Origin of the sequence: Pseudomonas sp. ArH3a, assembly GCF_022648765.1 — a bacterium.
Lineage (GTDB): Bacteria > Pseudomonadota > Gammaproteobacteria > Pseudomonadales > Pseudomonadaceae > Aquipseudomonas.
This window is the reverse complement of sequence record NZ_CP080330.1, coordinates 4,865,012-4,922,682: the sequence shown is the minus strand read 5'-3', so window position 1 is coordinate 4,922,682 and position 57,671 is coordinate 4,865,012. Positions and strand designations below refer to the sequence as shown.

General features: G+C 60.1%; 35 protein-coding genes and 3 pseudogenes (2 of these 38 running past the window's edge). 21 read left to right on the top strand and 17 right to left on the bottom strand.

Annotated elements, in window-relative coordinates; all coding sequences use genetic code 11:
• The 5 genes from K0P33_RS22460 to K0P33_RS22440 form a co-directional block, all read left to right on the top strand.
• Window positions 1-1,772: the 3' portion of a long-chain-acyl-CoA synthetase gene (locus tag K0P33_RS22460; protein WP_094951438.1), read on the top strand. 55 nt of this gene lie to the left of the window's left edge; the window shows 1,772 of its 1,827 coding nt (coding positions 56-1,827); its start codon lies off the left edge, out of view; the stop codon is at window positions 1,770-1,772.
• Window positions 1,773-1,927: 155 nt separating this feature from the next.
• Window positions 1,928-2,443, top strand: a complete 516-nt coding sequence (locus tag K0P33_RS22455; protein WP_242151510.1) for an ankyrin repeat domain-containing protein — start codon at window positions 1,928-1,930, stop codon at window positions 2,441-2,443.
• A 41-nt stretch (window positions 2,444-2,484) separates the two neighbouring features.
• A complete protein-coding gene (locus K0P33_RS22450) occupies window positions 2,485-3,015 on the top strand; it encodes a hypothetical protein (RefSeq protein ID WP_094951436.1) in 531 nt (176 codons plus the stop codon).
• Between the two features lie 67 nt (window positions 3,016-3,082).
• Window positions 3,083-3,274 (top strand): PLDc N-terminal domain-containing protein, encoded by a 192-nt coding sequence (locus tag K0P33_RS22445; RefSeq protein ID WP_003192770.1) that lies wholly within the window; start codon window positions 3,083-3,085, stop codon window positions 3,272-3,274.
• A gap of 417 nt (window positions 3,275-3,691) precedes the next feature.
• A complete protein-coding gene (locus K0P33_RS22440) occupies window positions 3,692-5,779 on the top strand; it encodes an LTA synthase family protein (protein ID WP_094951434.1) in 2,088 nt (695 codons plus the stop codon).
• 53 nt (window positions 5,780-5,832) lie between these two features.
• On the opposite strand, the gene K0P33_RS22435 is transcribed toward K0P33_RS22440, so the two are convergent.
• On the bottom strand, window positions 5,833-5,985 hold the full coding sequence (locus K0P33_RS22435) for a DUF3309 family protein (protein ID WP_015885095.1): 153 nt from the start codon (window positions 5,983-5,985) through the stop codon (window positions 5,833-5,835).
• Window positions 5,986-6,313: 328 nt separating this feature from the next.
• Between K0P33_RS22435 and K0P33_RS22430 the strand changes: the two genes are divergently transcribed.
• Both K0P33_RS22430 and csrA read left to right on the top strand, forming a co-directional pair.
• A complete protein-coding gene (locus K0P33_RS22430; RefSeq protein WP_242151507.1) occupies window positions 6,314-7,129 on the top strand; it encodes an SDR family oxidoreductase in 816 nt (271 codons plus the stop codon).
• A gap of 1,071 nt (window positions 7,130-8,200) precedes the next feature.
• Window positions 8,201-8,392 carry a carbon storage regulator CsrA gene (gene csrA / locus K0P33_RS22425; RefSeq protein ID WP_094953534.1) on the top strand — a complete coding sequence of 64 codons (192 nt, stop codon included), beginning with the start codon at window positions 8,201-8,203 and terminating at the stop codon, window positions 8,390-8,392.
• Window positions 8,393-8,399: 7 nt separating this feature from the next.
• Here the strand turns inward: csrA and K0P33_RS22420 are convergent, their stop codons facing one another.
• The 5 genes from K0P33_RS22420 to mnmC form a co-directional block, all read right to left on the bottom strand.
• Window positions 8,400-8,627, bottom strand: a complete 228-nt coding sequence (locus K0P33_RS22420) for a YheU family protein (RefSeq protein WP_053257215.1) — start codon at window positions 8,625-8,627, stop codon at window positions 8,400-8,402.
• 74 nt (window positions 8,628-8,701) lie between these two features.
• Window positions 8,702-9,886 (bottom strand): osmoprotectant NAGGN system M42 family peptidase, encoded by a 1,185-nt coding sequence (locus tag K0P33_RS22415; protein WP_094953533.1) that lies wholly within the window; start codon window positions 9,884-9,886, stop codon window positions 8,702-8,704.
• 174 nt (window positions 9,887-10,060) lie between these two features.
• The gene (gene ngg, locus K0P33_RS22410; protein WP_242151504.1) at window positions 10,061-11,806 is read right to left on the bottom strand and encodes an N-acetylglutaminylglutamine synthetase; all 1,746 of its coding nucleotides are present in this window, start codon (window positions 11,804-11,806) and stop codon (window positions 10,061-10,063) included.
• A gap of 3 nt (window positions 11,807-11,809) precedes the next feature.
• A complete protein-coding gene (locus K0P33_RS22405; protein ID WP_094953531.1) occupies window positions 11,810-13,582 on the bottom strand; it encodes an N-acetylglutaminylglutamine amidotransferase in 1,773 nt (590 codons plus the stop codon).
• 143 nt (window positions 13,583-13,725) lie between these two features.
• Window positions 13,726-15,717, bottom strand: a complete 1,992-nt coding sequence (gene mnmC / locus K0P33_RS22400; RefSeq protein ID WP_242151502.1) for a bifunctional tRNA (5-methylaminomethyl-2-thiouridine)(34)-methyltransferase MnmD/FAD-dependent 5-carboxymethylaminomethyl-2-thiouridine(34) oxidoreductase MnmC — start codon at window positions 15,715-15,717, stop codon at window positions 13,726-13,728.
• 141 nt (window positions 15,718-15,858) lie between these two features.
• On the opposite strand from mnmC, the gene pap reads away from it, so the two are divergent.
• From pap to K0P33_RS22385, 3 genes are all read left to right on the top strand, one after another.
• Window positions 15,859-17,373, top strand: coding sequence for a polyphosphate:AMP phosphotransferase (gene pap / locus K0P33_RS22395; protein WP_094953529.1), 1,515 nt, complete (start codon window positions 15,859-15,861; stop codon window positions 17,371-17,373).
• 191 nt (window positions 17,374-17,564) lie between these two features.
• Window positions 17,565-18,749: a thiolase family protein gene (locus tag K0P33_RS22390; protein WP_094953528.1), complete on the top strand. Its 1,185-nt coding sequence runs from the start codon at window positions 17,565-17,567 to the stop codon at window positions 18,747-18,749.
• 209 nt (window positions 18,750-18,958) lie between these two features.
• The gene (locus K0P33_RS22385; protein WP_094953527.1) at window positions 18,959-19,915 is read left to right on the top strand and encodes a DMT family transporter; all 957 of its coding nucleotides are present in this window, start codon (window positions 18,959-18,961) and stop codon (window positions 19,913-19,915) included.
• A 409-nt stretch (window positions 19,916-20,324) separates the two neighbouring features.
• On the opposite strand, the gene K0P33_RS22380 is transcribed toward K0P33_RS22385, so the two are convergent.
• The gene (locus K0P33_RS22380) at window positions 20,325-21,713 is read right to left on the bottom strand and encodes a class II fumarate hydratase (protein WP_094949883.1); all 1,389 of its coding nucleotides are present in this window, start codon (window positions 21,711-21,713) and stop codon (window positions 20,325-20,327) included.
• Between the two features lie 192 nt (window positions 21,714-21,905).
• On the opposite strand from K0P33_RS22380, the gene K0P33_RS22375 reads away from it, so the two are divergent.
• The 4 genes from K0P33_RS22375 (at window position 21,906) to K0P33_RS22360 (ending at window position 28,715) form a co-directional block, all read left to right on the top strand.
• Window positions 21,906-22,424 carry a DUF2059 domain-containing protein gene (locus tag K0P33_RS22375; RefSeq protein ID WP_094949882.1) on the top strand — a complete coding sequence of 173 codons (519 nt, stop codon included), beginning with the start codon at window positions 21,906-21,908 and terminating at the stop codon, window positions 22,422-22,424.
• A gap of 6 nt (window positions 22,425-22,430) precedes the next feature.
• Entirely contained in the window at window positions 22,431-22,724 is a 294-nt protein-coding gene (locus K0P33_RS22370) for a BolA family protein (protein WP_094949881.1), read from the top strand.
• Window positions 22,725-22,862: 138 nt separating this feature from the next.
• Window positions 22,863-25,853 (top strand): RHS repeat-associated core domain-containing protein, encoded by a 2,991-nt coding sequence (locus tag K0P33_RS22365; protein WP_242151500.1) that lies wholly within the window; start codon window positions 22,863-22,865, stop codon window positions 25,851-25,853.
• A gap of 258 nt (window positions 25,854-26,111) precedes the next feature.
• On the top strand, window positions 26,112-28,715 hold the full coding sequence (locus K0P33_RS22360; RefSeq protein WP_242151497.1) for an RHS repeat-associated core domain-containing protein: 2,604 nt from the start codon (window positions 26,112-26,114) through the stop codon (window positions 28,713-28,715).
• Window positions 28,716-28,772: 57 nt separating this feature from the next.
• Here K0P33_RS22360 and K0P33_RS22355 read toward each other — a convergent pair whose 3' ends face one another.
• The 3 genes from K0P33_RS22355 to K0P33_RS22345 are packed head-to-tail and all read right to left on the bottom strand — an operon-like array spanning window position 28,773 to window position 40,690.
• Complete coding sequence (locus K0P33_RS22355) at window positions 28,773-33,350, bottom strand: SpvB/TcaC N-terminal domain-containing protein (RefSeq protein ID WP_242151494.1); 4,578 nt, start codon at window positions 33,348-33,350, stop codon at window positions 28,773-28,775.
• Window positions 33,347-38,218: a neuraminidase-like domain-containing protein gene (locus tag K0P33_RS22350; RefSeq protein WP_242151490.1), complete on the bottom strand. Its 4,872-nt coding sequence runs from the start codon at window positions 38,216-38,218 to the stop codon at window positions 33,347-33,349. Before K0P33_RS22350 ends, K0P33_RS22355 begins: the two co-directional genes overlap by 4 nt.
• A 36-nt stretch (window positions 38,219-38,254) precedes the next feature.
• On the bottom strand, window positions 38,255-40,690 hold the full coding sequence (locus K0P33_RS22345; protein ID WP_242151486.1) for a Tc toxin subunit A: 2,436 nt from the start codon (window positions 40,688-40,690) through the stop codon (window positions 38,255-38,257).
• 236 nt (window positions 40,691-40,926) lie between these two features.
• On the opposite strand from K0P33_RS22345, the gene K0P33_RS22340 reads away from it, so the two are divergent.
• The 5 genes from K0P33_RS22340 (at window position 40,927) to K0P33_RS22320 (ending at window position 47,740) form a co-directional block, all read left to right on the top strand.
• Complete coding sequence (locus tag K0P33_RS22340; protein WP_094949875.1) at window positions 40,927-41,868, top strand: rhodanese-related sulfurtransferase; 942 nt, start codon at window positions 40,927-40,929, stop codon at window positions 41,866-41,868.
• Between the two features lie 37 nt (window positions 41,869-41,905).
• The gene (locus K0P33_RS22335) at window positions 41,906-42,508 is read left to right on the top strand and encodes a DsbA family protein (protein WP_176462909.1); all 603 of its coding nucleotides are present in this window, start codon (window positions 41,906-41,908) and stop codon (window positions 42,506-42,508) included.
• Complete coding sequence (locus K0P33_RS22330) at window positions 42,501-44,336, top strand: ABC transporter ATP-binding protein (protein ID WP_094949873.1); 1,836 nt, start codon at window positions 42,501-42,503, stop codon at window positions 44,334-44,336. The genes K0P33_RS22335 and K0P33_RS22330 overlap by 8 nt, the downstream gene beginning before the upstream one ends.
• A 71-nt stretch (window positions 44,337-44,407) precedes the next feature.
• Window positions 44,408-46,882 (top strand): EAL domain-containing protein, encoded by a 2,475-nt coding sequence (locus tag K0P33_RS22325; RefSeq protein ID WP_242151483.1) that lies wholly within the window; start codon window positions 44,408-44,410, stop codon window positions 46,880-46,882.
• A gap of 45 nt (window positions 46,883-46,927) precedes the next feature.
• Window positions 46,928-47,740: an iron-containing redox enzyme family protein gene (locus tag K0P33_RS22320; RefSeq protein ID WP_094949871.1), complete on the top strand. Its 813-nt coding sequence runs from the start codon at window positions 46,928-46,930 to the stop codon at window positions 47,738-47,740.
• Window positions 47,741-47,762: 22 nt separating this feature from the next.
• On the opposite strand, the gene K0P33_RS22315 is transcribed toward K0P33_RS22320, so the two are convergent.
• The 3 genes and pseudogenes from K0P33_RS22315 to K0P33_RS22305 form a co-directional block, all read right to left on the bottom strand.
• Complete coding sequence (locus K0P33_RS22315) at window positions 47,763-48,689, bottom strand: GGDEF domain-containing protein (protein WP_083357601.1); 927 nt, start codon at window positions 48,687-48,689, stop codon at window positions 47,763-47,765.
• 329 nt (window positions 48,690-49,018) lie between these two features.
• Window positions 49,019-49,219: pseudogene (locus K0P33_RS22310) on the bottom strand (hypothetical protein); the annotation flags it as partial.
• A gap of 330 nt (window positions 49,220-49,549) precedes the next feature.
• Window positions 49,550-49,755: pseudogene (locus tag K0P33_RS22305) on the bottom strand (IS3 family transposase); the annotation flags it as partial.
• 510 nt (window positions 49,756-50,265) lie between these two features.
• Here K0P33_RS22305 and K0P33_RS22300 point away from each other — a divergent pair.
• On the top strand, window positions 50,266-51,756 hold the full coding sequence (locus tag K0P33_RS22300; RefSeq protein ID WP_242151481.1) for an aldehyde dehydrogenase family protein: 1,491 nt from the start codon (window positions 50,266-50,268) through the stop codon (window positions 51,754-51,756).
• A gap of 141 nt (window positions 51,757-51,897) precedes the next feature.
• Window positions 51,898-53,592, top strand: coding sequence for an AMP-binding protein (locus K0P33_RS22295; protein WP_083357603.1), 1,695 nt, complete (start codon window positions 51,898-51,900; stop codon window positions 53,590-53,592).
• Between the two features lie 161 nt (window positions 53,593-53,753).
• Here the strand turns inward: K0P33_RS22295 and K0P33_RS22290 are convergent.
• The 4 genes and pseudogenes from K0P33_RS22290 to K0P33_RS22275 all read right to left on the bottom strand — a co-directional run.
• A pseudogene (locus K0P33_RS22290) lies at window positions 53,754-54,115 on the bottom strand (pyrroloquinoline quinone biosynthesis protein PqqE); the annotation flags it as partial.
• Window positions 54,116-54,485: 370 nt separating this feature from the next.
• Window positions 54,486-54,557, bottom strand: a complete 72-nt coding sequence (gene pqqA / locus K0P33_RS22285) for a pyrroloquinoline quinone precursor peptide PqqA (protein ID WP_003243383.1) — start codon at window positions 54,555-54,557, stop codon at window positions 54,486-54,488.
• Window positions 54,558-54,676: 119 nt separating this feature from the next.
• Window positions 54,677-56,773 carry a PQQ-dependent dehydrogenase, methanol/ethanol family gene (locus K0P33_RS22280; protein WP_242151479.1) on the bottom strand — a complete coding sequence of 699 codons (2,097 nt, stop codon included), beginning with the start codon at window positions 56,771-56,773 and terminating at the stop codon, window positions 54,677-54,679.
• Window positions 56,774-56,827: 54 nt separating this feature from the next.
• On the bottom strand, window positions 56,828-57,671 hold the 3' portion of the coding sequence (locus K0P33_RS22275; RefSeq protein ID WP_083357605.1) for a transporter. 89 nt of this gene lie beyond the right edge of the window; only the last 844 of its 933 coding nucleotides appear in the window; its start codon lies off the right edge, out of view — the gene reads right to left on this strand; it ends in the stop codon at window positions 56,828-56,830.

The window sequence follows — 57,671 nt, the reverse complement described above, 5'->3', positions numbered from 1 at the left end:
CCGCGATTGTTCGAGCCCTGCCACGCGTGGTACGCGGCATGCGCGCCGCGAATGTCACCGACCCCCAGCAACCCTGCGGCCTGGGTTGGCACTTCGAACAGGCCACCCTGCGCAACCCTGACGGCGCGGCGTTGTTGTACGCCGACAGGGTGCTCAGTTACCGCGAAGCCAACCAGTGTGCCAACCGTATTGCCCATCACCTGCACGCGCAGGGCATCGGCAAGGGTGATGTGGTCGCGCTGTTTATCGAAAACCGTCCCGAATTGCTGCTCAACGTATTGGCCGTGGCCAAGCTGGGCGGCATCTGCGCCATGCTCAATACCTCGCAAACCCAGGCGGCGCTGGTGCACAGCCTGAACCTGGTCAGCCCGGTGGCGATTGTGGTGGGTGCGGAGTTGGTGGCTGCCTACGCTGCGGTGCGCGATCAAGTGGCGATCACTGCGCAAAGAACCTGGTTTGTCGCCGACCAGCAGTCAAGCACAGTGCCCGATGGCTATATCGACCTGATGGCCGCCGTTGCCGAATGCCCGGTGGACAACCCCGCCAGCACCGGGCAAATCTTCTTCAACGACCCGTGCTTCTATATCTACACCTCCGGCACCACGGGCTTGCCCAAGGCCGGCATCATGAAGCACGGGCGCTGGACTAAAACCGCCGTGAGCTTCGGCAGCATCGCCCTGGACATGGGCCCCGAAGACATCCTGTATTGCACCTTGCCGCTGTACCACGCCACTGGCCTGTGCGTGTGCTGGGGTTCGGCGATTGTCGGGGCGTCGGGGTTCGCCATCCGGCGTAAATTCAGCGCCAGCCAGTTCTGGGACGATGCGCGCAGATTCAACGCAACCACCCTGGGTTATGTCGGTGAGTTGTGCCGCTACCTGCTCGACCAGCCCGCCAGCGCGCAGGATCTCGATAACCGCGTGACCAAGATGGTCGGTAACGGCCTGCGCCCCGGCGTCTGGGCCCAGTTCAAGCAACGCTATGGCGTTGAACACATCTGCGAACTGTATGCCGCCAGCGACGGCAATATCGGTTTCACCAATGTGTTGAATTTCGACAACACCATCGGCTTCTGCCTGCAGCACTGGGCACTGGTGGACTACTCCCACGAAGCGGGTGAGCCGGTCCGTGGCAGCGACGGTTTCATGCGCAAGGTGCAAACGGGCGGGCAGGGGTTGCTGCTGGCCAGGATCGATGAAAAATCGCCGTTCGACGGCTACACCGACCCGGAAAAGAACCGCAAGGTAGTCCTCAGCGACGTGTTCGAGAAGGGCGACCGCTACTTCAATACCGGCGACTTGTTGCGCAGTATCGGCTTCGGCCATGCGCAATTTGTAGACCGCCTTGGCGACACCTACCGTTGGAAGGGCGAAAACGTCTCCACCACCGAAGTGGAGAATGTGCTGTTGCAACACCCGCAGATCGCCGAAGTGGTGGCCTACGGTGTCGAGATCGAAAACACCAATGGCCGCGCCGGCATGGTCGCCATCACCCCAAGTGAGTCCCTGGCCTCCCTGGATATGCGTGAATTGCTGCAGTTCGCTCACGGCCAACTTCCGCCTTACGCGGTGCCGTTGTTCCTGCGGATCAAGGTGAAGATGGAAACCACCGGCACCTTCAAGTACCAGAAAGTGCGGCTCAAGGAGGAGGCCTTCGACCCGGACAAAGCGGGTAATGACCCGGTGTATGCGTGGCTGCCGGGGTCGGACTGCTATGTACCGGTGACCGGCCAATTGTTGGCGCAGATTCAGGGCGGGCACTTTCGTTATTAAGAGCAGCGTTATTAAGAACAGCGTTATTAAAAGCAGCGCTATTGATTGTGCCTATGGCGGCTTTTGGTAAAAAAGCCATGACAGTGGGGAACTCCATCGCGACACTGGGCGCCTATTCTTTATTCCAGAAGCAGCACCCAGTTAAGGAGCCCCACATGTCAGACCAGCCTAAACAAATGACCGAAGTCGAAGCCGCTGAATTTGCCGAGCAAGTCTTCGACGTGGCGCGCAAAGGCGATGCCGCCATGCTCGCCGCACTGCTGGCCAAAGGCTTGCCACCCAACCTGCGCAACCACAATGGCGACACCTTGCTGATGCTCGCGGCCTATCACGGCCACGCTGACGCGGTAAAAGTACTGCTGGAATTCAAGGCTGACCCGCAAATCGCCAACGACAAGAACCAACTGCCAATGGCTGGTGCGGCGTTCAAAGGCAACCTGCCGGTGGTTAAGGCGCTGATCGACGGCGGCGCGCCGGTAGACGCGGCCTCCTCGGACGGCCGTACGGCGTTGATGATGGCGGCGATGTTCAACCGTGTCGACATGGTCGACTACCTGCTCGGCCAAGGCGCCAACCCCAAGGCCACTGATGCCCAGGGCGCGACTGCACTGGCGGCGGCTCAGACCATGGGCGCGGTGGATACGACGGCGCAGTTGCAGAAACTGGTGTAGGCTACGCGCCCTCAAAAACCAGCTCGCCACAGGATCACCCCATGAAAACCGCCCTCGTCGAACTCATCAGCAAAATCAGCGCCGGCGTCATGGGCGAGGACGAAGTAGCGCGCATCGCCGAGGAAGCGGCCCAGGCCTACGCCGACCCTGCAGCCTTTCTGGCAGCCAACCCGGATATCAACTACGACGACAGCTTCCCGATTGCGCTGGGAGAGTGGGTCGTAGTCGGTAGCCTACCGGAGACCGTGCTGTTCCAGGCCGACACCTATGCCGACCTGTTCGCGCAGATCGTCGCGTCGTTTGGCCCGGGCGTAGCGTTCAATCTCAAGCCCAAGCAGTTGGCCAAGACCGAAGACCTCACTGCGCTGAACCGCATCCAGATCCAGATGAGTGCCTTAAGCCCCGAAGATGGCGGTTACGTGTTGCTCAACTTCAGCCAATTGCTGGACGACGAAATCCAGGCGGTGCTGGTCTACGGCAACGACCTGCCGCGTGTGCTGCAACTGTGCGCTGAAGTCGGCATCAAGGCCGAGCCGTCCCTGGAAGCGCTGCGCGTCGCCTTACACGTCTGAAATAAAACGGAACCCCTGCCAGGGCTGACTATCCTACAAGTGCATGCCCTCACTTAGGAGCGACACCATGGGTTCCACTTTTAATAGCCTGATTGGCCTGATCATCCTGGCGTTGGATATCTGGGCGATCATCAACGTGTTCAAAAGCGGCGCAAGCACCGGGGCCAAGGTGCTGTGGATTCTGCTGATCCTGCTGTTGCCGGTGCTGGGCCTGATCATCTGGGCAATCGCCGGGCCACGGGGCAACGTGCGGATCTGACGCCACCAGCGCTCACTCTTATCCTGAGTGGGCACAGTAAATGTGGGAGTGGGCTTGCCCGCGATAGCGGTTTATCAGCCACAGTTCTGCTGGCTGACATACAGCTATCGCGGGCATGCCCGCTCCCACATTGGTTTTTAGCGTATTTAAAGTTTTATGTGTCGAAAGTATTCGCTGCACGAAATTTTCACATCTTTTCCAAGACAATTCTCCGGCTTTATGACGCTGCCACGGCTCTATCTCGAGTGCCGTTAAAGGCGCAAGGGCGGCGCACGTTCAGTAATTAATAGCGTTGCTGCCATTGATCGGGCACCATTTGCGCCACCGCGTTAACCGCCTACCCCAGCCAGCCTGGGCGAGGGACGGACGCCACTGCATTTTTTCGTAACTTAAACTTCCAATGGGTCCTGAAACGACATGGCAAACCCGGACGCCCTGAGTCAGCAGCGAGCTTCTAATCGCCTGCTGCAACCGACCGTCAAATCCCATCTGGCGTACACACTGCTCTGCGCACTGGTCATGATGGTGATGTTCTCCCTGCTGCGCCTGGCGCTGCTGGCCTATAACCGCGAGATGATCCTCGACACGCCTGCCTCGACCTTCCTGGAAGCGTTCGTCAACGGCACGCGCTTCGACATACGCTTTGTGATGTACGCGCTGGTCCCGCTGCTGCTGGCGTTGTTCAGCGTAAGGGCCATGGCGGCGCGCGGGTTCTTCCGTTTGTGGCTGACCGTGGTGTCCAGCATTGCCCTGTTCCTGGGCTTGATGGAAATGGACTTCTACCGCGAGTTCCACCAGCGCCTCAACGGCCTGGTCTTCCAGTACGTGAAGGAAGACCCGAAAACCGTGATGAGCATGCTCTGGTACGGTTTCCCGGTGGTGCGCTACCTGCTGGCCTGGGCCGTGGGCACACTGATCCTGAGCATCGCCTTCAAAGGCGCCGACCGTGCGACGCGCCCACGTGGCCCGTTCAGCGGCGGCAGCATCGGCACCCGCCAAGTGGCGCCGTGGTACAACCGCATCGCGGTGTTCGTGGTCTGCCTGTTGATCGCCGTGGTCGCCATCCGTGGCACCCTGCGCCAGGGCCCGCCGCTGCGTTGGGGTGATGTCTACACCACCGAATCGAACTTCGCCAACCAACTGGGCTTGAACGGCACCTTGTCGCTGATCGCCGCGGCCAAGTCGCGTTTCTCCGAGGAGCGTTCCAACATCTGGAAGGCCACCCTCGATCAGCCGCTGGCTACCCAAACCGTGCGTGACATGCTGGTGCTACCGCAAGAGAAGCTGGTGGATACCGACACCGCAGCGGTGCGCCGTGACTACACGCCACCGGCCGAGAAGACCCTGCCGATCAAGAACGTTGTAGTGATCCTGATGGAAAGCTTCGCCGGTCACTCGGTCGGTGCGCTGGGCCGCCCAGGCAACATCACGCCGTACTTCGATAAGTTGTCCAAAGAAGGCTTGCTGTTCGACCGCTTCTTCTCCAACGGCACCCACACCCACCAGGGTATGTTCGCCACCATGGCCTGCTTCCCGAACCTGCCGGGCTTCGAATACCTGATGCAGACCCCGGAAGGCAGCCACAATCTGTCGGGCCTGCCGCAGTTGCTCAGCGCGCGCAAGTTTGACGACGTGTATGTCTACAACGGCGATTTCGCCTGGGACAACCAGTCGGGCTTCTTCAGCAACCAGGGCATGACCAACTTCATCGGGCGTAATGACTTCGTCAACCCGGTGTTCTCCGACCCGACGTGGGGGGTGTCCGACCAGGACATGTTCACCCGTGGCCTGGAAGAGTTGAAAGCCCGCGAAGGCGGCAAGCCGTTCTACGCGCTGCTGCAAACCCTGTCCAACCACACGCCGTACGCATTGCCGACGCCATTGCCGGTAGAGAAAGTCACCGACCGTGGCAGCCTCAACGAGCATTTGACGGCCATGCGTTACTCCGACTGGGCCCTGGGCCAGTTCTTTGAAAAGGCTCGTAAAGAGCCGTACTTCAAAGAAACCCTGTTCGTGATCGTGGGTGACCACGGCTTCGGCAACGAACAGCAGATCACCGAAATGGACCTGGGCCGCTTCAACGTGCCGATGCTGATGATTGCACCGGGCATGCAGGAGAAGTTCGGCGAGCGTGACCACACCGTGGGCACCCAGATCGACATCGTGCCGACCATCATGGGCCGCCTCGGTGGCGACACCCTGCACCAGTGCTGGGGCCGTGACCTGCTGAACCTGCCGGAAGGCGACAAGGGCTTTGGCGTGATCAAGCCGTCGGGCAGCGACCAGACGGTGGCCTTGGTCACCGCAGACCGTATCCTGGTACTGCCAAAGGAAATGCCACCCAAACTGTGGGAATACGAACTGGGCGCTAACCCGACCGGTAAAGTGATCCCTGAATCGCCGGACGAAGCGGCGCTGAAGCAGAAACTCGAATCGTTCCTGCAGACAGCGACCAAGAGCTTGTTGGATAACACCGCCGGTGTTATCGACGGTAAGCCGGACTAATTTAACGGCAATAAAAAAGAGGCCTCAATGAGGCCTCTTTTTTTGTCCGGTGTTTATATCCGACCGAGCAACAACAGCACCAGCAGGACGACCAGGACAACGCCCAGAATACCCGACGGGCCATAGCCCCAGTTACGAGAGTGCGGGAATACTGGCAGGCCGCCTACCAGCAATAGGATCAGGATAATGATCAGAATGAGGCTCATAGTTTTTTTCCTTATAGGCCTTCTGCAAAGACCGGTTATTAAACGCTAGGCCGTCATCTTAATACAGACGCCTTATTAACTCCGACTGTACCGGTCGGCAGAAAATTCCCTGGTTTTTTAAAGCGTTTTGCAAACTTGCTTATTTCTTTTAATGCGTTCGCAAATACGCCGTATTAGTTGAAAAAGATTGAACTTACGCTATACGTAGCTCTCCCACCCGGCCCCAGGTTTGCCCGAGGCATTCATCAATTGGATGGTGCGTGGGTGTGGGAAAAACCTTCGCTACACTGCCGATCACTTCTTCCGTGAACCACAAGGCTACTTTCCTATGCAAAATCGCATGATGATCACCGGCGCCGGGTCCGGCCTGGGTCGCGAAATCGCGCTGCGCTGGGCCCGTGAGGGCTGGCAGTTGGCCTTGTCGGATGTCAGTGAGCCTGGCTTGCAGGAAACCCTCAGGCTGGTGCGCGAGGCGGGTGGCGATGGGTTTATCCAGCGTTGTGATGTGCGCGATTACAGCCAGCTCACCGCGTTTGCCCAGGCCTGCGAGGTCAAGCTGGATGGGGTTGATGTGATCGTCAACAATGCCGGCGTCGCCTCGGGTGGTTTTTTCGCCGAGTTGTCTCTGGAGGATTGGGACTGGCAGATCGCGATCAATCTGATGGGCGTGGTCAAGGGCTGCAAGGCGTTTCTGCCGCTGTTGGAGAAGAGCAAGGGCCGGATCATCAACATCGCCTCAATGGCAGCACTGATGCAGGGGCCGGCGATGAGCAACTACAACGTGGCCAAGGCGGGTGTGGTGGCGTTGTCGGAGAGTTTGCTGGTGGAACTCAAGCAGCAGGAAGTGGGTGTGCATGTGGTGTGCCCGTCGTTTTTCCAGACCAACTTGCTGGATTCGTTTCGCGGGCCTACCCCGGCGATGAAGGCGCAGGTGGGTAAGTTGCTCGAGAGTTCGCCGATTTCGGCGGCGGACATTGCTGACTATATTTACCAGCGGGTGGCGGAGGGGGAGTTTATGATTCTGCCGCATGAGCAGGGGCGTATGGCTTGGGCGTTGAAGCAGAAGAACCCGCAGTTGCTGTATGACGAGATGGCTTCGATGGCGGATAAGATGCGGGCTAAGGCGCAGGCGGTTAGGGGGTGAGGTTTTGGTGGGGGGCATATCCGTTGCTGCGGTAACGGCGGCTATTGGTTCCGCCCTTACGGCGGGTCACTTTTGGAAAAGAGCCCCAAAAGTAACCAAAAGGGCTCTTGCCCCACCACTCGGTGCCTCGCCTAGGCTCGGCATGCCCTCACTCCGGCTTGAATCCGTGGGCCGCCGCCATGGGCCATCCTTGGCCCATCGCGGCTAACCCGGCGTCCTGCCGGGTTACCCACGGATTCAAGCCTGCGTTCGGCCATCGTGGTTAACGGGGCGCCTCAGATCAAGATCAAGATCAAGATCAAGATCAAGATCAAGATCAAGATCAAAAGCAAGAGCACGGCGGCCTAGTAGCCGACCTGAGTGGTTGAAGCAAAAGCAGGGCAAAAGCACAGCAAAAGCACAGCAGAAGCAGATCTGCTTTTCTGTGGGAGCTGGCTTGCCTGCGATGCAGACACCTCGGTGTATCAGGTACACAGAGTTGATGCCATCGCAGGCAAGCCAGCTCCCACATTAGATTGAGTTCAGCCTCCAAGATCAGGTCGGCTAGCAGGCCGCCTCAGCCGTGCTTTTGATCTAACCACTCAGGTCGGCTACTAGGCCGCCGTGCTCTTGCTTTTGATCTTGATCTTGATCTTGATCTTGATCTTGATCTTGATCTGAGGCGCCCCGTTAACCACGATGGCCGAACGCAGGCTTGAATCCGTGGGTAACCCGGCAGGACGCCGGGTTAGCCGCGATGGGCCAAGGATGGCCCATGGCGGCGGCCCCCGCTCCAAAGCCGGAGTGAGGGCACACCGAGCCTAGGCGAGGTGCCGAGTGGTGGGGCAAGAGCCCTTTTGGTTACTTTTGGGGCTCTTTTCCAAAAGTGACCCGCCGTAAGGGCGGAACCCTAAGCCGCCGTTACCGCAGCAACGGATATGTACTCAACAACCCCAACCCCCCTAATCAACCCATGTCTGTCAGGCAAATTACCTATAAATGTAGGCCCCGTCTGATTTAACGGCAAGCCATTGTCGCCCCCCACCCAAGCGCGCATGGTCAAGGTCCTGTCACTCCAAAAGGACAACCGCCATGCTGGTCTTAAGCCGCGCCATAGGCGAAATCATCTCTATCGGCGATGACATCACCTTGCACATCCTCGAACTAAACGGCACCCAAGTAAAATTTGGTATCCAGGCTCCAATAGGGGTCAACATACACCGCGCCGAGGTGTATCAGAAAATCCTCGAACGCCAAGCCACACAAGCCCAAACCAACCCGTAAAACACCCTCAATCGAACAGATGCTTGGGCACATCGTGCTTGAGCATCAACTGGCATTGCTCACTGTCAGGGTCGAACACAATCAGCGCCTGGCCCTTGGTCAGCGCCTGTCGCACACGCAATACGCGGGTTTCCAGGGGCGTCTCATCGCCATTGTCCGTGCCGTCGCGGGTCACGAAGTCTTCGATGAGGCGCGTCAGGGTGTCGACTTCAAGTGCGTCGTAGGGAATCAGCATAAAAGCCTCAGAGGTAGAATCCCGGCGATGCTACTGCGCCGGGATCCGTCTTGCCAGTATCCGGTGTGCCCGTGTCAGGACTTCTGGCCCACCAAGCTGTCCACCGACGGCACGCGAGTGTCGCTCTCCATCTGCGTTTCATGCTCGATCTGATGACTGAAGCGGTCCAGCGAACCCTGGGCCGGTTGCGCGTCGCTGGCGAATACCGGCGGGCTGAGGATGTACGCGCCCAACAGGCGACTCAACGCCGCCAGGCTGTCGATGTGCGTGCGCTCGTAACCGTGGGTCGCGTCGCAACCAAACGCCAGCAGCGCGGTGCGAATGTCGTGGCCGGCAGTCACCGCCGAATGCGCGTCGCTGAAGTAATAGCGGAACAGGTCGCGCCGCACTGGCAGGTCATTGTCCGAGGCCAGGCGCAGCAAGTGCCGGGACAGGTGATAGTCATACGGCCCGCCGGAATCCTGCATCGCCACGCTCACGGCGTGCTCGCTGGAGTGCTGGCCGGGTGCGACCGGGGCGATGTCGATGCCAACAAACTCACTCACGTCCCACGGCAGGGCAGCAGCGGCGCCACTGCCGGTTTCTTCGGTGATGGTAAACAGCGGGTGGCAGTCGATCAGCAAGGGTTCGCCGCTGTCGATGATCGCCTTGAGCGCGGCGAGCAGGGCGGCGACACCGGCTTTGTCGTCCAGGTGACGCGCGCTGATATGCCCGCTCTCGGTGAACTCGGGCAGTGGGTCAAAGGCCACGTAGTCACCGATGCTGATGCCTAAGGAATCGCAGTCGGCGCGGGTGGCGCAGTAAGCGTCGAGGCGCAATTCCACGTGGTCCCAACTCACTGGCATTTCATCCACGGCGGTGTTGAAGGCGTGCCCGGAGGCCATCAACGGCAACACGCTGCCACGGATCACGCCGTTGTCGGTAAACAGGCTGACGCGGCTGCCTTCGGCAAAACGGCTGGACCAGCAACCGACCGGAGCGAGGGTCAGGCGGCCGTTGTCTTTGATTGCACGTACGGCGGCGCCGATGGTGTCCAAGTGCGCGGACACTGCACGGTCGGGGCTGTTTTTCTGGCCCTTGAGGGTGGCGCGAATGGTGCCGCGCCGGGTCATCTCAAAGGGGATGCCCAGTTCTTCCAGGCGTTCGGCGACGTAGCGCACGATGGTGTCGGTAAACCCGGTAGGGCTGGGAATGGCGAGCATTTCCAGCAGCACTTTTTGCAGGTAGTTCAGGTCCGGTTCGGGGATGGTTCGAGTCATGGAAACTCCTGATGAGGTGAGGGCATCGATGGTTTCGATGAGGGGAACAGGTCAGCTGGAAATCCATCGCCTGTACTGACCTCATCGCGGGTAAGCCCGGCTCCCACATTGGAGTGCATTCAACTGTGGGAGCCGGGCTTGCCCGCGATAGCGCCGGTGCAGGCGACACATTTCTCAAGCGGTCGGCTGGCTATGCGGAAACAACAAATCCACAAACTTCTCCGCAGTCGGTTGCGGCTCGTGATTGGCCAGGCCGGCCCGTTCGTTGGCTTCGATAAACACATACTCGGGTTGGTCGGCGGCGGGCACCATCAGGTCCAGGCCGACCATGGGAATGTCCAGCGCGCGGGCGGCGCGTACGGCGGCGTCGACCAGGGTCGGGTGCAGAATCGCCGTGACGTCTTCCAGGCAGCCGCCGGTGTGCAGGTTGGCGGTGCGGCGTACCGCCAGGGTTTCGCCACGTGGCAGGATGCTGCTGTAGTCGTAACCGGCGGCATGCAGGGTGCGTTGGGTTTCGGCGTCCAGCGGGATTTTGCTTTCGCCGTCGGTGGCGGCTTGGCGCCGACGGCTTTGGGCTTCGATCAAGGCGCCGATGGAATGCTGGCCGTCGCCGGTCACTTCGGCCGGGCGACGGATGGCGGCGGCGACCACTTCAAAACCGATCACCAGGATGCGCAGGTCGAGGCCTTCGTGAAAACTTTCGAGCAGCACACGGCTGTCGAACTGACGCGCCGCTTCGACAGCTTTCTGCACGTCCTCGATGGTCTGCAGATCCACCGCCACGCCTTGGCCTTGCTCGCCATCGAGCGGCTTGACCACGATGCGCTGGTGTTCGTCGAGGAACTCCAGGTTGTCGTCGGCATTGCCCGCCAATTGCTGCGAGGGCAGGTTCAAACCGGCCGCTTTGAGCACTTTGTGGGTCAGGCTTTTGTCCTGGCACAGGGTCATGCTGATGGCGCTGGTCAGGTCGCTCAGGGATTCACGGCAGCGCACGCGGCGCCCGCCATGGCTGAGGGTAAACAGGCCGGCATCGGCATCATCGACGTGCACATCAATGCCGCGCCGGTGAGCCTCTTCGACAATGATCCGCGCGTATGGGTTGAACCCGGCCTGCGGGCCGGGGCCGAGAAACAGCGGCTGGTTGATGCCGTTCTTGCGCTTGATCGCAAAGGTGGTCAGCGCGCGAAAACCCAGCTTGGCGTAGAGGCTCTTGGCCTGGCGGTTATCGTGCAACACCGACAGGTCGAGGTAGCTCAGTCCACGGCTCATAAAGTGCTCCACCAAGTGGCGCACCAGCACCTCGCCCACGCCAGGGCGCGTGCACTGTGGGTCGACGGCCAGGCACCACAGGCTGCAACCGTTTTCCGGGTCGTGAAAGGCTTTTTGATGATTGAGGCCCATCACGCCGCCGATCACCGCGCCGCTGTCTTCGTCCTCGGCCAGCCAATACACCGGGCCACCTTGATGGCGCGGGGTCAGGCGCTCGGCGTCGACCGGCAGCATGCCGCGGCCTTGATACAGCTGGTTGACTGCCGCCCAATCGGCTTCAGTTTGCACCCGGCGAATACGAAAGCCGCGAAACACGCGGGTGGCGGGCCGATAGTCGCTGAACCACAGGCGCAACGTGTCGGACGGGTCCAGGAACAGCTGCTGCGGATCAATCCCGAGGATCTGCTGGGGCGCGGCCACGTACAGCGCGATGTCGCGTTCGCCAGGCTGCTCATGCAGCAGTTCCTGAGCCAGGCTCGCCGGGTCCGCAAACGTGTGGCCGATCAACAACCGGCCCCAGCCGCAATGCACGGCAATCGGTTCGGCGCCCAGCGGGCTGCCATCTTCCGCCAGGCGGGCTTGCAGGCGCTCGTAGGTCGGCGCCTGGCCCTTGAGCAAGCGTTGGCTGTAAGCCGCTGCGAGAGGTTTCATCAATCAGATTCCTTGTTCGCTGAGCCACAGGTTCAGCGCCGCCAGTTGCCACAGCTTGGAGCCACGCAGCGGGGTCAGTTGGCCCTGCGGGTCGGTCAACAGGCGGTCAAGCATGGCCGGGTTGAACAGGCCGCGATCCTGGCTCGGGTCCAGCAGCAGTTCTCGCACCCAGTTCAAGGTGTCGCCCTGCAAATGCTTAAGGCCCGGCACCGGGAAGTAGCCTTTCTTGCGGTCGATGACTTCGCTCGGGATGACGCGGCGCGCGGCCTCTTTGAGCACCTGCTTGCCACCGTCGGGCAACTTGAACTTGCCGGGTACGCGGGCCGAGAGTTCGACGAGGCGGTAATCCAGAAACGGCGTGCGCGCTTCCAGGCCCCAGGCCATGGTCATGTTGTCGACGCGTTTGACCGGGTCGTCCACCAGCATCACCGTGCTGTCCAGGCGCAGGGCCTTGTCCACGGCGGCGTCGGCGCCCGGCATGGCGAAATGTTCGCGCACAAAGTCACCGGCGGCGTCATTGGCGGTCAGCCATTTCGGCGCGACGGTGGCGGCGTAATCGTCGTAGCTGCGGTCGAAAAACGCGTCGCGGTAGGCGGCATACGGGTCGCTGGCGCCGTCCACTTGTGGGTACCAGTGGTAACCGGCGAACAGCTCATCGGCGCCCTGGCCGCTTTGTACCACCTTGCAATGCTTGGCCACTTCCCGCGACAGCAGGTAGAAGGCGATGCAGTCGTGGCTGACCATCGGCTCGCTCATGGCGCGGAATGCCGCCGGCAGTTGCTCGATGATTTCGCTTTCGGCGATGCGCAGTTGGTGGTGACGGGTGCCGTAGTGCTTGGCGATCAGGTCCGAGTACTGGAACTCGTCGCCGCGCTCGCCACCGGCGTCTTCAAAACCGATGGAGAAGGTCGATAAATCCTGCACGCCGACTTCACGCAGCAGGCCGACGAGCATGCTCGAATCGACACCGCCGGACAGCAGCACGCCGACGTCCACGGCGGCACGTTGGCGGATCGCCACGGCTTCGCGGGTGCTGTCGAGCACGCGGTCGGTCCAGTCTTGCAGCGTGAGGTTTTTTTCATCCTCATGGGGGCCGTAGGGCAGGGTCCACCAGGTTTTCTGCTCGGTGTCGCCATGGGCGTCGATGCGCATCCAACTCGCCGGCGGCAGCTTTTCAATGCCCGCCAGCAAGGTGCGCGGCGCCGGTACTACGGCGTGGAAGTTCAGGTAGTGGTTAAGCGCGACCGGGTCGAGGATCGGGTTGATATCGCCGCCCTTGAGCAGTGCCGGCAAGGCCGAGGCGAAGCGCAGGCGCTGGCCGGTACGCGACAGGTACAAAGGCTTCACGCCCAGGCGGTCACGGGCGATAAACAGGCGCTGCGCGTCGCGCTCCCAGATGGCAAACGCGAACATGCCGTTGAGCTTGGGCAGCAGTGCTTCGCCCCAGGCGTGGTAGCCCTTGAGCAGCACTTCGGTGTCGCCGCCGGAATAGAAGGCATAGCCCAGGGCTTCCAGTTCTTGCCGCAATTCCGGGAAGTTATAGATGGCGCCGTTGAACGCCAGCGACAGCCCAAGCTGGGCGTCGACCATCGGCTGGGCCGAGCCGTCCGACAGGTCCATGATTTTCAGGCGCCGGTGGCCCAGGGCAATCGGCCCTTGGGCGTGGAAGCCCCAGGCGTCGGGGCCGCGAGGGGCCAGGTGATGGGTGATGCGCTCAATCGCTGCCAGGTCGGCAGGTTGGGCATCGAAACGTAATTCTCCAGCTAATCCGCACATAAATTCCTTACCGGTTTTTCCGTTGGGGAGGGTCAATACTCAATACGCCCGAAGGGCGCGTACCCAGAAACTGACCCAGTGCTATGCGTGGAGTTTTAGACCGATAAGTTATAAGGCAAATTGCCGCGACGCCTGCAATCCCGCTATTTCTGTGTCGCTGCCTTGCCTCTGACCAGTGCGCGCAGGGCAAACCGATTCGGGTGGCAGGCCTCTGCCACGCTGGCCGGAACGGGCAGCGGCTCGTCGCTGAGCCAGGCTGCCAGCAACTCGCCGCACAGTGGCGCGGTAATCAGCCCGCGTGAGCCGTGGCCGCTGTTGATGTACAACCCTGGCAGCCACGGGCAAGGCGTGTCCGGCACTTGGCGGGCGTCTTTGCTGAGTACGGCATAGGCGTGTCGGAAGGCGTCCTGGTCGGCCAACGGCCCGACGATCGGCAGGTAGTCAGGGCTGGTGCAGCGGAAAGCAGCGCGGCCTTCCAACTGTTCGGGAGCCAGTGCGTCGGCGCCCAGGCGCTGCAGCAGGTCTTCAGAAATCTCCCGCAGCATTTCGAGGTTGCCGGCATGTTCGGCGACGGTGGGCGTGAGGTCTTCATTGTTGAAATCAAAACTGGCGCCCAAGGTGTGCTCGCCAAGCCGGGCGGGCGCGACGTAGCCTTCGGCGCAGACCACCGTGGCCAAGGCCGTACTCGCCGCCGTTTGCGCCAGCCGGGTGATTTGCCCGCGGATACGCTTGAGCGGCAAGTCGGCGCTCAGTGGGAACCGCTTGATGTCGGCGGCTCCAGCGAGCACCACCACACTGGCGCTTACCAGCACGCAGTCACCGTCGCGGGCCTGCCATTGGTCGTCGACCCGGTGCAGCTCCAGGGCATCGTGATGGGTGAGCACCTCAATCAGCGGATGCGCCGCTTGCCAGTGGCACAGCGCGGGCGGATGCACCCAACCGCCTTGCGGGAAAAACAGGCCGCCCTGGGCCAGGTCGATGCCGGCCTGTTGTTGCGCGTGTTCACGGTCCAGCAGGTGCAGCAACTCGGGCGCAAACGCCTCAGCCAGTTGTGCCTGGCGCTGGGCTTCCTTGGCGTCGAACGCCAGTTGCAGCACACCGCAGCCATCCCAATCGACACCTCGGTGCAGGTGCTCCAACAAACGTCGCGTGTGGCCGAAGCCGCTGAGGATCAGTTGCGACAACGCCGTGCCATGGGCCGACAGCTTGAGGTACAGCACGCCCTGCGGGTTGCCGGACGCTTCCTGGGCCAGGGCGGCGTGGCGCTCCACCAAGCTGACGCGCCAACCGCGCGCGGCCAGGCTGGCGGCAGTGGCGCAACCGGCCAAGCCGCCGCCGATGACCATGGCGTGGCGCTCGCCTTCGACAGTTGCCGGGCGGGCGAACCAGGGTTTGGCTTTGGCCGGTGGTGTCGCGTCCTCGGGCCAGCCGAGAAACTCACCGCGCAGGATCTCCCATTTATGCCCGATGCCCGGCGTGCGCTTCATCTTGAACCCGGCGGCATTGATCAGGCGCCGTACCCAGCCGGTGCTGGTAAAGGTGCTGATGGTTGAAGCCGGTGCGGCCAAGCGGGCCAGTTCGGCAAACAGTTCGGCGGTCCACATGTCGGGGTTTTTCGCCGGGGCGAAGCCGTCGAGAAACCACGCGTCAACCTGTGCATCCAGCTGCGGCAGTTGCTCCAGGGCGTCACCGATCAACAGCGTGAGGGTCACACGGCCATTGTCCAGCACCAGGCGTTGGAAGCCTGGGTGGATGGCAATGTACTGGGCCAACAATTGCTCGGCGAAGGGCGCAAGTTCCGGCCAGAGGGCGAGGGCGCGTTGCAGGTCGGCGTGGCTCAGTGGGTACTTTTCCACGCTGACAAAATGCAGGCGTGCACCGGCCACCGCGTGTTGCTCAAACAGCTGCCAGGCGCAGAGAAAATTCAAGCCGGTGCCGAAACCGGTCTCGCCAATCACCAATCGTCCGCCCGCCGGCAAGGCGGCAAAACGCTCCTGCAAATGGTTCTGTTCGAGGAACACATAGCGGGTTTCTTCAAGGCCGGATTTGTCGGAAAAATACACATCGTCGAAGACCCGCGAGTGCGGGCGACCTTGGTCATCCCAGTCGAGCTGGGCGTGGGTGATGGGGTTCATGGGCGGCTCGGTAAAGACAAGGCGGCCATTCTAGCTGATCAATAGACGTTGAATTGACCCAAGGCAACTACGTGTGGAATTTCCTCCCGCGCATTGTTGCCCAATCCGCTAGTCTTGAGCCATCTTGAAACGGAGCTGCCCATGTTCGAATCCGCCGAAATCGGTCACGCCATCGACAAAGACACCTACGACGCCGAAGTGCCGGCCCTGCGCGAGGCCTTGTTGGAGGTGCAGTACGAGCTGCAACAGCAGAAGCGCTTCCCGGTGATCATCCTGATCAACGGCATTGAAGGCGCCGGCAAGGGCGAGACCGTCAAGCTGCTCAATGAATGGATGGACCCACGCCTGATCGAGGTGCGCACCTTCGACCAGCAGACCGACGAAGAACTGGCGCGCCCGCCGGCCTGGCGCTACTGGCGGCAACTGCCCGCCAAAGGCCGCATGGGCATCTTTTTTGGCAACTGGTACAGCCAGATGCTGCAAGGCCGGGTGCACGGCCAGCTCAAGAACGCCCGCCTGGACCAGGCCATCGCCGGTGCCGAGCGCCTGGAAAAGATGCTCTGTGACGAAGGCGCGTTGATCTTCAAGTTCTGGTTCCACTTGTCCAAGAAGCAGATGAAAGCGCGGCTCAAGGCCTTGGCCGATGACCCGCTGCACAGCTGGCGCATCAGCCCGCTGGACTGGCAGCAATCGGAGACCTACGACAAGTTTGTGCATTTTGGCGAGCGCATTCTGCGCCGCACCAGCCGTGACTACGCGCCGTGGCACGTGATCGAAGGCGTTGACGCTAATTACCGCAGCCTCACCGTGGGCAAAATCCTGCTTGAGAGCCTGCAAAATGCCTTGAAACTGCCCAAGGGCAAGGCCAGCGGCATGAACCCGGCGCCGTTGTTGGCGTCGGTGGACCGCAAGAGCCTGCTCGACAGCCTCGACATGACCTTGCACCTGGACAAGGACGATTACGAAGAACAGCTGATCACCGAACAGGCGCGCTTCTCCGGCCTGATGCGCGACAAACGCATGCGCAAGCACGCGCTGGTCACCGTATTCGAAGGCAACGACGCGGCGGGCAAAGGCGGGGCGATCCGGCGGGTGGCGGCGGCGCTGGACCCGCGCCAGTATCACATCGTGCCGATTGCCGCGCCGAGTGAAGACGAGCGTGCCCAGCCTTACCTGTGGCGGTTCTGGCAGAAGATCCCGGCACGCGGCATGTTCACTGTGTTCGACCGTTCGTGGTACGGCCGCGTGTTGGTGGAGCGCATCGAAGGCTTCTGCACCCCGGCGGACTGGATGCGGGCCTACGGCGAGATCAATGACTTTGAAGAGCAGCTGCGCGACGCGGGGGTGATCGTGGTCAAGTTCTGGCTGGCCATCGACAAACAGACCCAGCTGGAGCGCTTCCAGGCCCGTGAGGAGATCCCGTTCAAGCGCTTCAAGATCACCGAGGACGATTGGCGTAACCGCGACAAGTGGGACGACTACCGCGCCGCCGTGGGCGATATGGTCGACCGCACCAGCACGGAAGTCTCGCCGTGGACCCTGGTGGAAGCCAACGACAAGCGCTGGGCGCGGGTCAAGGTGCTGCGCACCATCAACCGCGCGCTGGAAGAGGCGTTCGATAAGACTGACAAGCACGATAAGAAGACAAAGAAATAGCGTTGTCTGTGGTGAGCGGGTTTGTTGTGGCGAGCGGCCCGACAAGCCTGCTCGCCACAACAAGTGGGCGAGCCACAAGGCAGTGTTCTGCACCATGCTTTTGTATCTACCGGGTGAATGATCATCGCAGTCAGGAGGGCCCGGTTCTATCCTCGATCCATCTCCCAACAACGACAAGATCGAGGTAGCCCATGCGTGAAGTAGTGATCGTCGACAGCGTGCGAACCGGCCTGGCCAAATCCTTTCGCGGCAAGTTCAACCAGACCCGTCCCGATGACATGGCGGCCCATTGCGTCAACGCCCTGCTGACTCGCCATGGCATCGACCCGGCGACGGTCGAGGATTGCATCGTCGGTGCCGGCTCCAATGAAGGTGCCCAGGGCTACAACATCGGGCGCAATGTGGCGGTGCTCTCGCAATTGGGCGCCGGTACCGCTGGGATGACCCTTAACCGCTTCTGCTCCTCAGGCTTGCAGGCGATTGCCATTGCCGCCAACCAGATTGCCTCGGGTTGCAGCGACATTATCGTCGCCGGTGGCGTTGAGTCGATCAGCCTGACCATGAAAAGCGTCAACACGGACAACCTGATCAACCCGCTGCTTAAAGAGCAGGTGCCGGGCATCTACTTCCCCATGGGCCAGACGGCTGAGATTGTCGCGCGCCGTTATCACGTCAGCCGTGAGGAGCAAGACCTGTACGCCCTGCAAAGCCAGCAGCGCACCGCCCAGGCCCAGGCTGATGGTTTGTTCAGTGATGAGATCGTGCCGATGGCGGTGAAGTACAAGGTCGAGGACAAGCACACCGGCGAAGTGCAGGTGCTGGAGGGCGTGGTTGATCGCGACGACTGCAACCGACCTGACACCACGCTCGCCAGCCTGCAAGGGTTGAAACCGGTCTTCGCCGAGGATGGCTCGGTGACAGCCGGCAACTCCTCGCAGCTCTCCGACGGCGCCTCGATGACGCTGGTGATGAGCCTGGAAAAAGCCCTGCAATTGGGCCTCAAGCCCAAGGCGTTTTTCCGAGGCTTTACCGTGGCCGGTTGTGAGCCGGACGAGATGGGCATCGGCCCGGTGTTCTCGGTGCCCAAGTTGCTCAAGGCCAAGGGCTTGCAGGTGGCGGATATCGACCTGTGGGAACTCAATGAAGCGTTTGCCTCGCAGTGCCTGTATGCGCGTGACCGGTTGGAAATTGATAACGCCAAGTACAACGTCAACGGCGGCTCGATCTCGATTGGGCACCCCTTCGGCATGACCGGTTCGCGGCAAGTCGGGCATTTGGTTCGCGAGCTGCAACGACGCAATCTGCGTTACGGCATTGTCACCATGTGCGTGGGCGGCGGCATGGGCGCCACCGGCCTGTTTGAAGCCGTACGCTAAATCTCACTGGAAAAACATGGGCCCATGTGGGCGCTGGCTTGCCTGCGATGGCGGTGTATCAGTCGAGATTTTTTTGTCTGACCCACCGCCATCGCAGGCAAGCCAGCTCCCACCTTTGATTTGGGGTGTTGTGGAAAATATCGCTCGCCAAGGCCCCCCTTGGTCCACCTAGAATGCCCGTTCCACTTCCTCAGGCATTCGGGGCACTCATGCACATCTCTTCCGGCCGCTGGGTCTATGGCTTCGGCTTGACCCTGCTGACCGCGTTTCTGTGGGGCATTCTGCCGATCAAACTCAAACAAGTGCTACAGGTGATGGACCCGGTGACCGTCACCTGGTTTCGCCTGATCGTCGCCGGCAGCTGCTTATTTATCTACCTGGCCCTCACCAAACGCCTGCCCAGCCGCAAGGTCCTGGGTCCCAAGGGCGGCTGGCTGGTAGCCATGGCGGTGTGCGGGCTGGTGGGCAACTACGTGCTGTATCTGGTCGGGCTGAAAATGCTCAGCCCTGGCACGGCGCAGTTGGTGGTGCAGATGGGGCCGATCTTTCTGATGGTCGCCAGCGTGTTTGTGTTCAAGGAGCGTTTCAGCCTGGGGCAAGGCATGGGCCTGGTGGTGCTGATCATTGGCTTCGGGCTGTTTTTCAACCAGCGCCTGGTGGAAATGCTGACCTCCTTGGGCACCTACACCGCCGGGGTGTTGACGATTCTGCTCGCTACGACCATTTGGGTGTTTTATGCCTTGGGTCAGAAGCAGTTGCTGACGGTGTGGAATTCGCTGCAGGTGATGATGGTGATTTATCTGTCGTGCGCCGTGCTGCTCACGCCGTGGGCGCATCCGCTGGAGGCGTTGCAGTTGAGCCCGCTGCAGGGCTGGCTGTTGCTGGCGTGCTGCATGAATACGCTGGTGGCTTACGGTGCGTTTGCCGAAGCCCTGGCGCATTGGGAGGCTTCGCGGGTCAGTGCGACGTTGGCGTTGACGCCGTTGGTGACGTTTGTGGCGGTGGCGTTGGCGGCGTGGTTATGGCCGGATTTTGTGCAGGCCGAAGAGATTAATGCTCTGGGTTACGCCGGGGCGTTGGTGGTGGTGTTGGGGTCGGCGACTGTGGCGCTGGCGCCGTCGTTGCTGGCTGGGCTCAGGGCGCGGCGGGTGCGGCTGGCGTCTTAATGGCCGGCGAGGCGGCGGCGAAGCTTTATTTTTTGTAAACCGGTTCAAATGTGGGAGCTGGCTTGCCTGCGATGGCGGTATGTGGGTTGGCTGGGGTATCTATTCGGAGTACATATCCGTTGCTGCGGTAACGGCTGAGTATGGTTCCGCTCTTACAGCGGGTCACTTTTTGAAGGACCAAAAAGTAACCAAAAAGTCCTCGCCCCACCACTCGGTGCCTCGCCTAGGCTCGGCATGCCCGCACGCAGGCTTGAATCCGTGGGCCGCCGCGATGGGCCATCCTTGGCCCAGCGCGGCTAACCCGGCGTCCTGCCGGGTTACCCACGGATTCAAGCCTGCGTTCGGCCATCGTGGTTAACGGGGCGCCTTAGATCAAGATCAAGATCAAAAGCAGATCAAAAGCCTGAGCTTAATGACCGGCTTCCAGCATGTTTTCCGGGCGTACCCACTGGTCGAACTCTTCATCGGTGAGGTAGCCCAGGTCCAGCGCAGCCTCACGTAGCGTCAGGCCTTCGGCGTAAGCCTTTTTGGCGATCTGCGCCGACTTGTCGTAGCCGATGTGCGGGTTGAGCGCTGTCACCAGCATCAGGCCGCGCTCCAAGTGCTCGGCCATTTGCTCGGCGTCGGGCTCAAGGCCGGCGATGCAGTGTTCCTGGAAGTTGTTGCAACCGTCGGCCAGCAGGCGGATCGACTCCAGCAGGTTGTGGATGATCACCGGCTTGTACACGTTCAACTGCAAGTGGCCTTGGCTGGCGGCAATGCCGATGGTCACGTCATTGCCCAGCACCTGGCAGGCCAGCATCGACAGCGCTTCGCACTGCGTGGGGTTGACCTTGCCCGGCATGATCGAGCTGCCCGGCTCGTTGGCCGGCAGTTTCACTTCTGCCAACCCGGCGCGTGGGCCGGAGCCGAGCAGGCGCAGGTCGTTGGCGAGTTTCATCAGGGCCACGGCCAGGGTTTTTAGGGCGCCGTGCAGGGTTACCAGCGGCTCATGGCCGGAGAGGGCGGCAAATTTGTTCGGTGCGGTGACGAATGGCAGCCCTGACAGCGCGGCCAGTTCGGCGGCAATCGCCTCGCCAAAGCCGTGGGGCGAATTGAGCCCGGTACCGACGGCGGTGCCGCCTTGGGCCAGTTCGCAGACTGGGGGCAGGGCGCTGCGGATCGCGCGTTCGGCGTAATCGAGCTGTGCGATAAACGCTGAGACTTCCTGGCCAAAGGTGATCGGCGTGGCGTCCATCATGTGGGTGCGGCCGGTCTTGACCAGCTTCATGTGCCGCGCCGACAGTTCCGCCAGCCCACCCGACAGGTGGGTGATCGCCGGCAGCAGCTGTTTGTTCACCGCCTGCACCGTCGCGATGCTCATGGCGGTGGGGAAGCAGTCGTTGGAACTCTGGGAGCGGTTCACATGATCGTTAGGGTGCACCGGGCTCTTGCCGCCGCGGGTCTTGCCCGACAGCTCGTTGGCACGGCCGGCGATCACTTCGTTGGCGTTCATGTTGCTCTGGGTGCCGCTGCCGGTCTGCCACACCACCAGCGGGAACTGGTCGTCATGTTGACCGTCGAGCACTTCATCGGCGGCCTGTTCGATCAGGCGGGCGATGTCGGCGGGCAAATCGCCATTGCGGTCGTTGACCCGCGCCGCAGCTTTCTTGATCAGGGCCAGGGCGTGCAGTACCGCCAATGGCATGCGTTGCTCGCCGATGGCGAAGTTCACCAGTGAACGTTGGGTCTGCGCGCCCCAGTAAGCGTCATCCGGGACATGGACTTCTCCCAGGCTGTCGGTTTCGATACGGCTCATCGGGCACACTCCTTCAGGTTCGTTTGCGCAGTTTAGGCCGTGATGGGCTTTGGGGGTTCCCTAAAAGACTTTTCATCGGATGCAAGTCCCGCAAAACCAGGCCCAATAGGGCCTGGGGTTGAGCCGGGAGGTTTTTTAGGCGCAGAATGGGCGCCCTTGGGGTCTTACCTCGCCTGCTAGAAAGGAAACTCGATGACTCGTCTTCGTGCCATCTGTACCGCGGTTGCTCTGGTTTGCGCCAGCGGCCAAGTCTTTGCCGATACCGCCAGCCATAACGCCAGTGCCGAAGCCTTCCTTACCCTGGCCCACGCTGACAAGCTGGGTACCCCGGTGTACATGCAAGTGCAGCAAATGTTCGCCCAGCGTTTCGAACAGACCAAGGCGCCTGCCGCCAAGCAGTCCGTACTGGACACCTACCAGGCCAAGGCTAACGCTGCCCTGGACCAGGCTATCGGCTGGCCGAAGCTGAAACCGGACATGGTCAAGCTCTACACCACTAACTTCAGCGAATCCGAGCTCAAGGACCTGGTTGCGTTCTACCAGTCGCCACTGGGCAAGAAAGTCCTGGAAAAAATGCCGCAACTGACCCAGCAATCGGCGCAGATGACCCAGGCCAAGCTGGAAAGCGCCGTGCCGGTGGTGAACAAGCTGTTGGAAGACATGACCAACGAGCTGACGCCTAAAGCTGCTGCACCGGCCAAGAAGAAGTAAGCAGGAATGACCATGCAACAGCGTATCGAAACGGCGCTCGCCGCCCTGAGCCCGCAACACATGAGCGTGCTGGATGAAAGCCACATGCACAGCCGTGGGTTGCAGACCCACTTCAAGGCCGTGCTGGTCAGCCAGCAGTTCGAGGGGCTTAACCGCGTCAAGCGCCACCAGACGGTCTACGCCACGTTGGGTGACCTGATGAGCGAATTTCATGCGTTGGCGCTGCATACCTACACGCCTGAAGAATGGGCGAGAATCGACGCAGCCCCGGCCTCGCCGACCTGCGCCGGCGGGCATTGAATATCGCCTCGACCCGCGCGAGCGGGTCGAGGCGATGCCAGCCCCGGATACATAAAATATCTTCCAGTACCACCTTGCTCCCCCCCCAACATCCTTAGGCTTTCAAGACTACTTATTCAGAAATAGGGTCTTGAGGTCATGTCTAATTCCATCCATCGAAATACGCCATCCCTGGCCGCTTTCGACCCGCGTGGATTGATCGTCCGTAACATCGAGTATCACCGCTCAAGGGCACAGGTTGAGCCGCAAGTGCGTATCCATCGTCAGGTGTTTGGCAGTTCTGGCTTGATGATTGAGCAGTGGGATCCGCGGCTGTTGCAATTGTCGCGTTCACAGGCTGGCACTCAGGCCAATCAACGCACGGTCTACAGTCTTGGCGGGCATGCGTTGCGCATCGACAGCGTGGATGCCGGCTGGCGGCTTACGTTGCCGGGTGAGGCCGGGCAGTTACTGGAAGAGTGGGATGGGCGGGGCGCCCATCAGGCGCATCACTACGACCAATACGTGCGGCCCGTCGCCGTATTCGAGCAGGCGGCCAATGACGAGCAACCCCTGTGTGTCGAGCGTCTTGCCTACGCTTCACGCTCGGACGAAGAGGCCGCACGCAATCGCTGTGGCCAGGTGATTCGTCATGATGACGGCGGCGGTTCGTTGTTCCACGAGTTTTATGGGCTGCACGGCGGGGTTGTCCAGCAGACTCGACGCTTCCGGCAGGCGAGCGCTGTGCTGGGTTGGCCGCTGCTCGATGTACAACGCGACGTGCGCCTGGAACCTGAGCGTTTCCAGACATCAACGGGTTTCAACGCGCTGGGTGAGCGCCTGCATCATGTGGATGCCAAGGGCAATCACCTTGAGTATGCCTATGGCATTGACGGCCAGCCGGCGAGCATCTTTGTGTTGCCCACGGGCGGCGTGCGCACGCAGTTAATGGGCCAGCGTCGCTACAATGCGGCGGGTCAAGTGATCAGTGAGCGCGCCGGGAATGGCGTTGTGCGTACCTTGCTCTACCGTGAAGCCGATGGTCGCTTGCGGCAGATGAGTGCCCGTGTGCAAGGGCCGACGAGCACAGCGCTGCAAGATCTGACCTACGATTATGATTGCGTCGGCAACATTGTGCGGATCGACGATCTGGCCCAGCCGACACAATGGTCGAGCAACACCCGGATCAGTTCGGCCAGCGTCTATGAGTACGACACGTTATCGCAATTGACCAAGGCCACCGGGCGCGAAACCGCCGGCAACAAGGGTGGCCCCGCGTTACCGGCGAGGGTGGCGTTCGGGTCGACTGACGACAGCGTCTGGCGTCGTTACACCCAGCAGTTCAGCTATGACGCGGCCGGCAATTTGCTTGAGTTGCAGCATGTGCCCAGCAGCGGCACGGGTTTCACGCGCCAGATGAGCGTGGCCGCCCGCAGCAATCATTTCGTGCCGCAGGCCGATGGCAGTGCTGTGCCGGGGTTGGGGCAGGACTTTGACCGCAACGGCAATTTGCAAGCGCTGGAGGGCGACCATGGGATGGGCTGGGATGTGCGCAATCAACTGGTGCGCATCACGCAGGTGTTGCGCGAGGGAGGAAACGACGATGAGGAACGCTACGCGTACGATGCGACCGGTCGACGCCTCCTCAAGCACCGGGTAACCCAAGCCAAGGGCGTGGTGCATACGGCGCAGGTGCGCTACTTGCCAGGATTGGAGATTCGCCATGACAGTGCAACGGGTGAGCAACTGAATGTACTCAACCTCGACGTCGGTACCCTCACCGTTCGGGTACTGTCCTGGGATCGTCACCCTTCGGGGGGCCGCCAGGATGTGCAGATCCGTTATGGCTTGTCGGACCACTTGGGCAGCAGCACTATGGAGCTGGGCGAGCAGGCACAACTGCTCAGCCAAGAAAGCTACTATCCCTACGGCGGTACCGCGTGGTGGGCGGCGAAAAGCGCCAGCGAAGCGAGCTATAAATTCATCCGTTATTCGGGCAAGGAGCGCGATGCCAGTGGGCTGTCCTACTACGGCTTCAGGTATTACGCGCCGTGGTTGTGTCGCTGGATCAGCCCGGACCCGACCGGCGATGCCGATGGCTTGAATGTGTACGCCATGGTTGGCGGTAACCCCATTACCAAGGTTGATAAGCAGGGGTTGGCGGCGACACCGGCTTTGGAGCAGCCGCGCCAGATGCAACTGCGCAGGCTGTCCATCAGCCGCAGGCTCGCGCTGATGGAGCGCGTTTTTCGACCCAGGATACAGGCCGGTTCATCGGCCGCGATTCGTGATGGTTTATCCACCTACATCTCCAATACCCTTTGGACGGGCGTCGATCTGGCGGTCTTCAACACCCTCCAGCCCACGGCGCAACGCAACCAAATCTTGCGCATTACCGTCGCGGTGCTGGATGCAGTGTCTACGGCACATATGAGCACCGGTATCGCCGGTAACTGGACGCAACATGCGCCACAGATCGGTGCTCTTTTTGCAGGTGCCGCGGGTATGGGGTATGCCGTTTATGGCGACTCGATAGGTGATCAAGCGGAGCACAGCTGGGACCCGGTGGCGGTCCAGCGGTTGGGCGGGCATGTGCGCTCGCTCTCCAGGGAACTCGTGCAGCAGGTCATGCGTGGGCACGGTACCGGCGTCTCCTGGGGCAGCACGCCCCTGCGGGGCAGGGTGACGCGCACCGCCGGGGCGACGGCGGCCTATGCCCTTGCAACCGTGGCTAACGCGGTATACGGCGGGGAAGTACCTGTGCTGATGCAACCTAATGTCTCACCTGCAATAGAAGCTTACGACGGAGCGATGGGAACGATGATTCGTGGCGGTCACCCGACGGCCGTCCACGATCCCCATGGCCAAACCCTGCAGCTGCCGGACCCTGTCGCGACGATGCACGGTGGGCTGAGCAGAATGTTCAATCAGGTGTGGACGCACTGGGCCGCGTCCGGTGTCGAGGCATTGGCCGTTGCGCTGACGGGCTTACCCGTGGCCGCCCAGGGCCGGATGACGCGCAATATTGTGATGGCGGCCCGCGGCATGATTTCCGCGCTGACCGAATGGCGTGGCTTTTTCGTACAGTTTGCCAGGGGCGGGTATTCGACCTTGGCGACGGCCTGGCGCCGAGCCCCGCGGCCTAACTAAGTAGGAGGGTGAATGGGCTGGCGCAGCGGCTCATTCATATATCGACACACTACATTGCCCTCAGTACCGCGTGTGCGTGTGAGCTATCTCTAGGCTTGGCTGATCTTTTGCTATTCGGGTTATTGCGCCATGTCTTATCTGCTACACCAACATACGCCCACGCTATCGGCCATTGACCCTCGTGGCTTGGCTGTCCGCAGTGTGGCCTACCATCGTGACACCTCCCAGGATCAGCCCCGCGCACGTATCGGCCGTCGGGTGTTTGGCAGCCAAGGTTGGCTGCTGGAACAGTGGGACCCTCGGCTGCACGCGCTGAGTGAGTCGGCACCGGCCACCGTCAGCCCCAATCAGCGCCAGTATTACAGCCTCTCGGGGCAATTGCTGCGTACCGACAGTGTGGACGCCGGCTGGCAGATGTCACTGTTGGGCGTGGGCGGTCAAGTGCTGGAGCGCTGGGACGCCCGAGGCTCTCACCAGTGTTATGAGTACGATCCCCAGGTGCGCCCTTTGGCCATCTTCGAACAAGCGGCGGATCAGCCGGCGCGGCGCTGTGTCGAGCGCCTGACTTATGCGGCAGCCGAGCCCGCCGAGGTGGCCGGCAACCGTTGTGGTCGACTGATTCGTCATGCGGACCCGGCCGGTGTTTTGTTGATGGGTGAGTACGGGGTCGGTGGGAGCGTCATCAAGCAGACTCGACGGTTTCGCATGGATACTTCGACAGTTGACTGGCCATCGAGCGATGAGAATCAAGCCGAACAGCTAGAGCCCAACGCCCATACCACGACCTGGCGCTACGATGCCCTGGGGGCGCTGTTGGAGCAGATCGACGCCAAGGGCAATCGCCGGCACAGGCGCTATGGGCAACAAGGCTGGCTGCTGGAGGTTGCTCTGACCCTACGCGGGGGCACGCGCCAAGTGTTGATGAACCAGCGTGTGTACAACGCCAGCGGTCTGGTGGAATCCGAACGGATGGGCAATGACGTCACCAAGATGGCGAAATACGCCGCTGAGGATAATCGTTTGTTGCAGCTGACGGTGTATCGCAAGGGCGAGGCCGCCAAGCCTCTGCAGGACCTTGTGTACGAGTACGACCCAGTAGGTAACATCCTCAGCCTCAGCGACCAGGCCCAGCCGACTAAATGGCACAGCAATGCTCGCATTGATGCGGTCAGTCGTTACCAGTACGACAGTTTGTACCAGTTAACCCAGGCCAGCGGTCGGGAAAATGCCGGCAACAGCGGTGGTCAGGCAAGTGCGCAGCGGATGACGTTCGGTGCAACCGACCCCGGACTCTGGCGCAATTACACCCAGCATTATACCTACGATGAGAATGGCAACTTGACACGCCTTCGCCATGTGCCGAGCAGTGGAGCAGGTTATACCCGGGACATGAATGTAGCTGTGGGCAGCAATCGCGCCTTGTCGGCCACTGACGGTGCGCCGCAACAATGGGCAACGATGTTTGATGCCAACGGTAATCAGCAAATGCTGGGCGGCGGCCAGCAGCTAGGCTGGAACGTGCGTAACCAACTCACTCACGCGACCCAGGTGCAGCGAGAGCAGGGTGACCCTGATGTGGAAAGTTATCTCTACGACAGTCAGGGCCAGCGGGCAGCCAAAATCAGAAGTCAGCAGGTTGCCGAGAAACCCCATGCACATATCACGTGTTACTTGCCGGGTTTGCACCTGCATATACAACCTGGCAAGCGCTTGAGCGTGCTGGACATTGATACGGGCGGCGGCCGGGTCACGGTGTTGCAGTGGGAGGCCGGTGGCCCCAGTGATATGAGTGAAGAACAGTTGCAATTCAGTATCCTTGATCACCTCAATAGCCATTTACTGGAGCTGGACGAGCAAGCGCAGTTGTTGAGCCAGGAGCATTATTATCCTTATGGCGCAACGGCGTGGTGGGCTACCAACGGTACGCAGCGGGCCACCTATAAGATTCGCCGCTACGCGGGTAAGGAGCGCGACGCGACAGGGTTGTATTACTACGGATCGCGGTATTACGCGCCGTGGTTGCAACGCTGGATCAGCCCGGACCCATTGGGTGATGTGGACGGTCTGAATCTGTACGCGCTGACGTTGGGCAACCCCCTGCGATTCACGGACGCCGACGGCACGCAAACGTCGTTTGGCGAACAATTTCAACCCAGTCGAGGCGATATCATTTTCGGTAAGGGGAGTACCGTGGCTAGCTACCGCAGCTTCTGGTCAAAGCTGACGGCACGCGGGGACGCAATGGTCACCTATTTCGGGGTTAAAGAGCTGGGGGCGGCGATGGCGAGGTTGAAAAAAGAAAGTGTCTCCACGTTCATTGAGTACGGGGAGGGCAGACTCAGCGTCGACGAGTTCGAGCAACGGCTCGAGGTGCACGGCGCACCGGTTGCACAGCAGTTCTATGACGCCATTAAGTCGAAGTATGCGGGCTGTACGTCGACCGCCGCCAACCGAGAGTTCGCGAAGAAATTCGTGAGTGACTATTCTTCTGGCACCTATTCGTTTGAGCAAACCCTTTTAGACCATGGCATGAGCTTGAGTACGTTCGAGGGCAAGCTGGTCAGCCGCGCCAGTAAGTCGGCTTTGAAGACTCTGACGGACCCTCAGAGCATTCGCCAAGTGCATTTTGCGCTTGATCATCTGGATATGGGCAACGTGATCAATAAGACCGAGACTTCTTTCGCAGGTTCGGAGCTGCGCTGGCTTTATCGGCATCGATCACGCGTGCCAGGCCATGTGACTTTCTATCACCAGAAACAACAGGTTGAGGCCCCTTGGCGGTCCGACCCCTCCCTTTGGCGTCGCTACAAACCGGTCAGCTCAATATCCAGCGCCAGGGTTTCAGGGCGGGCCACACACTGACTGAACGGATCAGCGTGGCCGCCTTGCAACGGTGAGGTGGCCACGCTGGCCCAGGCTTTACTGTTCAGTCAATGGGGTTGCCTGGAGTGCTCCCTCCGTGTCGTTTTCATCCTCGTTGACGGTGTACCAGGCCCAATAGGTGGCGCGCCGCATGAATCCTCCTGCGGTCAGTGTCTGTGTCGGGCGTCCGAGAGGGTCGTAGAATTGTCGGTCGCTGTGGCCCAGTTCGCGCATGGATTGATCGTTGACGTAGGCGTGCTTGTCGGCGAAGTAGGGGCGGTAGACGCGAACGACCAGGCCCTTGTTGTTGTATTCGACACGCTCGCTGACGCGCCAGCGGGGGGCGGCTTGCACTTGGCGCAGCTGTTTTTTGAAGGTGCCGGGTGCCGTATCAGGTATTTCGTCGACCAGCAGATTGCCCTGGTCGTCGACCGCATTGGCCAGGCCTGGCTCAGTCTTTTGCTTGGTCTGCAAGGTACGACCAAAGCCATCCCAACAGGTCAAGGTCATGCGGATCTGTTGGGCGGCATCGTCCGGGTAGCGGTCGGCTTGCAACATGAGCCCATGTACCGGTGTCTGGCTGGCTTTGTCGATCAACGCCTTGAGGTGTTTTTCGCTGCCGCTGAGCACCTGGCGACCGCTCAGGCGTACCCGCGTGCTCATACGTATATGCCCGCTGGGGAGCAGATAGGCTTTAGTGATCCACTCTGGCTTGACCAAGGCCAAGTCGATTGCACCCATCCAACTGAACGGTGCGTAGCAGTGTGTGCTGGCCATTTTCTGCAACACGCTTTGCGCATGCTCTATGGCAAACTCGGGTGTTACATGCTTGAGCGGGCGGTAGCTTTCCAATGCGTCGAAACCCACTCTGCGACTTTGTTCGTGACCGTGAAAGGTGTTGGTGAGCAGTTGCCCGAAACCGTCGTAAAGCGCTTCTTGAATATTGCCATTGGGGTCGACAATTTTTGTCGGCAGCAGCAATTGATAGTCGTATTCGGCTTTGGTCACGCAACCGTCGGGCATTTTTACTTGCACGGTTTGCAACACGTAGGGGTCATAGTAAAGCCTTGTTTCGCCATGGGCCTCGGTGGCCCGCAGCGCCCTTATCCGGTAAAACTGGGTGGCCTTGCCATAGCGGGGAAAGTGCCGGCGAATCGACCACAGGCGATTTTCCTCGGGCGGCACCTCGCCGTCGAATAGAAAAAACAACGCCATGGTGTGATAGCCGCTGTCGCTGAGCTTTTGCACCAGGTTAACGGCAGGTTGGTTGGGCATCGCCGGTATGTCCTTGTAAACATCCAGGGCGTTGTCATTCAGTTCTGCGGTTTCCAGGTAATCGGTCAAGGCCTGGGCAGTGGCGACGCCGGGCGCCAGGGTTTTACCGAGACTACCGGCTTGCCGATAGCGCTGCACCGACAAGCTGCTCAGTTCACGCTTGGCACCTGCGGCCAATGGCCCGTCGCTGTTGTCGATGAACCATTCATAGGCGATACGCCCAAGGTCTAACCCCAAGGCCGTGGGGGCTTTGCCCAGCACCAGGGTATTTTGTCGTTGGCGGTACGGCAAGGCCAGACGCCAGTGTTGTGCGTCGTCCAGATGAATGTGTTGTGCCAGCGTTTCGCTCAGGTAATAGGACTGTTGCGCGCTGTCATGGGTATCGCGCCACCAGCGCTTGTGATGCTCATCGACCAGCACGGTGGGCGGTGAGCTGTTGGCGCTTGTACGGCGGGCATAGTGCAGGGTGACGCCATGCACCAGGTAACCATAGGCATCCCAGCGCAGGTTGATCTGGTGCTGGCACACGGGATCATCTTCCACCCCTTCATATTGATAGCTGATCGACTCCAGGGCTAATGGAAGTAGCCGGGCATAGGGTGTATGGGCACTGTTCGGCGCCAGCTCACGGATCAGATAACGCTGTTGCGTGACTGTATAGGGCACTGCGCCTTGCGCCGGGTCCGCCGCTGTCACCTCCACCCGTAGCACGCTGCCGCTGAGTGCGCGTGCCACTTCGCGTGCCAGCGACGGCGCAGGATCGCTGATCAAGTCGTCGTGATGATCCAGCGGCTGTGCCCCGGACGTCGCCCTGTATCGGCTGACCAGCGTGCGACCCATGGCCTTGGCCTGTGGGTCGTGAGTACTGTGGCCGAGGGTGGGCATGTCGATGGATTGCCCGGTATGAAACCAGGTTTTGGTGCGCACGGGTGCGCTGAAACCCTGGGTGTGTTGTGTGTCTTTGCTGCTTTCGGTGTCGGTTTGCAGCACAAGCCCGAAGCCACGAAATTCGCGATCCGTGCGGTCGTAATAAGCCTGGCGATAGCGCCAGTGTTGGGTCAGTTGGTTGCCGGTAATTTCGTCTCGCTGCGTGTGTTGACTGACCAGCAGCAGCGCAAAGGGTAAATGGCAGATAGCAGGCTGGCCGTTGCCTTGGCGCTCACGTTTTTCATCCAGCCATTGCTGGGCACTGCTGCGATACTTGATCGAGGACTGAGCGCCCATGTTGTTGTTGGTTCGCAGGAGCAACCAGGGTTTTTGGGTGAAAAAGTCGTAGCGCCAATGTACGCGGGTCTGGTGGGCGGCGGTCAGGATCAGGCTCGGACAGCCCAGGCCGCTCACGTCGACGACGTTGACCTGACATTGGTCGTCATACCGCACGCCCTCTGGCCACGGCACGTTGATCGCCTTTGCCTCGAAGCCGTTACCACCTTTATTGAGGAAAATACTCAGGTGAGCGGCGCTCAAATACAAAAAGTCCGTAGCACCCCCTCCATTCAGGTCGACGAGCAGTACATTGGCCGCCTTGAACGTTTCATATAGGAACGGCAACGTGGCGAACACAAACCCCCGGGCAAAACGTCCTCGACCCAGGTTTGGCCAACATTTCACTTCGTTATGGCGGATACGCACCAGATGCTGCTGGCCCGTGGCGAGCACATCACTGAACGCCACCAGTTCGTTGGGCGAAGCGGAAACGATCGGCAAAGCGTCGTCGAGCGTATGAGGCACCTCGATGGCGGGCGCGAAGCCGGTGTTTCGGCGAGAGGCATACAGGCGCACGCTACGGGGGCCGATCATGGCAACGTCATGATGCCCGGCCCCCATCAAATCGGCGAGTATTCCCTGGGGATGGAAGAATTCTGACGGGAACGCATCGAACGGCGTGAAGGTTGACCAATTGCGCTGTTCGTCCAGGCTGAAAAAGCCGCTCATCCCCGGTTGGGCAACCAGCCAGTCCAGACGGCCATCACCGTTCACATCGGCCAGCGCCTGGTGGATGGGCCGGGTGCTGTCGGCGACCGGTACCCGCGCCAACGCCTGGGCAGCGCCGTAAATCATCTCGTCGCCGGTTTGCGTGTATTGCGCCCTGAGCGGTTCACGGTAGTACCAACTCTTTTCAGCGCGATACAACACACCGGGTATGCCTTCGCCATACAAATCGACCAGTTGATAACGATCGCTGTCATGCAGCCCGGGCAGCGAACTAAACGGCCGATAGCGGCTCGGGTCCACCTTGAGCTGGCTTGATTGGTAAAAACACTCCAGCGGCGGGCGGCTCACGCTATTGCCCGAGCGGTCGAAGGCCTGCTCATGGGCCCCAGTCAACAGGCTGACATGGCTGTGGGCGCGGTATTCCAGCAGCAGACGTTTGACCAGCACCGGGTCGGCGCCCATTTGCGCTTCTTTGGGAAAGTGGTGATACATCAGAATCTGGCTGCAACAGCGCAGGGTGCGTAACTCGAAGCCGAACGAAAAATCCGAGCAGGGGTCGGGCCGTTCCGGCCATTTGCGAGTGGTCGTAAACGTCGGCCGCTGATCCAGTTCAAGGGCCCGTTCGCCATAGTCAAAGAGCAACTGAAAGTGCCAGCCCATGTCCGGCTCATCGTCGGTCTGCCACAGGTAAAGCTGTTCCTGCTCCCTGGCGGTGAAGTTGCCGTAGCAGACCCGCTCCAGGTAGTGCTGGGCGCGACAGTCCCTCGGGTAGCGTGAGTGATCGGTTTCTTTTCTGTAGTGATAATAAATGTGCTCGCCGTGGGCATTCAGGCTTTCCTGCAACAACCATTGCGCCACATGGTGCGGGTGGTCCGGATCGGCAATCCGGGCCAACGGGGTTTTCCCGTAAAAGTGCTGACTGCCATCGGCACTTTGTATCAACCAGAAGCCTGCCGTATCGGTTGCACTATGCCAGTGCTCGATAAGGTCGAAGTGGCTTTCGAGCCTGGGAAAGTGCCGGGTGACCGTGTATGCAATGGTCAGTGGCAAACCCTTGAACGAGGTCGGGCGGCGGCTGACGATTGCACCCTCGGCATCGCGTTCGGGTAGCCATATGTGCGCGTCGGGGCCCACCAGTACGTCGTGTTCGGTGTAGGCCGGCACGCCATGGGAGGTACGCCGGCTGACGGCTGGCAGGGGCACCCCCCAACCCAACCCGAAGGGGCCGTTACCGGCGCTGCTGTGGTAGGCCAGCGACATGGCCGGCGCATAGCTGCGTGCGGGAGAAATCGGCAAGGGAATTTCAAAGGTGGCCATACCGCTGGTGCCGACATCGCCCCAGCCTTTGCCGACGCCTTGAATGGCGCCGCCGCCTTTGGGCAGGGCCGGGGTATTGACCTGCAGGTTGAGCGTATCGTCGTTCATGCCTGGCCCCCGCTGGCCACTGGCACCCTGGCGGTGTAGCGCAGGTGAATCACAATATCGTTGATCGATTCGAGTACGGCTTTTTGCTGGGCAGGGTTGGGGAATTCCAGGGTCCAGTTGGAAATGGCTCCGGTGTATTCAAACGGCAGGTATCGCGGATCGTTGTCGAAGCTGAGGGTAAACAGGCCGTCATCATCCAGCCCGCGTGACAAGGCGATTTGCTGGTGTGCCCTGAGGTCGGTTTTGGTGGTGCCATCAGGCATCTGAATTTTATTACTGGTTTGAGTCAATGTCGCCTTGATGTCTTCATAAGGCCCCAGCGTGGCGGGAAGTGAGACGCTGACGTGCTTGATCCGCCGCAGGGTGTGTCCAGGATAGTCCTCGTCCAGCAACGCGTGGGTCAGGGCAAAACCAACCGTGCCGCTGCTTACCAGCCCCGCCTTATGCTCGGCCCAGGTTTTGGCGGTTTGCGAGGCCTGTCCTGCGGTTATGACTGAGCACTCGATCAAGCGATGGCGCAGCGACACGGTTTTGCTGATTTCCAGCTCGCGTGGCGTGTGCTGCAGGTACGCAGTGTTCATTTTCACCAGGTTCAGTTTCAAGTTTTCAGCGCTCAACAGTCCTCGGGAGGTGTGGTGCCAGGCTTCACCTTGAAAGAACTGCCGGCTCTCAGCGGTCTCATACTGCCAGCAGGCTTCAGCGGCCAGGCACAGGGAGTGGACGCTGTCATACAGTGCGTAATAGAACGTGCTCAGTTGCGCGGTGAGCCATTGATAAAGCTGTGCCCCTGTAAAGCGCATGCCGAGCAGTTGGTAGGCTGACTTGGCCTGGGCCAATGCGGTGTGGGCACTGCGCAGTTGCAGGCGAGTGGCTTTTTCCTGCTCGGCATGCACCAGCAGCAGGGCGTCGATCTGGGCCAGTTCCAGGCGGGCCTGTTGTTCGGCGTGGGCCCACTCCTGGGCACGACGATTGAATTGCTCGGTGCGCTCCAGCTCGTTACCGTTGGCGCGGGCGGTGTTGGCCTCGCCCTGGGCGAAGGCCTGGTAGGCTTGAAACACGCCCTCAAAACGCATACCCCCGAACGACGTACCGAAGATATTGGGCGCGAGCATGGCGGCACCGGCGCCCATACCGGCAATCGCGACTTTTCTCTCCCAGGCGGCGCTCTCCAGATAATGTTGGCCGGCCGAAATTTCGCCGGTGCTGATGCCTTCGCTGAGCTGATGCGCCAGGAAGTCCAGTCGTCCTTGGGCGATTGCGCGACTGCGACGTAGTGCGTCTTTGTTTTTTTCGTCGATGACCAGGGCCTGGGTCTGCTGGGTCAGCACCAGTTCGGCCAATTGCCACGCGTTTTGTTGTTGCACCTCAAGGTAGTGCGCCTGTTCCTTGCGCTCGATCAGCGTGAGTAGCGTGGTGCCGAACTGCGCCAGGCTGTCGACCGCGCTCAAGGCATGCCCCTGCATGACCTGGAACCGGTAGTGACCCACTTCAGGACGGACCGGCGACAGGGCACTGGCGCCACCCGCGCCGCTCTGTGCGTTTCGCGTCAGCAGGGCGGTGGGGGGCAAGGGGGCCGCAAAGAGGGGTTGGCGCAACGGCTTGCTGGCAATGTCTAGATGATGGCGCAGCCCATGCAGGCGACTTTCCAATGTGTCCCAGCGGGCTACCCGTTGCGTGTTTAACGGGCGGTACAGGTAGGGGCTGTCCGTGAGCCAAGCGCTTTGTCCCGTGGTTTTGCACTGCTCGGACAGTAGCGTGGTGTATTCGAGTTGCTGTTCCAGCTTGCGTATTGCCTGGGAGGATGTGTTCGCCAGGGTCTCCAGTGTGCGCGAGGTCCAAGTATCGGCGCGCGTGACCGTCGGACGTGGGCCGAGCAGGTTCTGCGCCTGGATGTACCAGAGTTTGGCTTCGGCCAGGCTGTCGGGACTCAACTGGCGATAGGCCGCGTCGCCTCGGTTGATCAGAATATCCACATTGAGGTGGTACAACGCCTTGCGCAGGTATGTCGGAAAACTGAGAGCCAGGTAATGCGGGCTCTCGGGGTGTTGGCAGGCGTAGCTCAGCTCGGCGGGGTTGCTGGGCAGCGAACTCAGCGCCCCGGCATTGGGTTGGCGAGGGTCGAACAGGTACTGCAACCAGGTTTCGGCGTTAGCGTATTGCTGTTGCTGGTTGAAGTAATGGGCGATGGTCCAGGGCAAATAGATAAACAGTTCACGCAAACTTTTGCCGTGCGCACCCTGGAAGTCCAGGGGCACGCGTGAGGCGTCAGCAGCCAATGCCGGTTCCGTCCAATCCCCAGGGGATCGTAAAAACAAAGGGTCGAAGCTGAGCATGGCAGCCTGGGTCAATTGACTCGCCACGCTGGTATTGAGTCGAATTGCCGGGATCTTCGGGGCGAAGCTTGTGGAAAAATCAATGGATTCGGCTGTCTCTCCGGTGTCTTGCTGTTGGCGCGTGATACGAGGGGAATGCGCAGGCTTGTCGACGGCAGGGGATGTGCCGAGGGCGCATTTGACAGCCTTGAGCGCATAGCCGAGAACGCTCACCTTGTTCTCTTGACTCTCAAGTGTGATGACGCCATGGATCACCGTGATGGCTGATGCGGTTTGCTCATTGGGTAACGTTATCCGTGCACTCGCCAGATGCCCGTCGGCTAATTCTGGGGACGCGCCCGCCAGACTTTCGTGTTCGGTGTCCGTGAAGTTAAGGACTCGGGCAGTGTTGTTATTGATGGCTTGCGGGGTGGGTACGTCTTCCAGTTTGGACTGCATGATGACGTGCTTGTAGAAACGCACCTTGGGCATGGAAGTGTGGGTGGACTCAAGCCTCAGGTCATTCATGAAGTGCAGTTTTTTGTTGGCGGTCTCATCCGCTGGCAAGTTGTAGCCGCTGTAGCGGTCGAGTATCGCCAGGAAGGGGTCCTGATGATGGGTATACAAGTGGAGGAATGCATTTTTGTTGAGAAACTTCCCGGCCAGGGAGTATTCAGTGACGGGCTTAGTTTGACCTTGTAGTCCCGTTCTTAAGTCCGGCATCGTCCTCATCTGCGGCACAAGGTTCAACAATATGGAGCCTTTGTCATAGATGGCGTTGGAAAAGCTTTTTCCGGTCCTGGGGTTTTTAAAGAACATCGAGTGGTGTGTGGCGTCTCCGACGGGGTGTATCGCGCAGTCGATCCTGATGATCGAGCCGCTGATGAGTTCAACGTCGGATAAGGTCGGGTCATGCAACGCAGACTTGGTGACCAGGGTAATGCTGAACGCGGTTTTCTGGGAGGCAAGGGTGATGCTGTAAGTCTGCAGAAAGGGCCGAGTGGTTTTCGAGGTGAAGACGAACTCGTGGGTGACGGGATCAAAGATTGTGGTAGCGGTATCGGCAGCCTTTATATCCTCGCTTCTGGATTCAAAGTCCCACGCCGTCTGGTGGTCGTTGTCGAGTTGTTGAGCCGCCAAGGTGACGGTTCCTATGTCCTGCTCCTGCGCTACGCGGGTCTTAAACTGTAAGTTGTCCTTGTTTATATCGAAAAACAGGCGGAAGTATTGGTGGGCGAACGGGGGGAGTAACACGCTGGAAAATACGTTGTCCGGGTCGACGCTGCCCAGCAACGCGCTCTGCAGTGGCGTGTTTTGTGTCGCCTCATAGGCTTCCAGCAACCTGATGGTTTCCTGAGCAACGTCGGAGCCCGGCACGATCGTGTATCGGCCATGGCTGCCCGCTGAAGCGACGATTTTTATACCCAATGACTGATCGACACTGATGGCCTGGAAGAATTCGCCCATGTGGTCGGTGCCATGATTTAGCGTATTGGCCCTTATCCCCAGGAACAGTGTGTGAGGGGAGCGGCTATCAACTACGGCAACGGTCTGCGTGATGCTGATAAGTTGCGCCGACGTGAGCGCGTTGATACCCCGCGTAACGCAGTGTTCTTCCAGGCCCGTGTGCGGAAGGCTCCAAGTGCCATCCAGTTTTTTATAGGAAAAACACAGGCGAAACTTCACGAACCGGCTGTTCAGCCACTCAGTCTGGCGTTGTTTTTCGTCGTCGTTGTCCTCGTCGTCACCATTGCCGTTTCCCTGTGCCTTGAAGGATTGGTAGGGCGCAGGCTTGATGCTCTCGGCCCAAACAATGAACAACCGATGATTGAACATCACGGGGCGAACACTGTGGGCGGGCGTATCGGCGGGAAACGTCAGGTTGATGGGTTTCCAGTCTGTCCAGGCGAGGGGCGCAGGTGCCTCAGCCTTGACGGAGGAGCGTTTGGACAGGTCCAGCGAACGCCAGTAATAGAGCTCATCGGTGGTGGATTTGCCGACGAAGTAATAGGTGCTGGTATCCCACTGTTTGACGTTGCCATCGATGTAGCCATTGAGCGTCTGAATGCTGGCGACTTCTTCGAACCGTGACAGGTAGCCTTGCACGGCATTCTGCACGGTGGCGGGTTGAATCCGATGCTGGCTGAGCTCGTTTTCCAGTTGCTCAAAGTTCTCGCTCTTGTCCTCGCGCAGCGTGGGGTCGAGGAAGTTTTGCGGGTGATAGCGCAGTTGCTGGCTGGCGCTCCACAGGGGGTAAGTGTGCAGGGAGTTCTGCCAGGCCAGGGTCTCGTGAGGCGACATGCCCAGGGTTTCATAACCCGGTTCGAGGCCCAAGTGAATCCGGTTGATGTAGTGCTGCAGGCTGGTGATCGCACTGGCGACCGGGCTGGTTGGCACTGCTTGGCTGACTTGTGCGTCCAGCAGCCAGTAGTCGTACAGGTCGTTGGGTGTGCGCAACGAGTCTTTAAGGGAGGGGCTGATGCAGTGAGCCAGATAGTAGCTCAGCATGGCATCACGCCAGGCTTCATTGAGGCGCTGGTCGAGGGTCTCAGACATGGTCATTCCTTGAGTCTGGTGGTTGAGAGTAAGCCGTTATTGATGTGCGGCGATGATGGCTTCGCCCACGAGCTTCCATTTACTGAAGTCGCTGGCGTTATTCAGTTCGCGGGTGTTGAGCAGTGTTTGGCTGGAGAGCCGGGTGATGGTGCAGGCTTGTCGACAGCGCATGATCCAATCCAGTTGGTCCATGGACTTGACCCTGCGTTCGGGCAAGGTCTCAGTGAGTACCCGCAGTTCTTTTTCGTCCCACCGCAACCATTGACTTAGCCGAGTATCGAGGGCTAGAGGCTCGTTGCTGTTGGCGCTCTGGAAATACGCCAAGAGGCTGTCCTGTGCCAGGCCATACGTATCGCAGCAGTCTCTGAAACGCTGCAATAGATAGAGTGTGCCCAGGCTCAGCTCGAGCAGCCCTGTGGTTGACTGAGCGCTGCCCAGCCAATGGGAGTTGAGCAGCAACTGACGCAGTGAGGCGCTGTTAACCGGCAACGGCAACAGCGTGCTGATATCCGGCGCCAGCAGGATCAGGTGGTTGGGCTCAGTCTCCGTTTTTTTGAAATGTAGCGTGTAGTGGAGCTTGAGCTCGTTGCTGTAGAGGGCCGGCGCTGGGTTTTCCAAGAACTGCTGGATGCACGCCTCAAGTCCCTTTGGCAGTAAGTCGACCCAGCGCTTCAGCGCCGGGTTATCAGTGGCGGGTTCCAGCAGCAATCGCTGGCGCAACTGCGTCACGCTGGTGTTACTGTCCCTGAGCCACGTGACGGCCCAGTCCAATTGCATGAGTGCATCGAGAAAGTCCATCTCGGTGCTCAATGTGGGGGTGGTCAGCGTGCTCCAGGTGGACGGGCCGAGCAGGTCGGCCAGTTGTTTGCAGTGCAAGACCGAAAGGCCGAAAACCTGGGCGATGCGTGTCAGCCGATAGATCACGGAGTACGTGGCAATATTCCTGACGACAGGTTTGGGTAACGCGTCTGTCAGCAGTTGCAGCGAATCCGGCGTATCACTCAACGCCAACGCGGCGCAAAGCTGCTGGCGGGTATGGGTATCGAAGGCTTGGTCGTCCAGCGGTAGCAGTCGCCCGGACAACAGCGTGCGATTGAACACCTGATCGAATAAGGGTTGCTCGTTGGCGCTGGCCTGCACGGGGAGGCGATCCAGCCACGCCGAAAACTCCAGCGGCTTGAGCCTGTAGCGCCTACGGAGGTAGCGGTAGACCCCCAGTGCGCGCAGGGTGGTGTGGCTTATCTGAAGCGCGGCGTTGGCTGTGCCCTCAAACACCATGGCGCTGACGATCAGCGTATCCAGTTCGGCGAACGGTAGATCGACCCACTTTTGCAGGCGGATCATCCGATGCAGGCGGTCGAACCGATCGGGGCTGGTATTGAGTAGATTCGCAGTTTCCCCGTCGCCGGATTGGCCGACCTCGAGCTTGGGCTGACGGTCTGTGCCATTGACATAGCGGGCACCATAGGTCAGCAACGTTTGTTTAGGCGCCGAGCGGGAGGCATGGGGGGCGAAACTGTTTTGCGCCAGAAGCGCTTGTAACTGGGTAGTGTCGAGCGCCGTACATTTCAGAAAGTCGTCAAGGTTTTCCGGTGCGCGGGGTCTGCCAAAGTAGGTTTCAAACAGTGTGCTTTGCGTGACGGGTGGCTGCGTCAACAGTTTTTGCTGTTGGGGATTCAGTTCGCTTAGCAGGCATTGCGCGTCCCCATTGCGCGTTTTGACCGTGCCATACAGTGCGCTGCCGGCAGCGTCAAACGGCAGCCGCTTGCTGAGTCGATAATTCAATTCACCCAAGGCGTGCTGGGTTCCCGACAGCCCCAGGCGGCATTGAAGGTGATGATGGTGGTAAGGCAGCGTCAAGGGGTAGTGTTGCCCACTGAGCAGCGAGTGCAACTTCTCCTGCGGGTGATGGTGTTTGATCTGTTTGCGCAACATCTCATCGATCAGCGTCAGCAGCGGGCGCTGGGCGAAGGTAGTGTCGTGGTCAATCGGTAAATTTTTCAGGTCTGGGCGGCGTTGGTTCAAGAGGATTTTGGCTTTCGTTCCCCTGCCGTTTTTTTCAAGCTGAGTTGCAAAAAGAAACAGCGCACGCAGGTAGGCGACAGGCGAATCGATAGCGGCGATGGCATCGGGGTGGCAGGCATTCCCCCAGTCCTCGTTGAGCAGGCTGGGCACGTTCGATTCCACGTCGCGTTTGCTACGCGTGGGGGCTGGAGCGTTCACGTGTTGTTGGTCGTACAGCCATTGCAACTGCGTGGTGTAGGACAGCGCATTTTCGTAAGCTTGGGCGCCATCGTCATCATTGCAGCGGGCAAGTTGATGGATGAACTCGGTCTTGGGCAGCTCGACGATGTCAAAGACGCTGGTGAAGCCGAGTTGATGCATGGCAGTGGTGAAGTCGACCTTCCCAGCGCCTGGAGGGACGGGCCGTTCCACCAGTCTGGCCAATAACGAGCGGTTTGAAGTTTCCATGTCATCGATCTTCCTGTGAGCCCAAAGGTGGATCCAATGGGCGACGCAAGACGCTATCACTTAGGCTGTGCGGGCCGAGGTCAGCCAAAGCCGTGAGTGAGTCAAGGAAATATCGGTGACTGAGTGTCGATGCAGTGGCGTCGCGGTTTTGTTAGAATGCGCGCCGCGCGGCTTGGCCTGCATTTTTCTAAATCCGGTTCACCCCTTACGAGGGTAGCCACCTGGAGATAACACCGATGACTCAACCGATCGTCGTGGCGGCACTGTATAAGTTCGTCACCCTCGAAGATTACGTCGCCCTGCGCGAGCCACTGCTGCAGGCAATGGTCGACAACGGCATCAAAGGCACCTTGCTGATCGCCGAAGAAGGCATCAACGGCACCGTTTCCGGCAGCCGCGAAGGCATTGATGGCCTGATGGCCTGGCTGAAGAATGACCCACGCATGGACGATATCGACCACAAAGAGTCGTACTGCGATGACCAACCGTTCTACCGCACCAAGGTCAAGCTCAAGAAAGAGATCGTGACCCTGGGCGTCGAAGGCGTCGACCCGAACAAAAAAGTCGGCACCTACGTCAACCCGCAAGACTGGAATGCGCTAATCAGCGACCCCGAAGTGCTGTTGATCGACACCCGCAACGATTACGAAGTGTCGATCGGCACCTTTGAGGGCGCAATCGACCCGAAAACCACCAGTTTTCGCGAATTTCCCGACTATATCAAAGCCAACTTCGACCCCGCCAAGCACAAGAAAGTCGCCATGTTCTGTACCGGCGGCATTCGTTGCGAAAAGGCGTCGAGCTACATGCTCAGCGAAGGCTTTGACGAGGTTTACCACCTCAAGGGCGGCATCCTGAAGTACCTCGAAGAGGTGCCGCAGGCAGAAACCAAGTGGCAGGGCGACTGCTTTGTGTTCGACAACCGCGTGACCGTGCGCCACGACTTGAGCGAAGGCGACTACGATCAATGTCATGCCTGCCGCACACCGGTCAGCGTAGAAGACCGTGCGTCCGAGCACTATGTGGCTGGCATCAGTTGCCCGCATTGCTGGGATAAGCTGCCGGAGAAGACCCGTCGCAGCGCCATAGACCGGCAAAAGCAGATTGAGCTGGCCAAGGCCCGCAACATGCCGCACCCGATTGGCTTCAACTATAAGCAAACCCCTTCCGAGGCCTGACCCAATGCCCGCGCGCCTGCTCTATGTGATGGACCCGATGTGTTCCTGGTGCTGGGGCTTTGCCCCGGTGGCCGAGGCGTTGGTGGAGCAGGCCCAGGCCGCAGGCGTGGAGCTGCACCTGGTGGTGGGCGGCTTGCGCACCGGCAGCGGCGCGGCGTTGGAGCCGACCACCCGGCGCTACATCCTCGAACACTGGCAGGCGGTCACCGAGGCCACCGGCCAGCCGTTCAAGCATGAAGGCGCCTTGCCCGACGGCTTTGTCTATGACACCGAGCCTGCGTGCCGCGCCATCGTTACGGCGCGCAGCCTGGCACCGGATTGTGCCTGGAAACTGCTGGGGCTGATCCAGCGCGCGTTTTATGTCGAGGGCCGCGATGTGACCCTCGCCAGCGTGCTGGTAGAGCTGGCCGAGGCGGCGGGCATCCCGCGCATCGAGTTCGCCGGTGCGTTCGACCGCGCCGAGCAGCACGCCGCAACAGCCGCCGATTTCACGTGGGTGCAGGATTTGGGCATTGCCGGCTTCCCGACGCTGTTGGCCGAGCGTAATGGCCAGCTTGCGTTACTGACCAACGGCTACCAGCCGCTGTCCGAGCTGTCGCCCTTGCTCGCCCGTTGGTTGGAGCGCGCCACCTGTGCATGACGAGCCTGGGCATGACCAGCCCGACCTTTCTGAGCAGCCCAAGCGCACCGATCGACTGACCTGGGCGGAAATTCGCCGCCTGGCCCTGCGTCACAAAAAAGCCCTGTGGATCGCCAATGGCGTCGCCGTGCTGGCGACCCTGTGCAGCGTGCCCATCCCCTTGCTGTTGCCCCTGCTGGTGGACGAAGTGCTGCTGGGCCATGGCGATGCCGCGCTCAAGGTGATGAACAACGCATTGCCTCTGGGGTGGCAGAAGGCTGCCGGTTATATCGGCTTGATGCTGCTGGTGACGCTGTTCCTGCGCTGTGGCGCATTGGTGTTCAACGTGGTGCAGGCGCGGCTGTTTGCGCGGCTGGCCAAGGACATCGTGTACCGCATCCGCGTACGCCTGATCGAACGGCTCAAGCGCATTTCCCTCGGCGAATACGAAAGCCTGGGCAGCGGCACGGTCACCACGCACTTGGTCACCGACCTGGACACGCTGGACAAGTTTGTCGGCGAAACCCTCAGCCGCTTCTTGGTGGCCATGCTCACGTTGGTCGGCACCTCGGCGATTCTGGTGTGGATGCACTGGCAGTTGGCGCTGCTGATCTTGCTGTTCAACCCGCTGGTGATCTACGCCACAGTGCAGTTGGGCAAGCGCGTCAAACACCTGAAGAAGCTCGAGAACGACAGCACCTCGCGTTTCACCCAGGCGTTGACCGAAACCCTTGATGCCATCCAAGAAGTGCGTGCTGGCAACCGCCAGGGCTTTTTCCTCGGGCGCCTCGGCCAGCGTGCCCAGGAAGTGCGCGACTACGCCATTCACTCACAATGGAAAACCGACGCCTCCAGCCGCGCCAGTGGCTTGTTGTTCCAGTTCGGCATCGACATCTTTCGCGCGGCGGCGATGCTCACGGTGCTGTTTTCCGACTTGTCCATCGGCCAGATGCTCGCGGTGTTCAGCTACCTGTGGTTCATGATCGGCCCGGTGGAGCAACTGCTGAACCTGCAATACGCCTACTACGCCGCGGGCGGGGCGTTGACGCGGATCAACGAGCTGCTGGCGCGTGCCGACGAGCCGCAATACGCCGGTGGCGCAGACCCGTTCACCGGGCGTGAGACGGTCGGCATCGAAGTGCGCGGCCTCGATTTCGGCTACGGCGAAGAGCTGGTGCTCAACCAACTGAACCTGGTTATCGCGCCGGGCGAGAAGGTGGCGATTGTCGGCGCCAGCGGCGGCGGTAAAAGTACCTTGGTGCAACTGCTGCTGGGGCTTTATACGCCGCAGGCCGGCAGTATTCGTTTCGGCGGCGCCACCCAGCAGGAAATCGGCCTTGCGACCATCCGCGAGAACGTCGCCGTGGTGTTGCAACACCCGGCATTGTTCAACGATACCGTGCGCGCCAACCTGACCATGGGCCGTTCGCGTTCGGACCAGGCGTGCTGGCAGGCGCTGGAAATCGCCCAGCTGGATGCTACCGTCAAGGCGCTACCTTTGGGCCTGGACAGTGTGGTGGGGCGCTCCGGCGTGCGTTTCTCCGGCGGTCAGCGCCAACGCCTGGCCATCGCGCGAATGGTGCTGGCCGAGCCTAAAGTGGTGATTCTGGATGAGGCCACCTCCGCCTTGGACGCCGCCACCGAGTACAACTTGCACCAAGCGTTGGCGCGGTTTCTCAGTGGGCGTACTACACTGATCATCGCTCACCGGCTTTCAGCGGTGAAACAGGCTGACCGGGTGTTAGTGTTTGATGGTGGGCATATCGCCGAAGATGGCGACCATCAGCAATTGATCGCGGAGGGTGGGTTGTACGCCAAACTTTACGGGCACCTGCAACAAGTGCGTTGAGTTAGCCTAAGCTGTGCTATCGGGAGCGGATTTTCGCGTGCGTATTAAGCTGTGCATGTGCAAGGGACTTCATGAAGCAGAAGCGGACTCTCGGAGCGACGTTAATCAGACCTCGGCTGCTGGGCATCGTCTGGCCCTTTATTGCCGTTGTACTGTTCCAGGCATTGTTAGGCAGCGTCAGTCTGTACGTGCTTTCAGCGGTGCGGGGTTATGTGGCGGGTGAGAGCTTATGGTCCAAGGGCCAGAAAGACGCTATCTACTACCTGACCCTCTACGCCGATAATCGCGACCCTGCCACTTACCTCAAATACCAGCAAGCCATCGCCGTGCCCCAGGGCGGGCATGAGTTACGTGTCGCCCTGGATCGCGTCAGCCCCGACCTTCCCGCCGCGCGCCTGGGCATCCTCAAGGGCGGCAACCACCCTGATGACGTGTCCAGCCTGATCTGGCTGTACCTCAATTTTCGCCATTTCAGCTACTTGGAAAAAGCCATTGAACTGTGGACTGTGGGCGACGGTTATCTGGTGCAGTTGGATGACTTGGCTCAGGCGATGCACCAAGCGATCCGCACCAATCAAGTCAACAGCAACGATGTACGGGACTGGAAGACGCGCATCACGGCCATTAACGATGGCGTCACACCGGCGGCGAAGGCGTTCAGCGATGCCTTGGGCGAGGGCTCGCGGGTCATCCTGCGGCTGTTGTTGATCACCAATCTGGCCACGGCCTTGGGCCTGATCGCCCTGGCGCTGCTGCGCACGCACAAGCTGCTGACCCAGCGCCATGAGTTTGCCAGCGCGCTGCAAGCGGAGAAGGAGCGGGCGCAGATTACCCTGGAGTCGATTGGTGACGGCGTGATCACCACCGATGTTGACGGCGCTATCGCCTACATGAACCCGGCGGCCGAGGCGCTGACCCACTGGAAGACCGCCCAGGCTCAAGGCTTGCCCTTGGCCGCGTTGTTCAGCCTGCTCGATGAAAATGCCGAGCCTGACGGCTTTACCCTGATCGAGCACATCATCAAGGGCGAACTCAGTGGCGGCAGCGAGCATTCCAAGCTGATCCAGCGCGTGGACGGCAGTACGGTCTCGGTGACGCTGGTGGGCGCGCCGATCCGCAGTGCCGGTAAGGTCAGTGGCGCGGTGCTGGTGCTGCACGACATGACCCAGGAGCGCCAGTACATCGCCAACCTGTCGTGGCAAGCGACCCATGATGCCTTGACTGGCTTGGCCAACCGGCGCGAATTCGAGTTCCGCCTGGAGCAGGTGCTGCAACGGGTAGCACGGCAGAAAAATGCTCGGCATGCGTTGATGTTCCTCGACCTGGACCAGTTCAAGCTGGTCAACGATACCTGCGGCCATGCTGCCGGTGACGAGTTGTTGCGGCATATCTGCGCGCTGCTGCAATCGGACCTGCGCGAGGGTGACACCCTGGCACGTCTGGGCGGCGACGAGTTTGGCATCCTCTTGGAGAATTGCCCGGCGCCGGTTGCGGAGAAGATCGCTGAGAGCCTGCGCCATACCGTGCAAAACCTGCATTTCGTGTGGAAAGGCCGACCGTTCATGACCACCGTCAGTATTGGCCTGGTGCATATCTCGCAAACCCCGACCACGTTGGAAACCTCGCTGCGCGCCGCCGACATGGCCTGTTACATGGCCAAGGAAAAGGGCCGCAACCGCGTGCAGGTCTACCATGCCGATGACTCGGAGTTGTCCCTGCGGTTTGGCGAAATGGCTTGGGTGCAGCGCCTGCACATGGCCCTGGAGGAAAATCGGTTTTGCTTGTATGCGCAGGAAATTTCGCCTTTGGGCCACACCGAGGGCGGCAATGGGCATGTGGAAATTCTGCTGCGCCTGCACGACGAGGCCGGTCGGATCATTCTGCCGGACAGCTTTATCCCCGCCGCCGAGCGTTATGGCCTGATGACATCGCTGGACCGCTGGGTGGTAGAGAACGTGTTCAAGATTATTGCCGACTGCATGCTTGAGCGGCCAGGCCGGCCAATGGCGATGTGTGCGATTAATCTGTCAGGTATTACTATTGGCGATGACGACTTTCTCGGATTTTTGCGTGAGAAATTCGCGGTTTATAACATTCCGCCAGAAATGATATGTTTTGAAATAACAGAGACCAGTGCTATCGCAAATTTGGGTAGTGCAATTCGTTTTATTAATGAACTCAAAGCGTTAGGTTGCTATTTCTCACTGGATGACTTTTGTGCCGGAATGTCCTCATTCGCCTATCTCAAACATTTACCTGTAGACTTCCTGAAGATCGATGGAAGTTTCGTAAAGGATATGCTGGACGACCCGATTAACCGCGCGATGGTCGAGGTGATCAACCACATCGGCCACGTCATGGGTAAGCGCACCATTGCCGAGTTTGTTGAAACACCGCAAATCGAACAGGCTTTACTTGAGATCGGTGTGGATTACGCTCAGGGCTACCTGATTGAACGCCCGCAATTGTTTACCTTTGATAGCTTGCAGTGTCGACCTGTGCGGCCGCAGCCTCTGTTATTCAAGGCGCCCGGCACATTCCGTTGAAACATTTGCTGGTCTGTACTATCACACTAAAAAAGGAGCCTTACAGTGATCGACACCTTCAACAGAACCGGCCCGCTTATGGAAGCCTCAAGTTACCCTGCCTGGGCGCAACAATTGATCCAGGCCTGTAGCGAGAGCAAGCGCCGAGTTGTCGAGCACGAACTGTATCAGCGCATGCGCGATAACACGCTCAGCGCCAAGACCATGCGCCACTACCTTATCGGTGGCTGGCCAGTGGTGGAGCAGTTTGCCTTGTACATGGCACAAAACCTCACCAAGACCAAGTTTGCCCGCCATCCTGGGGAGGATATGGCGCGCCGGTGGCTGATGCGTAATATTCGCGTGGAACTGAACCATGCCGACTATTGGGTACATTGGGCCCGCGCCCATGGCGTGAGCCTGGAAGAGTTGCAAGCGCAGAACGTACCGCCGGAATTGCACGCACTGAGCCATTGGTGCTGGCACACCAGCTCGGCCGATTCGTTGATCGTTGCGATTGCCGCGACCAACTACGCGATCGAGGGGGCGACCGGGGAGTGGTCTGCCGTGGTGTGTTCGACCGGTGTGTACGCGGCAGCCTTCCCTGAGGAAGAGCGCAAGCGCGCCATGAAATGGTTGAAGATGCACGCGCAGTACGACGATGCCCACCCGTGGGAAGCGCTCGAAATAATCTGCACCCTGGCAGGGATGAACCCGAGCAAAACCTTGCAGGAAGAACTGCGTCAGGCCGTGTGCAAAAGCTATGACTACATGTACCTGTTTTTGGAAAGCTGCATGCGTTTGGAGAAGGAGAAAGACAAGGAAAAGGCGCCCCTAGCGATTCGCGAGCGTCAGGCACGCGTCGCCAGCGAGGCGTGATGTAAAGGTGATGGCGGGGTGCTTACCCCGCCATTGCCAAGCGGTTGCGGCCTTCGCGCTTGGCCACGTACAAGGCGTTGTCGGCGCGGCGTAACAGGCTTTCGGCCGACTCGGCGGCCAGCAAGGTCGAGCAGCCCAGGCTCACCGTCAATTCGATCTTGGTGTCATCTGCCCAGTAATCCTGAGCGTGTGCAGCCCGGCGCAAGCGCTCGCCGACCATGCCTGCCGCATCCCGGCCGGTGTTCGACAGCAGGATTAGAAACTCTTCCCCGCCAAACCGAAACACCATGTCCACGTTGCGCAGTTGGCTTTTGATCGAGCCGGCCACGGCGCGCAGTACTTTGTCGCCGGCCGCATGACCGTGGGTGTCGTTGATGTTCTTGAAGTGATCGATGTCCAGCATCAGCAAGGACAGCGGGCTCAGGTGCCGCCGGGCCATGTCGATTTCCCGTTGCAGGGTCTGGTCCATGGCAATGCGATTGCCGGTTTCGGTCAATGGATCGCGCAGCGCGCTGCGGGTGGCGGTACGGTAGAGCAGGGCGTTGCGCATCGGGTACAGCAAGCTCGCCAGCAGCGCCTCCAACTGGCTCAGTTCGTCGTCCATTAAGCGCTGGTTGCGACGGAATATCAGCTCGCCCAAATGCTCGCCTTCATGGCTCAAGGTGTAGCTCACCGAGTGGTGGCCGCGATGGCCGAATTCCAGGCGCAGGTCGCTGGGTTCATGGCGGTAGTGCAACGCGTCCAGGGGCACCAGGCGTTGCACCTCGCGAAAGAACAGGCCAAGGATGCGCTCCGGCTCCAGGCTGGTCTGCAATTGCTGGCCCAGTTGCTGGCGCAGTTCGTTAAAAGTGACGGGGCGGCGGGGACGAAGGGCTGGTTGACCAAACCCCAGGCGTTGCAATTTTGCACTGTCGAAGTCAATTGCGTTGGTCTGGGTTGGTGATTTCATAAGCTAACGGCCTCTAAGCACTTAACTGTCTTACAGGCTCGATGAGAGTGGCGAATGCCAAGCGTCTTACTGCTCCTTCAGTTCTGTAAAACATCGGAAACAGTCTAAACCGCTTTGCCCGGGGTTATAACCCCTAGGCCCTGCCACACGTCTTGTCATCGCTTAACCTGCTTGAAAGGGGTTAGAGCGATATTCGTGCCACTTTGTTTAACTTAATAAAACTCCTTATAAATCAACGACCATTTTTAAAGTCAAAAACGGTCGTTGCCTAATGACGTCAGTTATTTGGCTGGTTGAGTTGCGATGTTGCCCGACGCACCTGCCGGACCTTACTGTTTTTGTGGGTCGAACTGTTTATCGCGAATAAACAGCGCCGGTATCACGCCATAGGGAATCCCGTATAGGAAGCCGAACACCACCAGCATCCACAAGATATTGTCGGGGCTCTGGAACAGCACGATCACCGGCAGGAACACCGCCGTGCCGAGTGCGCCTAACGCGAACACGCTGCGGCGCCCTAAGCGGTCGGCAGGTTTGGTTTTCCAGAGCCGTTCACGAATGTCTTGCGGGGCACTGACGAGCGAGGCTCTCAATTGATTGAGCGCTTGAGTTTTCGCTCTGACTGCGCTGCGCCGAGCAACCGACTCCCCGCATCACCTCTGCCACACCCGATGGGGGCTTGGCGATTGCCGTAGCGTTTCCCGAACGAGGCCCCTATCAGGTCGCAGATGCTGGGCCCGGCGATGCCAGGTAGCGTCAGCGCCCAATCCTATTGGCCAATCCCCGCACGGGTCAGATTGGGCTGACGCTCTTGAGCGGAGTGAACGGAGTGTCCCAGCAATTTCCCGGCGACTCATGCTCTGGCGCATGCAGAGGCCCAGAGCGACAGCCAGGCAGTGCCACTTTCCTTGTGCCCAAATATAGGTGATGTCACCGCCCCCGTCCTGATTGGGAGTTGGCACATCAAACTCAGGGTTAAAGGTTTGCGGGATATCGAGTCTTTCTACAGCCGCTCGTTTAACGCATGTGGGCCGGGTTGTTTACTGACTAAATCGAGCCCGCGCACCTACGCAAACGGCTTGATGAGCAGATCAGGGAGTATGCAGGCCTGCACCCGTAGCGCCGCCTCGTTATGCCCGCGCCGCCACTCCGCAGGGCCTCATTAACCAACAGGACGGAAATGATGCCTTTGTCGACGCAAGATTCGGTCGCGCGATCCCTTAACGGGGCTGTGCAGGTGTGCGCACGTTTTGAGAGGCGCACGCCATTGTCGGCTCAGGCATTGCCATAGGCGTGCATGAAACGAATGGCTTCGCGAAAACGGCCCTCGGCTTTAGTAACGCGCCCGCCAGCGGGTTGATGGCGAGCTGGCCTAGCGCGAGTTGGTCGCCTGCACGGGGCTGCCGGTGTCTCACTTTGAGACAGCTGTATAAGCCCAATACACCGCGCGTCGCGACCGTTACGCCTGGCTGGGGCCTGAAAAGGCCGCAGCCCTGGGCTCGCGCCACTTGGGTAGGGCTGGCATGGGCCTTGCTCCTCGGACTTTTACTACATCCACAACAATGAGGCCTCGCCCATGGAACACGTACCGCTGCATTCCAAGACCATCGAATTCCTCTCCAAGCGACCTCAAATGCTGATTGGCGCTGGATGGATAGACGCCGCCAGCGGAGCGACCATGGTCGTGCGCAACCCCGCCACCGGTGAACGCTTGCTGGATGTACCGTCGGCCGATCACGTCGACGTAGACTGCGCGGTGCAGGCCGCACGCCGTGCTTTCGATGACTCGGCGTGGAGCCGCACACGTCCACGTGAGCGGCAAAACCTGTTGTGGCGTCTGGCCGACCTGATTGAGCGCGACGCCCAGGTAATCGCTGAGTTGGAATGCCTGAACAACGGTAAAAGCGCGCAGATGGCGCGCTTGGTTGACGTGCAACTGTCCGTCGACTCCCTGCGCTATATGGCTGGCTGGGCCACCAAACTCTCCGGCACCACGGTAGATCCGTCTTTGCCACTGATGGCCGGCGGCGAATTCCACGCGTTCATCCGCCGCGAGGCGGTGGGCGTTGTCGGCGCCATCGTCGCCTGGAACTTCCCCTTCATGCTGGCCTGCTGGAAGCTCGGCCCGGCCCTGGCCACTGGTTGCAGCCTGGTGCTCAAGCCTGCCGACGAAACCCCGCTGAGCGCCTTGAAACTGGCCGAACTGGTACTTGAGGCGGGCTACCCCGCCGGTGTCTTCAACGTCGTCACCGGCACCGGCCTCCAGGCCGGCGCAGCACTTACCCGTCATCCAGGCGTGGACAAACTGACCTTCACTGGCTCCACAGAGGTAGGCAAGCAGGTCGGCAAGGTCGCCATGGACAATATGACGCGCGTCACCCTGGAACTGGGTGGTAAATCGCCCACCATCGTGCTGGCCGACGCCGACTTGCAGGAGGCCACCGCCGGCGCTGCCAACGCCATCTTCTTCAACCAGGGCCAGGTGTGCTGTGCCGGATCGCGTCTTTATGTGCAGCGCAAACACTTCGACCGCGTGGTTGGCGGCATCGTCGATATCGCCAATGGCATGAGGTTGGGCAGTGGCCTGGACCCTAGCGCGGACATCGGGCCGCTGATCTCCGCCAAGCAACAAGACCGGGTGTACAACTACATCGAAACGGGCCGCGAACTGGGCGCCACCATTGCGTGCGGCGGCGAAAAGCAGGGCCCTGGTTACTTCGTCCAACCTACCGTTATCGTCGACGTCGATCAGAAGCACCGCCTGGTGCAGGAAGAAATCTTCGGCCCGGTGCTGGTGGCCATGCCGTTCGATGACATCGATGAAGCCGTGCGCCTGGCTAACGACAACCCCTACGGCCTGGGCGCCAGCATCTGGTCCAACGACATGAGCGCGGTGCACCGCATGATCCCGCGTATCAAGTCGGGTTCGGTCTGGGTCAACTGCCATACCGCCCTTGACCCTGTCCTGCCCTTCGGCGGCTACAAGCTTTCCGGCGTCGGCCGCGAAATGGGGGCGGCAGCTATTGACCACTACACGGAACTAAAGACGGTGATGATCAAGTTGTAACCCTTTCAGGTTGGGGCAGCCCGAAAACGCCTCAGCCTATTTTTATTCTCTGCGGCTCGCCAGCCCGTCTTCATCACTCAGCTATCAGCGCAACTGGCACGCGCAACTCCGTCTTAGAACGATAAAAACAAAGGAAACGTCATGCATCAAGACAGTGACAAGCCGCAGCAAAGTTACACCCGCGGCGTTCAAAACAAAGCGTTGCTGACCATGACCATTGGCCAGGCACTCGATCAGACCGTAGCGCAATTCCCCGGCGGCGAAGCGCTGGTGGTTCGCCATCAGCAGTTACGTTATACCTGGCAGCAATTGGGCGACGCAGTAGACCTTTACGCCAGAGCACTGCTGGCCCTGGGTTTGAAAACCGGCGACCGGCTCGGCGTTTGGGCGCCCAATTGCGCGCAGTGGTGCATTGCGCAATTCGCCACGGCGAAGATCGGCGTGGTGCTGGTCTGTATCAACCCCGCCTACCGAACTACCGAACTCGAATACGCACTCAAGCTGTCCGGTTGCCAGTGGTTGTTGTGCGCCGGTGCGTTCAAGACCTCCGACTACCATGCAATGCTGCAAAGCTTGCTGCCTGAGTTAGCGGCACAACCGACCGGCCAACTACGAAGTGAGCGCCTACCGGAGTTGCGCGGCTTAATTAGCCTGCAAGCCCAGCCCCCGGCGGGCTTCCTATCGTGGTCGAAACTGGGGGAGTTGGCAGCCAGCGTGCCGAGCGAACAACTGAGCGAGCGTCAGAACAGCCTGCACTTCGATCAAGCGGTCAATATCCAGTTCACCTCCGGAACGACCGGGTTCCCCAAGGGCGCCACCCTCAGCCATTACAACATTCTGAACAACGGCTACATGGTTGGCGAAAGCCTGGGGCTGGCCGCAGAGGACCGTTTGGTGATCCCGGTGCCCCTTTATCACTGCTTTGGCATGGTGGTTGGCAACCTCGCCTGCCTGACCCATGGCACCACCATGATTTATCCCAGTGACGGCTTCGACCCACTCATCACACTCACCACGGTCGCCGAAGAAAAGGCCACGGCCCTGTACGGTGTGCCGACCATGTTTATCGCCATGCTCGATCAGCCGGGCCGCGCTGAGCTCGATCTGTCGAGCCTGCGCACCGGCATCATGGCCGGGGCGATTTGCCCGATTGAAATCATGCGCCGGGTCATCGACGAGATGCACATGCACGAAGTACAGATTGCCTATGGCATGACCGAAACCAGCCCGGTGTCGCTTCAGACAGGGCCGCACGACAATCTGGACATGCGCGTCACCACCGTGGGCAGAACCCAGCCGCACCTCGAAAGCAAGATCATCGACGACGCCGGCAACCTGGTGCCGCGCGGCACCATTGGTGAGCTGTGCACCCGCGGTTATAGCGTGATGGTTGGTTACTGGCACAACCCGCAGGGCACCGCAGAAGCCATTGACCGTGCTGGCTGGATGCACACCGGTGACTTGGCAAGCATGGATGACGAGGGCTATGTGCGCATCGCCGGGCGCAACAAGGACATGATCATCCGAGGAGGTGAGAATGTTTACCCCCGTGAGTTGGAGGAATTCTTTATCACCCACCCTGCGGTTGCAGACGTGCAGGTGATTGGCATTCCCTGCACCCGATTCGGCGAAAAAATCGTCGCGTGGATCAAGCTCCACCCCGGTCACAGCGCCACCGAGCAGGAGCTGCAAGCCTGGTGCAAGGAGCGCATCGCAAACTTCAAGACCCCTCGGCATTTCAAGTTCGTCGACGAGTTTCCGATGACCGTGACCGGCAAGGTCCAGAAATTCATCATGCGTGATATCAGCATTGCGCAGATGGGTAACGAGCCGTAAGAATTGGGATTAGCCGCGATGGCTGATAGGCGATAAACGCGCATCTGCCATCGCAAACAATCTATGTTGCGCTGGGACGCCCGAGGCTTACGGCTTGGCGATCAGACGCGATTCACGCGCGTTGCGAAAGGTCAGGCTGGCGATGCCCTGACAGGCGTGTTATTTCCCCAACCATTCATGCACGCTTTCGGGCGCTCTTCGTAATAGTCCGGCGTTACAAAGATCAGCTTGCAGGGATGGCCTTGGGCTTCGAGTTTGGCGCGGTAGTCGTCGGTGATGCGCTCGTCGCGCACCGGTTGCGTTTTGATCGCTGACAGGCCGACGCGATTTAGCTCGGCCCAGCCGTAGAACTGGCAGGTGGCAAGCTCTACGAAGTCGGCTTCCAGGGCGACGCACAGTCCGATGATGCGGTCGATGTTGTACCGATGGGGAGGAAGTTCAGCACCATCGGGTAGCCTTGGGCTTTCACCGCGCGGGCCATCGCTAATTTCTGGGCAAAAGCCTTCTTGGAGCCGGCCAGCATTGCGGTGCGCTTGGCCCAGGCGTTGGCGGAAATAGGCGCAGCCGGCGAGGTCGATCCAAGGGTAGTGCTGCGGCCAACTGTCCAGGCGTGATTGATGAGTCCAGTGCACACCATCGTCGGAAAGCGCGATGCAAGACTGGGGACGTGGCTGCGCGTGCAAGGTGCCCTCGCGCACGCCGCGGCAATGGCGGCAGTTGCAGCTCCACTAAGGACAGCCGCCGCCTGCGGCTGAGCCAAGAATCCGGATGAACATGGTCGGTTCCTGTAGGCAACCCTCGCTGGCGCGCGACCGGGGCAAAAAAAAGCCCGTGTTAACGGGCCAAAAATAACGTGGCGCGTCGCTTGAGGAAGCGTAGCGCCACGCGGAGCGTCAACGGTTGGCGAAGTACATGGTGACTTCAAAGCCGATACGCAGATCGGTGTAAGCAGGTTTGGTCCACATGATTGAGTTCCTTATTACGTTGGAGTGACTAGCTTCAAATGTTTAGTGCACATTCTTACCGTACATGACGGCGAGTCTCGGTCATGCTAACTCGCCGTCAACGCGTTACCGTTCCGTCATTACGGTGTGGCTTTGGCCGCTGCTGGTTCTTGCGACTTCAGGTACGCGGCGTATTCCTGGCTAATGACGTAGTCCTTGATCTTTTGGACATCTGCCGGTTTCAGGCTGTCCTTGAAGGAGGGCATGCCCAGAGGACGCAGCACGCCATCGAGGACGATCTGCTGGAACATGGCGCGGCGCGCGTCGTCCGACTTGCGCAGGTCCGGTATTAAACCGCCGCTGACCACGCCCACACCGTGGCATACGGTGCAGTAAGTGCCGTATAGCTGCTTGCCGGCGGTGATATCCGCAGCAGACGCTTGGACCGGTCCGGGTATGCGTGTTACCGCAGTTGCCACTTTCTCTGGCAGCGGTGGGAGGGCGGCCTTGCCGTTGAGTTTGAAGACCAACAGACGGCTGATGTTGCCGACCCCGGGTGCCAAGGAAGCATCGCCACCGATAAGCGGGGCTACACCACCCCAGCCAGCCATCAATGCGACGTACTGTTCACCGTCAAGGCTGTAGGTCATTGGCGCGGCGACGATGCCGGTCTGTGCGGCGAACGACCAGAGCCTCTTCCCTTTGTTAGCAGAGTAAGCAATGAGGTCACCGTCCGCGGTGCCCTGAAACACCAGGTTGCCGGCAGTGGTCAGGGTGCCGCCATTCCAATAGTGGGTGTACGGAACGCGCCAGGCTTCTTTCTGTTTGACGGGGTCCCACGCCACCAGCGCACCGGAGACGGCCTCGCGAGGAATCTCCGTGGTGTCATAGAACGCAGCGCCGGTGTTGAAGGCGTTGCGCTTGACGAAGTTTTTGCCTTCGTTGCGATAGACGCCGGGAATCTCCTGGTAAGGGAAATAGACCAAACCGGTTTGCGGGTTGAACGACATTGAGTGCCAGTTGTGTGCGCCAAAGGGGCTCGGCCACATCACAATTGTCTCTTTCTCGTAACGCGAACCGGGTACCTCTACCGGCTTGCCGCTGGCCAGATCGACTTTCTCGGCCCAGGTGACCTTGCCGAACTTCTCGGCAGAGAGCAGTTCGCCGGTCTGGCGGTCGAGCACATAGAAGAACCCGTTTTTTGGCGCCTGCATGAGTACCTTGCGCGGTTTACCGGCAATTTCCAGGGTTGCCAAGGTGATCTGCTGCGTGGCAGTGAAGTCCCAGGAGTCGCCCGGTGTCACTTGATAGTGCCACGCCAGTCGCCCGGTCTCCGGGTTGATGGCGAGGATCGAGGACAGGTACAGGTTGTCGCCGCCGCCCGGGCTGCGCAGCTCGCGGTTCCACGGAGAGCCGTTACCGGTGCCGACGTACAGCAGGTTCATTTCCGGGTCGTAGGCCATGCTGTCCCACGCGGTACCGCCGCCGCCGAACTTCCAGTACTGGTCGCCCTTCCAGGTCTTAGCGGCTTCAACCAACTCCGGGTTTTCGTATGGCTTGCTTGGGTCGCCGGGCACCGTGTAGAAGCGCCAAGCCATTTTGCCGGTCTCGGCGTCGTAGGCGGAGAAGTAGCCGCGCACGCCGTACTCGGCGCCGCCGTTGCCAATGATCACCTTGCCTTTCACCACGCGCGGCGCGCCGGTGATGGTGTATGGCTTGCTGATGTCAGTGGTCTGCTGACTCCAGACTTGCTTGCCGGTTTTGGCGTCAAGGGCGATGAGTCGGCCGTCCAGCGTGCCTATAAACACCTTGCCGTTCCACAACGCCACGCCGCGGTTTACCGCGTCGCAGCAAGCATCACGGGCCTTGTCGCGGGCAACCTGCGGGTCGAAGCTCCAGAGTGTTTTGCCGGTGTGCGCATCGACGGCAATCGCGCGGCTCCATGACAGCGAGGCGAAGAGCACGCCGTCGACGAACAGCGGCGTTGCCTCCAGACCACGGTGGTTATCAAGGTCCAGAGACCAGGCCAGACCGAGCTTGTCGGCGTTTTGTTCAGTGATCTGGTCCAGTGGGCTGAAGCGTTGTTCTTCATAGGTTCGGCCATTGCTGAGCCATTGGCTGCCGTCTTTCTTGCTGGCGATAATGGCGGCCTCGTCGACCTGGGTCGCGACGGCCAATGGCATCATCAGGGCGAGAGCTAAGCCCGCGAATAGTTGCGATGCAGACTGCGTATTCATAAACGCAGGACTCCTGTCTTGTAATTGGAATGAGACCTTTGCTGGCAAGTAGCACTAGAATATTTGAAGGATCCGCAAGTTGATGCGGCTGTCCTCCTTGAAGCCGTTTTCAACTGCCATGTCACGGCCGTAATTGACCATCAGTTGGGTGCTAGGGGTAACGAAGTACGCCGCGCCTACTGTGTATTTGCTGGTATTAGGTTTGTCGTGCATGTCCTGGCTGTCGATATTGCTTTCACCGCCCCAAAACTTCGATACCCCAACACGCACATCAAACTTGTCGGTGAAGTTGTAGCGAAGGAATGCTTGGCCTTGATACAGGGCGTTCTGTTTCTGCGTGACGCTCTGGGCGCCGTAGTCATTGTTGTTGCCGAAGAGCGTCACGTCGCCGATCAGGTCGAGGGTCAGCTTGTCGCTCAGCCCGGTGATGTATCCAGCCTGCAGGGCGAACTTCCAGCGGTTCTCACCGAGGTTGATCGCGTGGTTGTTGTCATAGCTGCCGATGGGTATATATAGGAACGGCGTGATGCCGAAGTAACGCCGCTTGTCAGGTTCATTTATCAGCCAGACGGTGGCGGCCAGGGTCAAGTCGCCGGTGCCGCTGGCGCTGCCCAAATCTTTGACATCGTCCTTAGCTTGCACGTTGCCGAATGGGAGGAGGAACTGTGGGTCGACGATGTAATCGCCAATCTTGGTGAAGTGCACGCCACGCACAATGCCGATATTGGAATTCAGACCAGCGTCGATTGGCGCTTTGTGGCCGTTTGCATACAGTGAGTTGCGTTCGGCATGTTGGCCGTAGAGCATGCCCAGGTTGGTGCCTTCGGGAAATGCGGTGTAATCGCCGGCATCCACGTCCACAGCTGAAGCGCCGTAGGATAGGCTACCTAGCAAGCCG

What these genes read in the sequence shown, in the direction of transcription:
- K0P33_RS22455 (WP_242151510.1), top strand. Translation starts at nt 1,928, where the DNA reads ATGTCAGACCAGCCTAAACAAATGACCGAAGTCGAAGCCGCTGAATTT.
- K0P33_RS22450 (WP_094951436.1), top strand. Translation starts at nt 2,485, where the DNA reads ATGAAAACCGCCCTCGTCGAACTCATCAGCAAAATCAGCGCCGGCGTC.
- K0P33_RS22445 (WP_003192770.1), top strand. Translation starts at nt 3,083, where the DNA reads ATGGGTTCCACTTTTAATAGCCTGATTGGCCTGATCATCCTGGCGTTG.
- K0P33_RS22440 (WP_094951434.1), top strand. Translation starts at nt 3,692, where the DNA reads ATGGCAAACCCGGACGCCCTGAGTCAGCAGCGAGCTTCTAATCGCCTG.
- K0P33_RS22435 (WP_015885095.1), bottom strand. Translation starts at nt 5,985, where the DNA reads ATGAGCCTCATTCTGATCATTATCCTGATCCTATTGCTGGTAGGCGGC.
- K0P33_RS22430 (WP_242151507.1), top strand. Translation starts at nt 6,314, where the DNA reads ATGCAAAATCGCATGATGATCACCGGCGCCGGGTCCGGCCTGGGTCGC.
- csrA (WP_094953534.1), top strand. Translation starts at nt 8,201, where the DNA reads ATGCTGGTCTTAAGCCGCGCCATAGGCGAAATCATCTCTATCGGCGAT.
- K0P33_RS22420 (WP_053257215.1), bottom strand. Translation starts at nt 8,627, where the DNA reads ATGCTGATTCCCTACGACGCACTTGAAGTCGACACCCTGACGCGCCTC.
- K0P33_RS22415 (WP_094953533.1), bottom strand. Translation starts at nt 9,886, where the DNA reads ATGACTCGAACCATCCCCGAACCGGACCTGAACTACCTGCAAAAAGTG.
- ngg (WP_242151504.1), bottom strand. Translation starts at nt 11,806, where the DNA reads ATGAAACCTCTCGCAGCGGCTTACAGCCAACGCTTGCTCAAGGGCCAG.
- K0P33_RS22405 (WP_094953531.1), bottom strand. Translation starts at nt 13,582, where the DNA reads ATGTGCGGATTAGCTGGAGAATTACGTTTCGATGCCCAACCTGCCGAC.
- mnmC (WP_242151502.1), bottom strand. Translation starts at nt 15,717, where the DNA reads ATGAACCCCATCACCCACGCCCAGCTCGACTGGGATGACCAAGGTCGC.
- pap (WP_094953529.1), top strand. Translation starts at nt 15,859, where the DNA reads ATGTTCGAATCCGCCGAAATCGGTCACGCCATCGACAAAGACACCTAC.
- K0P33_RS22390 (WP_094953528.1), top strand. Translation starts at nt 17,565, where the DNA reads ATGCGTGAAGTAGTGATCGTCGACAGCGTGCGAACCGGCCTGGCCAAA.
- K0P33_RS22385 (WP_094953527.1), top strand. Translation starts at nt 18,959, where the DNA reads ATGCACATCTCTTCCGGCCGCTGGGTCTATGGCTTCGGCTTGACCCTG.
- K0P33_RS22380 (WP_094949883.1), bottom strand. Translation starts at nt 21,713, where the DNA reads ATGAGCCGTATCGAAACCGACAGCCTGGGAGAAGTCCATGTCCCGGAT.
- K0P33_RS22375 (WP_094949882.1), top strand. Translation starts at nt 21,906, where the DNA reads ATGACTCGTCTTCGTGCCATCTGTACCGCGGTTGCTCTGGTTTGCGCC.
- K0P33_RS22370 (WP_094949881.1), top strand. Translation starts at nt 22,431, where the DNA reads ATGACCATGCAACAGCGTATCGAAACGGCGCTCGCCGCCCTGAGCCCG.
- K0P33_RS22365 (WP_242151500.1), top strand. Translation starts at nt 22,863, where the DNA reads ATGTCTAATTCCATCCATCGAAATACGCCATCCCTGGCCGCTTTCGAC.
- K0P33_RS22355 (WP_242151494.1), bottom strand. Translation starts at nt 33,350, where the DNA reads ATGAACGACGATACGCTCAACCTGCAGGTCAATACCCCGGCCCTGCCC.
- K0P33_RS22350 (WP_242151490.1), bottom strand. Translation starts at nt 38,218, where the DNA reads ATGTCTGAGACCCTCGACCAGCGCCTCAATGAAGCCTGGCGTGATGCC.
- K0P33_RS22345 (WP_242151486.1), bottom strand. Translation starts at nt 40,690, where the DNA reads ATGGAAACTTCAAACCGCTCGTTATTGGCCAGACTGGTGGAACGGCCC.
- K0P33_RS22340 (WP_094949875.1), top strand. Translation starts at nt 40,927, where the DNA reads ATGACTCAACCGATCGTCGTGGCGGCACTGTATAAGTTCGTCACCCTC.
- K0P33_RS22335 (WP_176462909.1), top strand. Translation starts at nt 41,906, where the DNA reads ATGTGTTCCTGGTGCTGGGGCTTTGCCCCGGTGGCCGAGGCGTTGGTG.
- K0P33_RS22325 (WP_242151483.1), top strand. Translation starts at nt 44,408, where the DNA reads ATGAAGCAGAAGCGGACTCTCGGAGCGACGTTAATCAGACCTCGGCTG.
- K0P33_RS22315 (WP_083357601.1), bottom strand. Translation starts at nt 48,689, where the DNA reads ATGAAATCACCAACCCAGACCAACGCAATTGACTTCGACAGTGCAAAA.
- K0P33_RS22300 (WP_242151481.1), top strand. Translation starts at nt 50,266, where the DNA reads ATGGAACACGTACCGCTGCATTCCAAGACCATCGAATTCCTCTCCAAG.
- K0P33_RS22295 (WP_083357603.1), top strand. Translation starts at nt 51,898, where the DNA reads ATGCATCAAGACAGTGACAAGCCGCAGCAAAGTTACACCCGCGGCGTT.
- K0P33_RS22280 (WP_242151479.1), bottom strand. Translation starts at nt 56,773, where the DNA reads ATGAATACGCAGTCTGCATCGCAACTATTCGCGGGCTTAGCTCTCGCC.